Below are 57,671 nucleotides of genomic sequence, written 5' to 3'. Positions count from 1 at the left end.
AAAAGGGAAATGGAAGAATATTTTGATATCACAGTAAACCAGGACCTCTTGACGTCTCCTTTGGTGCTCACCGATAAGGGTGATGCATTCGATATCAAAATCACTGTCATGGGCGGTGGCCAGAGCGGTCAGGCCGGGGCTGTACGCCAGGGCATTTCCAAAGCACTGGTTATTGCCGATCCCGAGTTGAGAGGCGTGTTAAAATCCGCCGGCTTCCTGACCAGGGATGCCAGAAAGAAAGAGCGTAAAAAATACGGTAAAAAGGGCGCAAGAGCCAGTTTCCAGTTCTCAAAAAGATAGTCTTTTTTACTCGGTCCGACGATTCCTGGAGGGGAAGCAACTTGTTTTGCTTCCCCTTTTTGGGGTTGGCCGAGGTCGTTTGACCATCATAAGAACAGGATGAGGATGCATTTCCTTTTTTACGATATTGAAACATCAGGTCTGAGCCCGGCCTTTGACCAGGTGCTGACCTTTGCCTGTATTAAAACCGACGCTGACCTGGTGGAATTGTCCCGGGAGGTCATCACGGTTAAGCTGCGGCCTGATATTGTCCCTTCACCCGCAGCATTTCTTACCCATGGCCTGACACCTGAGGAGTTGGATGCCGGCATCCCAGAGTACCAGGCCGCCCTGAAAATCCATAGATTATTCAATACGCCGGAAACCATTAGCCTGGGATATAATTCCCTGGGGTTTGACGACGAATTCCTGCGGTTTTTGTTCTACCGCAACCTGCTGGATCCCTATTCCCACCAATATGCCAACGGGTGCGGGCGAATGGACCTGTTGCCTGTTGCCGCGGTCTACCGGGTTTTCTGCGGGAACATCCTGTCGTGGCCTATGCTTGAAAATGGGAAATCCACCTTAAAGCTTGAACATATCTCACGGGAAAACCGGTTCCAGGTCTCCGGAAGGGCCCATGAGGCCATGGCGGATGTCGAAGCTCTGCTGTGCATGGCCCGAATTTTTCAAAAAGAGAAAAAGGTCTGGGAATATCTGCTGGGCTTTTTTGATAAACAAACGGATAACCAGCGTATCCAGGAGTTGAAGAGTCAGAACCCGGCTGTTAATTCACAGTTCAAGATCGGATTAATGGTCTCGGTCTCCTTTGGTGCGGATCGTAATTATATGGCCCCTGTGATTCATCTGGGCCAGTCTGAACCCTATAAGAACCAAAGCTTGTGGCTGCGACTGGATAAACCGGACCTGTTGGCAGAGATGGACGAGGAAAACGGCATTTATAATGTTTTTATTACCCGCAAGCGGCCGGGGGACCAGTTCTTTATTCTTCCCTGTCTGGATCGGTTCTGGGGGCGGCTTAACCCGGAAGCGGCTGCGGCCTGCAAGGATAATCTTGACCGTATCCATGGGGATGACGGATGTTTTCTGAAAACAGCCGCCTATCACAGGGCATACCGGTATCCTGATATTCCGGATGTGGATCCCGATGCCGACCTTTATCAGGGCGGTTTTTTTTCGCCGTTTGAGAAAAAAGAAATCGCATCGTTCCACCAGGCCCTTTCAAGGGAGAAGGACCATTCCAGTCTCTATCAAATCTGCCGTGCATTTAAGAGCCGGCGGGTCAGCGTACTGGCTGCCCGTATTTTGGCCAGAAGCTTTGGCGCGCCACTTTCCGGGAATGCTGAACTCTCAGCCCATATTAAACGGCTTTCCGGGGATGGGGATGCGGTAAAGGGATACAAAAACGATGAAAAGTTTACCTGTGACAGCGCCCTGGTTCAGGTGGAGAATATACAATCCGGAATTGATACAGGTGAGGCAGAGCCCTTGGATAAGCGGCAAAAAGCCCAATTGGCCTGGCTAAAATCACATATCAATAAAATGTCAGCCTTTCTGGCTGATTCTTTTTAGTTCCGCAATCTGGGCTTCGTGTATAAATTTAATTAGCAGTTCTTCGTTTTCAGGCGTGATTCCTTGGATTCTCATGCCGATGAGGATATGGGTTTCGGAATAGTTCTGATTGACCCTTACCACTTTTACTTTCAGGGGAAAGGTGGCCAGGGGCGTTTCCTTTTTGTTATCCACAAGGGAAATCCCCATTGGCAGGAGTGTGCCCACCCTTAACCCCGCCAGGACGGGAACGGCTTTTCCCCTTTTTTTGGGAACCACGATGCCAAGCCCCGTAAAAGAGATGTCTTTTACCCTGAAATCTTTGACGGTGAAGAAATCCTTCTGGTTGTAAAGCAGTTTTCCCTTTACCGTATGGCTGGTGCTGACTGCGAGTCTGAATGCGGACCGGATATTAGTTTCAGAGGCGGGCAGGGTATACTGGAGAATCAGCGCCCGGGTGGTTGTCCGGTTGGCCAAAGGGTAGTTCTCAATAAACTTTACCGGCAGGCAGTTTATCCCTATTCTGGTCCTGCGTTGCCCGGTGTGGACAATGGTTGTCAGGTGGAGTTGGTCAAAGGCAGTGTTTGGGGTCAGAGCCGGATTGGGTTGTGCAATGGTGATGGTTTTGTTCTTATAGTCGGCATCGTAGATAATGGACGCCCTTGAGATAGGCGTGTCGGTATCCATATTGAATACCAGATCCACACCTACTGACGGTAGAAAGATTTTTTCTGCGTTGAATGCCATGCCCATAAATCGACTCAGGCAGTATTGACCGCGTCAATACTGCCTGAAGAAAATTTCACTTAAATACGAGTAAAGTTATTTTACGGCGTCTTTAAGGGCTTTGCCCGGAACGAATTTGGGTACATTTCTGGCAGGGATTTCGATTTCTTTACCGGTCTGGGGATTTCTGCCCTTTCTGGCTTTTCTTTCTGCTGTTTTAAATGTGCCAAAGCCGACGAGAGTTACAGAATCGTTGTTGGCAAGTGCCTCCGTGATCGCTTCAATCATGCAGTCTACTGCAGCCTGGGCTTCTTTCTTGCTGTTCAGAACGTCTGAAACCTTGTTGATTAAATCGCCTTTGTTCATCGTATCACTCCTTTTTTTAAGTTTTAGGAATTATCTGTGTGATATTAATCTTTATTCCTAAAGTTGAATAAATTTAAATCAGCTTTTGCGTACGTTACGTCGTTGAGAAGGGCGTGTCAAGTATTTATTGCGTTTTTTTCAAAATTTCATTGCCAGTTTTTTTTAAACAACATAGAATTATTTCAAACAGGAGGTAAAAATGGACGTAACGCTTGTCAATCCTTTCATTGAAGGGACTTTGCACATACTTGACACCACCGCTTTCGTAAAAGTAAAGCCTGAACCCCCTTTTTTAAAGCCTGACGGTGTTGCAAATGGTGATATAACGGGGTTCTTGGAGATTTCTGGGGACCTTGAGGGGACTGCCGCGATTTCCTTCTCGGAAAAAAGTATTCTAGGCATCGTTTCCGCCATGTTCGGGGAGGAAATGACCGAGATCAATGAGGAGATCACAGATGCCGTGGGGGAAATTTCCAATATGGTGGCCGGCCACGTCACCACAAAGATTGCCGAACTTGATAAAAAGATTAAAGTGAAATTGGTGGAGGTGCTTCATGGCAGGGGGCAGGATGTCCCCCATAATAAAGCTGCCAACCATGTAGTCAGTGTCCCCTTCCGAACCACCAAAGGCAAGGTGGTTGTGGAGGTCTGCTACGCCGGTACCTGATGGGAACTTAAAAAAATCAGTGGGCAAGAAGGGTTATATACCACCGTATCAATTGTTCCCCCCAGAGTACGTAAATCAATGCACCTGCTGATAAAAAGGGGCCAAAAGGGATTTTCAGCTTAAAATCCCTTTTTCTTTCCATAACCATTGAAATGATTCCGCCGGCAGTGCCCAAAAGGGACCCTGCAAACAGGGTGAACAGTATGCCCGGCAGTCCGGTGGCCGCGCCGATCATGGCGAGCAGTTTGATATCTCCGCCCCCCATTCCGGAAATCCCTTTTAAGAAATAATAACCGTAAGCCACCGCGTAAAGGATTCCGCCTCCGGCCAGAATGCCAAGTGCGGTCTGGTAAAAGTTCATGCCGGGGACAAAATAAACAGAAGAGGCAAAAATAAAAATTCCGGGAATGGAAATAACGTCCGGAATGATCTGGTGGTCAATGTCTATGAACGATACCGCAATCAGAGTGGATGCAAATATGATCCAGAAGGCGGTTTCCAGGGTGAGGCCGAATTTATGAAATAGTAGCAGGCAGACGATGCCTGTGAGCAGTTCCACTGCAGGATAGCGCAGTGAAATAGGGGTGCTGCAGAAATGGCATTTCCCCCGGAGCAGGGCGTAGCTTAGTATGGGGATGTTCAGATAGAACGGAAGGGCGTTTTCGCACTTTGGGCAGTGGCTTGGCGGGCTTACAATGGATTCACCGGCCGGCAGCCTGAAAATGACGACGTTGAGAAAGCTGCCGATGCAGGCGCCTAGAATGAAAATGAATGCAGGGATAACTATCGGATATTGAACCATGGGCTGACCTTTTCATTGTGGATTTACCAAAACATAAAAAATTATCCGACTATACTGGGTTTAAAAATATTTTTTCAAGCATATTGTAAAAAAAAAAAACTGTTTTATTCTTAGAGTCAAATTAATCCGGAGTATTGACCCAGAAGTTGGGAAGATCAGCAGAAGTTGGGAAGATCAGCGGGAAAACGCTCAACATCCCCGCTGATCTTGTTTTATTTATTAAGGAGTATAAATGGCAGAAGCAGATATTGATGATCTTATTGAGATTATAGAAAAAGAAGGCAATATAGAAGAAATTCCCAAAACCCTCCCCATGATGCCGGTCAGGGACGTGGTCGTGTTTACGGATATGCTGCTTCCCCTGTTTGTCGGACGGGAAAAGTCCATCAAAGCCGTAGAAGAATGCGTGGAATATGACCGGTATGTTTTCCTATCCGCCCAAAAGGATTCCGACGTTGAAAAACCGGGCGCTGATGATGTCTATGATATCGGGACCATCGGCCGTGTCCAGAAAATGATCAAACTGCCCGACGGCAGAATAAAGGCGCTTGTTCAGGGGATCGCCAAGGCAAAAATTGTAGAATACGTTCAGAAGCGTTCGTTTTTCAAGGTCATGGTCGAGGTGCTTGAAGATGTTGAGCCCGAAGAAATCGATATTGAAATCGAAGCGCTCATGCGCAATGTCAAGGAGAACAGTGAAAAGCTGCTGGCGCTCAAGGGTGAGTTCGCGGGTGATGTTGGGGATCTGCTCTCCCATATTGATTCTCCCGGCAAACTGGCCGACCTGGTGGCGTCAAACCTGAATCTCAAGGTGGGTGACGCCCAGTCGCTTTTGGAAATTACGGACACGGTGGCCCGCTTGGTCCAGGTCAATGACCTGTTGGCCAGGGAATTGGATCTGTCCACAGTGCAGGCTAAAATCCAGACCCATGTCAAAGATGAAATCTCCAAGAACCAGCGGGACTATTATCTGCGCGAGCAGGTCAAGGCCATCCACAGGGAGCTGGGGGAAAGCGACGACAAGCTGGCGGAGTTGGCCGAGTTTAAGGCCAAAATTAAAAAATGCAAGATGCCGGAAGAATGTGAGAAAGAAGCCTTAAAGCAGGTAAAACGCCTGGAACAGATGCATTTTGATTCTTCAGAGGCATCCGTAGTCAGGACTTATCTGGACTGCATTGTGGAACTGCCCTGGAGCAAGGTTACTAAGGATTTTCTGGACATAAAGAAGGCCAAAGAGGTACTTGACCAGAACCATTATGGCCTGGATAAAGCCAAAGAACGGATTTTGGAATATCTGAGTGTCCGGAAGCTCAATCCCAAGAAAAAGGGGCAGATTATCTGTTTTGTCGGCCCTCCGGGTGTGGGGAAGACTTCCCTGGGCCAGGCCATTGCCAAGTCCATGAAGCGTAAGTTCCACAGGGTTTCTTTGGGCGGTATCCGGGATGAAGCAGAGATCCGTGGCCATCGGCGGACCTATATCGGCGCCATGCCTGGCCGGATTTTGCAGGGGCTCCGCCAATGCGGCACCGCCAATCCGGTGTTCATGCTGGATGAAATTGATAAGCTGGGCAGTGATTTTAGAGGCGATCCCTCGTCCGCACTCCTGGAAGCCCTGGATCCGGAGCAGAATTCTGAGTTTTCCGATCACTACCTGAACATGCCCTTTGACCTGTCAAATGTGCTTTTTATCCTGACGGCCAATATGGCGGATACCATTCCTTCCGCGCTGTTGGACAGGATGGAGGTCATTTATATTTCCGGCTACACCCGCCAGGAAAAGGTGGCGATTGCCAAACGGCATCTTTTCCCCAGAAAACTCAAGGACAACGGCCTGATCCGACGCTCAATCCATATCAGCCCCAATGCCATGGAGTCCATTGTTTCCGAGTATACACTGGAAGCTGGGCTGCGCGGACTTGAGCGCCGGCTGGATAAAATATGCAGAAAAATTGCACGCCAGATTGCCGAAGGCAAAAAAGGCCGGTTTGGCATTACCAAAAATAATCTGGCAAAATATCTGGGGCCCCCCCAGTATATCAACGAACTGGACCAGGAGGAAAGCCAGGTGGGCCTGGCAACAGGTCTGGCCTGGACAGAGGTTGGTGGCGAGCATCTGTATATTGAAACCTCATTGTTTCCGGGCAAGGGCGAACTGCAGCTCACCGGGCAGATCGGAGAGGTGATGCAGGAGTCTGCCCGGGCTGCATTGACCTATATTAAGGCCAATCAGGAGCGCCTGGGGATTGATAAAGACGCTTTTGACACCCATGATATTCATATTCATGTGCCTGCAGGCGCCATTCCTAAAGACGGACCGTCGGCGGGCATCGCCATGGCAACTGCCCTAGTTTCCGCCTTCACCGGCATCAAGGTCAACAACAAGGTCGGCATGACCGGAGAGATTTCCCTGCGGGGAAGGGTGCTGCCCATCGGAGGACTCAAAGAAAAGGCTCTTGGGGCGCTTCGCGCAGGGATCAAAGAGGTGATCATTCCTGAGAAGAACCGGAAAGATCTCCATGATATTCCCAAAGCGGTCAAGGCCAAGCTCAAGTTCACCTGCGTCAAGGATGTGAGAGAGGTGCTTGAAATTGCCCTGGAAGGCGATGCCTCAGGAAAAAAAGTTGCCAAATCAAAATCCAAGAAGAGGGCAAATAAATAGCATGCGCCTCTTTTCCCTGAGTACGGCAGAGCAGGGGGCAAGCATGGCCCTGTTCCAGGGGCGGGAGTTGATTTGCGAGTCCTTCTGGACCGGGGCAAAAAGCCACTCCAAACGTCTCATGGCCATGGTGGAACAAATGGTTAAGGACCGGGCCGGGCTTGACATTTCCGATATCGACGGATTTATTGCCGCCAGGGGGCCGGGAAGTTTCACCGGGCTGCGCATCGGGATCAGTGTCATTAAGGGGCTGGCCGCTGCTGTGTCAAAACCCTGCGCCGGGGTGTCCAGCCTTGACGGCATTGCCTGGCGGTTTTACCCGGCATCGGCGCCTGTCTGTGTGATGATGGATGCAAAACGGCAGGAGGTCTATACGGCCCTGTACCGGTTTGAGAGGGGGCGGCTGGTTGAAAAGTCCCAAGAGCGGGTCTGTCCCCCGGATGAGGCGATTGATGCCGCGGGTGAGGCGGCCTTGTTTGCCGGATCCGGCTCTAAGGCCTATGCCGAACTCATTAAAGAACGGGCAGGAAGCAGTGCCTGGATATCCCCCATGCATATGGATGCTGTCAGTGCAGCGGCCATGGCCGGCCCTGCGCTGGGGAACCCGGGTTTTTTCACTGCAGAAGAAAATTGCCTGGTTCCCGTTTATCTTCGGAAATCCGATGCGGAGATTCATTTTTCACAAAAATCAGTATCTTGACACATTAGGGTAAAGTTTGGTATTATATCAGGCTTATGGTTCAGGTGATTGGAACCCCCTTTATTCAAGAACAAGATATTTTATTAAACGGAGTAAAACTTAAGTTTTGGAGCAGATACCTATTACAAAGCAGGGCTATGGCGCCTTGAAAAAAGAACTGGAAAGACTGAAAACCGTTGAGCGGCCTGAGAATATTAAGGCCATTGAGGTTGCCCGTGCCCATGGTGATCTGTCCGAGAACGCCGAATACCATGCGGCCAAAGAGCGGCAGTCTTTTCTTGAAGGACGGATAGGAGAGTTGTCTTACAAGGTGGCCAATGCCAAGATCATTGACCCGGATACCGTACCCAAGGATGTGGTCCGGTTTGCCAGCCGGGTGCTGGTGGAAAACCTGGATTCCGAGGAAGAGGTGGAATACATGATCGTTGGTGCGGACGAAGCCGACATCAAGCAGGGCAAAATTTCCGTATCCTCTCCCCTGGGCGCATCCCTCATCGGCAAAGAGCCGGGTGAGGAGGCTATTGTCCAGGCTCCGGGCGGAAAACGGGTTTATGAAATTATTGATATATTGTAACTGGAGGATGTTGCTGTGGCTCGCGTAACCATAGAAGATTGTTTGAAAAACGTGGATAACCGGTTCAGTCTTGTTCATCTGGCTGCCAAACGGATTCGCCAGGTCCGTGAAGGCGCTGATCTTTTGGTAAAATCTTCAAAAAACGAAGATGTCGTCACCGTGCTCCGGGAGATTGCGGCCAACCGAATCGTTGCCAAAAAAAATACCGACACTGAAGACGAATAGGGTGATTTGGGAAAGAGGCTGGACAAAAAACTGAATCACAGCCTGGGCAAGGCTGTTCATGACTGGCAGATGATTGAAAACGGCGACCGTATTTTGGTCGGTGTCTCCGGCGGAAAAGACAGCCTCTCCCTTTTACACCTTTTAGCTTCCCTGAAAAAAAAAGCACCCGTATCATTTGATATCATACCGGTGCATATTGATCCCGGATTTGAGGGATCATTTGCACCGGCTCTCCAGACCTATACGGACACCGTTTCCCGGGACCTCTACCCGGGACTCCGTATCGAATATACAGATTACGGTCTCCAGGCCCACTCGGGCAAAAATCGTGAAAATCCATGCTTCCTGTGCAGTCGCCTGAGGCGCAAACGGCTTTTTGAGCTGGCCCGGGACCATGGATGCAAGAAAGTCGCCCTTGGCCATAATAAGGATGACCTCATCGAAACCCTGTTTATCAATATTTTTTATGCCGGAAAGATCGGCACCATGAAACCCAGGCAATCTTTTTTTAACGGAGCTCTTGATATCATCCGGCCGCTGTCATATGTTGAGGCCGATGATTTGCGAAGGTTGTCACGATTAATGGGCATGCCCGGGTTTGACAATCCCTGCCCCAGCGCAGGCCGGACCAAAAGGGAAGAGGTTCGCAAGATGCTGGAAGGCATGTACAGGCACAACAAACACATAAAAGGAAATATATTCCGGGCAATGGGAAACGTTTCCCGGGATTATCTTTTAGAGACGCACCCATGATTGATATCCAGAACCAGCCGGATTTCCGGAATATTCCCATCGACAAAGTGGGAATCAAGGGGTTGAAATACCCGGTGACCGTACGGGACAAAAACCAGGGCTCCCAGTCCACCGTGGCCGAGATCAGTATGTATGTTGACCTGCCCCACCAGTGCAAGGGCACCCATATGAGCCGGTTTGTTGAATTGCTTCATGTGTTCAGAAGCCAGATTTCCCTGGAGTCCCTGACCAGCATTTTAGAGGACATGAAGACCACCCTGGGCGCAAAGTCCTCGCACATTGAAATTTCTTTTCCCTATTTTATTGAAAAAACCTCCCCCAGTACCGGTTCCAGAGGCTTGATGGACTATGAGTGCACCATTGTGGGCTCTGCGAATTCAGGTAAAAAGACAGACATCGTTTTAAAGGTGGCTGTGCCGGTCACCTCAGTCTGTCCATGCTCCAAGGAAATTTCCGAATACGGGGCCCATAACCAGCGGGGAGAGGTGCTGGTATGCACCCGGTTCCATAAGTTCATCTGGATTGAAGATATGGTCAATCTGGTGGAAGAATCGGCTTCATGCGATATTTTTTCAGTATTGAAGCGGGCTGACGAAAAATTCGTTACGGAAAAAGCGTACAATAATCCCAAGTTTGTGGAAGATATCGCCAGGGACGTGGCCAAGGAACTCCTTGAAGACGATAACATCACCTGGTTTTCAGTGAGCGCTGAAAATTTTGAATCCATTCACAACCACAGCGCCTACGCCTATATCGAGCATCCCCGGGAAAAATAATGAGATCAGGTGGCTGACGAAAGGGTGGCCACCTTCTCTTTCAGCAACCTGCGGATGCTGGAATACCCCTTGTTAGAGTGGTTTACCATGATGACAAAGGGGTAGAGGCGCTCATCTTTTCCCCTAAAATACCCGGCCCTTGTTTTCACATCGGATAAGGTTCCTGTTTTGTAGAATTCGTTTCCTTGGGTCCGCATCAACCGATGGTATGGCATAAATGCCATGAGGATTTTAAGCATCTGCCGGGGGGTAAACCGGTTCCTGCGTGACAATCCCGAACCTTCGGCCAGCTTATACCCCTTTAGTCCGAGTCGGTTTTTTGAGAAGCTGTTGAGGTGATCCACGCCTTTTTCAAGGGTTGCAGGTGCGCCGCATTGGATCGCCCCCATACTCAGCATAATTTGGTTGGCCATGAAATTGTTGGAAAACCGCAGCAGTTTTTCCACCGCTTCCGCCAAGGTGAATCCGGATTTAAAATTAAGCCGGACCACATCTTTGGGCGGGAACGTCCCCTCATTGATTTCTCCTCTTACCATAACCCCTTCATTTTTCAGGAAGGTTTTGGCCAGCAGGCCAGGGTATAGGCGGCGATGGGGTAGCGCCAGCAAAATCCTTCCCTGGTTTAATCCTGATTTGCCGATTTCCGCCTGGAAAATGGAAGGCAGAGGCGTTTGCGGTTCGGCGCTGACATATGTTTTCTGACTCTTGTCCCATTTGAAATAAAGCGTATTGAAATTGGCGCATAAGGCCCCGGTGGTCGCATCGTATGGATTGTTGGATTCTCCGGTCCCGGGAATCACTATATTTTGGCTGAAAAAACTATGATCCAGAATGATGTTGTTGAGGGTACGGAATCCGTTTTGCCTAACCAGTTCATGAGCCATTTTTTGAATCTGTTCAGAAATCAATAAGGGGTCGCCAAACCCTTTGATATATAAATTCCTCATTTCCGGGGCATACCCTATCCATGTTTCAAACCTGTAATCCCGCCCCAGGGTTTCCAGTGCCGCAAGGGAGGTAAGGATTTTGGTTATGGATGCAGGGATAAACAGCTGGTCTTCATTTTCGGCATACAAAATTTTCCCCTGGGCATCGGCCAGAAGATAACCCGCCTGCCGGCCTTCAGAGATGCCTGGAGCGCAGAGGAGCAATAAGAATATAATCAGTTGGAAAACTCTATTTGAACAACAGGATAAAGTCATTAAAGATTTCTTTGATTTTGAATTTTAATCTTAAATCATTCCATTGGTCAGGGAATGCCATGGGCGCAAAATTAATTTGGGCCGTATAGGCGTATCCGCCAATATTGCGCTCGTATGGACCGATCTGCAGGTCAATGGGAGAAAGCACCAGGGCTTCATAGGTGATGGTGGTATCAAGGCCTTTTGTGGTGACGGATTTCAAGCCGTTCAGTTCTAATATTTTGATGAAGGCATTTTTTTTGGCCATATTTTCAAGTGTGTGGTTTGATTCCCGATTATCGGCCGTGATTTTTCCAGCCACCCTTATCCGTGAAAAATTTTCCGCCCTGTAATCCCTTTCTGCCGGGATCATGGTCAATCGTCCGCCCGTGATTTGGTGTTTAAAAGAGTGTTCGTCATACCGGATATAGTAGGTGGCAATGCCTTGATGCCCCTTGGCATTCAATGGGTTGAACACAGCGGCGACACACAGGGCCGACAACAGGACCCCTTTATAAATGATTTTTAATTGGCAAGGCATAGAATTTGTAAGTCATCATATTATGTTAACCATATTTTTATATGGTTTGGAATAAAACCGGCATCAAAAAACACAGAAGAGCTAAAGTTTGCGGCATTTTTTGACGATTTGGTTTTATCATGAATATCGGTTTTGAATCAATGCTTAAGCAAGGGGTTTAAATTCCGAAACAATTGTAACTTACGGGGAAGAAAAATGAAAAAATTATTGGTTGTATCGGCAGGACTCATGATGTTATTTTTCTATGGCTGTAATCTCGGCAGCAGGTCAGTTGCCAGTTCTCCGGGCGGTGTCCTTGACTCGGCAGCCGGCAGCGCGGACAACCACAAAATTGTGACCTTCTATGTGACGGGAAAGGGCCTGGAACCTGAAAATGCCCTGACCAAGGGGGAAGCCGTCCTCATGGCCGAACGGGCCGCCGTGGCAGACGGTTACCGTCAACTGGTGGAAAAGGTCCGCGGCGTTTATGTAGACGCCTTTATGAAGGCGGGCCGGGGCACGATTAATCACGACGCCATCCAGATTCACACCCAGTCCTGGCTCCGGGGCACGGAAATTATGGAAGTCACCCAGGGAGACTACGGCATCACCAAGGCAAGGCTACGGCTGCGCATTAATTTTGCCAAAGAAGGCATGATCTGGTGGCCTGTGGGTATAGGTGACAATGTCAAGCCGGTTGTTTCTGGCGGCAATCCGATTACCGCCGGAAGATCCTGATCGCTAAAGTTTTCAACCAGGCCGTTATCTCTCGGCCACCGCAGATGTGAAGGGGAAAAAATGGATGCCTTTTCTTTAAAGCTACGATCAATGGCCCGGATGTTGTCTGCCACCCTCCCGGCAGTCGCCATCCTTATTTTTTGCACAGCCAACGCAAACGGCTATTATGATAACAAAAAATTAAACACCGGCGCCTACAACGCTGTCGAGCTTGAGGCCATCATCGGAGAGTATCAGACCCAGGCCAATGTCTTGAATAAGCAGATTCAGGATACCCAAAAGGATTTGGACTGGCTGGTCCTGAAAATCAACCGTATCTCGGATTCCGGCCGGAAAGCCCCTAGGGCACTTAAATCCTCGGTGGTTTCCAAAGAGAAAAAATTGGCCCGTCTCAAAAATGAAAAGGAACGCCTGGACGAAATAATTGCCGGCTATGAAAGCGCTTTTCAGGCAACCATGAAAAAAGCGGGTACAAAAAAAACAACCGCAATGTCCGCACCCATAAAATCCACCCCCATACCCGTAAAGGTCCCCGACGTCTCCATGGCCCAGGGCAAAATTTCAGACATTGAAATGGCTGTAAAAAAAGCCGGCCTCGAAGATTGGGTTGAAGTGCTTAACGCCGATGGTGGTTGTGCCAAAATAAATAACACCCTGCCCATCCTGTTTTCGTCAGGCAGCGCCGCCTTGGCCAAAGAATATAAACGCTTTTTAAAAAAATTGGCCCGTTTCCTTAAACCCTATGATGTAAAAATATACGTCAATGGCTTTGCGGACCCGGACCCCATCAACACCAAAAGATATCCCTCCAACTTTGAACTGGGTGCCTCCCGCGCCGCAAACATCGTTCATGAGATGGTCAGGTACGGTCTGAAACCGGCTATCTTCAAAATCGGCACCACCGGTGAATACCGGTTTGCCGCAAAGGTTCCTTCACAAAATAAATCCTTTCAGAGACGGGCTCAAGTGACTGTGGTTTTCAGTAGCTGATCCATCAATCGCTTAAGGGCGTTTTGATTGAAGGGTGTTGCTTTTGTGACACCCTGTACTTTTTTGAAATCAATTAATTAATTCTGTTGTATTTTTTGCATATAGGAACATGAACACATGAAAAGCATTGACCTTGGATTGTTTTTAACCTATAAGACAGTTTCATGAACGCTTCGTTGGACGATGAAATTAAATTAAAATTGCTTTCACTTTTAAAGGACAATCCAAGTCTAACCCAGAGAGAGATGAGCAAAATGATTGGAGTTAGTCTCGGGAAAATCAACTATTGTATATCAGCAATCGTTCAAACTGGACTTATCCGGATCGAGCAGTTCAAAAACACTTCACATAAAAATGCATATCTTTATCACATTACACCAATCGGACTAAAAGAATTAACACATTTGATCCTCCATTGTTTGAAACACAAACTCAAAGAATATGAAGATATTAAAAAGGAAATCAAAATTCTTTTAGAACTGGGGGAGGATATAGATGCTGACTTCTGTAATAATCCGGAATTGCTTGTGAAATCAAAGGGTTTTATTGATTTTAGCCAATAGGCTAACTAAAGATGTCCTTTTACATTGTCGGTGAAGCCTGTCGCCGAAAGGGCGGAGCTATGTCCAGAAAGAGACCTTTGCATGATTTGCACATTCTTAGGATTTTATCATTTTGATTCACTAATAATTTTAAGACCAAGGTTTAAAGTTTTAGTAAAGCGAAACTATAAGGTCGACTTCTTCTTGGCTCAAAAAGATGTGATGCCGTGCAATGGTATAGCTTTTATTTAGTGTTTTTACTCTGCGTAATTGATAAATTGAGGGCTTTTTTGTTGTTTAATTGTATGAAGAAATTAAACTAATCCAACAATAAATCATTTTTGAGGACAACATGAATAAGGTGGATAGTGCAAATTGGTATTGTTGCCAAATTGTTTTAAAAAAAATACTTGTGGTTGGTATTTTTTCATTTTTATTCTGCCTGACATCAATTCTGTATTCTCTTTTTTTGGATAAATACTATCAAGCCAGTGTGACTCTATGTCCCCCTAAATTAGAAACCATTGATTCACCTGAAATAGAGGGACTGCTAAGTTATATTGGTTTTAGTTACAATTCCGCCAACGCAATATTTGTTGATGTCAAAAGGAATGTTCAAAGTGTTGCCTTTTTACAGAAGTTCTCAGGTGAAAATCAGATTCCATTTGATAGTCGCTTAAAAATGGTTCACCTTGGCTCATTGGGGATTGGTTCTTTTCAGGGTAAAAGTATATTTGTAAAATATTCCATGCCGAGCCGGAATTCGTTTGATTCAAAAATTCACATTTCTATCGTAGGAACGGATCAAAAAGATATTAAAAATACACTGAAGCGATTTGTTGATTTTTTGAATAGCTACACCATTGAGCAGAAGCTGATATCTAATCTTGTCAGAGAACGGTCTGCTGTCTCCGATTTGGTCAGAAAGAAAACAGCGGGCTTAAAAAAAGAGATAGTGGTTTTGCAAAAAGAGATCAAACTGTCTGAAATTATCCACGGCAAAAACCAACCCAGTATTTTTTTGCAAAGTCAAAGGGTAGAAATGCTGAACAGCTTAGTTCAAATGCTTGAGCAAGAACTGCAATTAATAGAAAACCACATTTATTTATTTAATGATTGGCATGAATTCTCTGGTGAAATCAAGAAGCAAACCACTCTTTTGAAGGATTTGGAAATTAGTGAATCAAAACTGAGGGCGTTTGTTACTGACGGTGACATATTTGTATCAACCAGACCTGTTGCACCAAGCATTATTAAATATGCCTTTTGGGGATTTTGGGCCGGTTTTTTTATATCAGCAATACTATTGCTATCAATTGAAATAAAGAGAAGGTGGAGCAAACTAAACCAGTAAAATATACCCTAAAATTAAAAAAAGGTTTAGCTTGAAAGAACGTGAAGTGGACAACCCTAAAAAAGAAAGTTTAGGATGAGAGAGAAATCAAGTAAACAGAACCACTTATATGATTTAGAATCATATCTTTTAAAAGAAAAAAACGGCAGAGGGAAAAAAAGTGATTCGGCATGGGATGGCCAATATCAAAAGGCGTACAATGATACATTTAATACCCCATTCAGCTCAGAAAGCTTTGATCTGTCTGAGAAGCTTTTGCCAAAGGAACTTTTAGCCTATCAAATCGCACCCTTTGTTTCTGCTGGACACAGATTGATCGAATATGTCTGGCCGGTTATTTCAAGAAAATCCCTATTGGTGACAGAAAAAACACCATTTGAGTTTATTGAGCACGGGTTAAGCAAAAGTTCTCTCTATTCTGCAAATATGACACTTAATCTTGATGACGAGTTTAACGGAGAAATTCTGGAGAATGTTATTGATTCAATATTAGATAACAGTCAAATTGATTATATCGTAGGGGTCGGGGGCGGAAGAACAATTGATATCCAAAAGTTTATTGGACTAAAAACCGAGAGACAGACAATTTCGTTTCCCACTAGTTTAGCAACTCATGTGTATGCTTCTCCTAAAATCCACGCGCTTCCAGCAATCAAGCAGCTGGGTTATAAGTTAACGATAGATGGTTCTCCGCCCCATCTTGCTCTGCTTGATTTGGGGGTATTTGATAAGCTTGCGGAAAGTAATTTTCGTTTGATCCGGACCGGGTTAGGCGATATTATGGCATTTTATACCGCCGTATATGACTGGAAGCTTTCGATTTCGCAGTATAATAGACAGCGGAACTATTTTGTTGAAGATTTAACAGCGCGTGTAATACTGTGGCTTGAAACTGTTGACTTGTCTGAGCCGTTTTTGAATTGGGTACGGGAGTATCATCTGGCGCAGGTGGTACTATGCTGCATAACCGATTGGGTTGGTAGTGCGCCCGCGTCTGGCTCTGAGCATTTATTTGCGCTTTGTGCTGAAGAAAAGTGTTCAACTGTTCCTCTTCATGGCGAACTCGTTGCATTGGGCGTTCTGATCATGTCATACATCCAAGGTCAGGATTACCTGAGCATTAAAAAAATGATGCAACGATTGGGCCTTCCTTCATCTTTGGCAAAAATTGGATTGACAAAAGAGCAAGTGATTGCAGGATTGTTGGATTCTCGGGAAAGAGGGCGGCAAAAACAAAGATACACAATACTCGAGCAGATTGATAATAGTAGGCGATTCTTTACAAAAATTATCGATCAGCTATTGCTGGATAAGATTATCGAAGTATAGGGTTTTGGCGCAGTTGTAAATTTAGAATTATTAAATTAAGAAAGTAGGCTTTTGAATGAGACCTGATACGGGATTTGGCAATTTTAGTGTTTTAAATACCTCCTTTGAGTTGCTTGATATTAACGGCACGCCGTGTATAAAAAAAATCATACGACCGAACACTGCGCTGAGTGAAAAAATGGCCGAAATAAAACAACTGACAGATCGTTATATTAAGCAATTGAGGAAGAAGGGAATTCCTTTGCCGGTAGTGGAGGAGTCTTTCAACGAAGGGGATAGGCTCATATATATATGCCATTTTCACGGACCAAATATTCAGCAGAACTTTTCTTTGGACGACTTGATGCAAGGGGACAATGATGTTGTAGAACAGATATCCAAAATAATAAGTTTGGCAGTTCAATCCGGTTTATTCATAGACCCGCATCCTAAGAATTTTGTCTGTGACAAAGAAAACGTGGTCCACTATGTTGATTTTTCTCCTCCATATATTCAAGAGTTTATGGAAATGAGGGAAGCTATGGCAGAAGGTGAAGAATTGGAGATTATCCAGAAGAATTTTTCATATTTTGGGCCGGATTACCTGCCGTTTCATTTTGTTGGTGATTTTTTTAATATTTACCCTGAAATCCCAGAGTCGGTCTTGTCTTTTTTATATGAAACATTATCTAAGAATGTGGCGGTTCGCTGCGAATTCAGGCCCTTCATTGAGCAAGCTAAAAAAGTGAGAGCATTGGAAGACTTGAGACTGGCTAAATCAATTTATCTGATGTGAGTTTGTTAAGATGAAAGCGCTTATACTTGCTGCCGGTCTCGGTAGCAGACTAAATGACTATACAAAAGAGATTCCTAAGGCCTTGGTTAAGGTTGCTGGTAAACCGATTATTGACTATCAGATTACTTCGCTAAAGGCCAATGGAATTAAAGATATCGTTATTGCCACTGGATACCATGGTGGGCTTATCAAAAAATACGTCCAAAAATTTTCTGACTGTCATTTTAAGTTTGTGAATAATCCAGAGTATGATAACTCGAACAGTTCATATTCATTTTGGCTTGCTAGCCATCTGATAGAAGGCGAAGCATATATTCATCTTAATTGCGATATTATAGTTAATGAGGAGACAATTCAGCTCCTCATTAATTGCCACCAGGATAATATTATTGTCATGGATAAGAGCATCCAGCTATCCGATAACATGGAGTTGGTCGCGCTTAATGGTGATCGTATTGTTGAAATGCGTAACACATTGTTTGAAGGTGCTGTCGGAAAGGCGGTTGGGGTTGCAAAACTGTCCCATGGGACTGTGGTGTGGTTAAAGAATAGAATTTTTCAGTATATTGAAAATGGAGACAAGTGTCAAAACTACTACGGGGTTATCCGTCAGGCTGTAAAGGTGCATGATATTCGTGTTATAGAGTATTCGGGGATATTGTTAGAGGTGAATACCGTTTCAGATTTGAAAAAGGCGGAAATGATTTTGTTATCATGAAAGCAGCTCTTTTTGATTTAGATGGTGTATTGATAGACTCTGAGCTTGATCGAATTCAAACTTATAGCAGACTTCTGGAAAATGAATTCGGGCTATCTGTATCTCTGGAGCCCTCCCAGTTTATAGGATGTTCGGAAGAAAAGAATGTGTCCCTCATTTTGGATAAATTGGGGTTGAAAGGAGATGCACAAAAATTAATCAAAGCAAGGAGACAACTGCTGTTGGACGTCGCAGCAAGAGCCCCTTTGATTGACGATTGTGTTTCATTGGCTAAAAAATTAATCGAAAATCAAATATCGGTTGCCATTGCAACGAATTCATATGGTCGGTATGTGGAAATCGTTATAGAACGTTTGGGTTTCCACCAGCAGGCGTTGGTAATGGGCAATCAGGTGTTAAGGCCGAAGCCTGATCCAGAGATTTTTTTGCGTGCAGCCGAGAAACTTGAGGTGGCATCAAGAGAATGTCTGGTTTTTGAAGATAGTCCATCTGGATGCCTTGCCGCTGAATCTGCTGGAATGTCCTGTGTTTTGATTCGGCATCGCTATAACAAAGGGTTTTCGAATAAAAATATAATAGGGCAAATTGATATCGGGTCAAAGGTCCCTGATGCAATTTGGGATTTATTTTCATAATGAAGGTAAAACGATGATTGAATTTTCGCTCTTATGTCTTGAAAAACATAAATTACAAAACAGTCTTCCAAAACTTTTGCCATTGGTGGATTCGGTTCATCTTGATATTATGGATGGAGAGTTTGTACCGGTTGAGGCTTTTTCCACTGAATTTATAAGTGAGTTTCGTACTGATCTGCCCAAACACGTTCATGTAATGAGTTATGATCCTTTGCATTACCTTGATCGACTGCAGAACATAGACAGCTTTACATTTCATTTTGAATCCGTTGATAATCATTCAGACATTATCGATGCTATACATAAAAAAGGGTTTCAGGCAGGGCTTTGTGTTAATCCGGAAACACCTGTATCAAAGATAGCTGAGTATCTCCCCGATGTTGACAGAATTTTATTAATGGCAGTCAATCCCGGATATTCAGGCCAGAAGTACATCCAGTCAACATCTGAGAAAATTATTCGTCTGAGACAGGAAGCCCCTGATTTGGAAATTGTCATTGATGGGGGAATGCATGAGAACACGATAAGGGAGGTGATGACTTTAGGTGCAAACGCCTGTGTCGTTTGCTCAGTCATCGTTCAATCTCCTGACTGGGCTTCTAAAGTCAGTGAACTCAAGGCTGCGGGGGAAATTGGCTATAACAATAATATAATTCTAAATAATTAATTTTAGGTGCTTTTCATATGTCTATTGCAATAGGTTGTGACCATGTAGCTATTGATCTTAAAGAGGCCATTAAAGCCCATTTGTCAGAAAAGGGTATATCGTATAAGGATTTCGGGACGTTTTCTGCTGAACGGATGGATTATCCTGTCGTGGCTGCTGACGTATGCAAATCCATTCAACGTGGAAGTTGCAATCAGGGAATTTTAATATGCGGAACTGGTGTTGGGATGTCCATCGCTGCTAATAAATTTGAAGGTGTTCGTTCTGTTGTATGCTCTGAGCCTTTTTCTGCTAAAGCCTCAAAAGAGCATAACAATACCAATGTGCTGGCATTGGGAGCCAGAGTGGTGGGAGCTGAACTGGCAAAGATGATTGTTGATAGCTGGTTGACTGCTGAATATGAAGGGGGAAGACATCAAGTACGAATCGATCAAATTTATGAGTATGAAAAGATAGGTAAGGTATAGAAAATAAATCAGCAGCGTTATGTATTGTTTCAACTGTTGAATAACTGAAATGCATATTGGGAATTGCGGGAATAAATCCATAGGGCATTAAGCTGAATGGCATCTTATGCCAATTTTTCAGGAAAATATGATATTGGGAAAACAACAAATTGGCATTGACAGTCATGAAATCAAAGAGGTTTGCCTTGTTTGTGGAGGGACCTCATGGGAATTAATTGGTGAGCATCAAGAATTTTCAGGTTCATATATAATTCTGTGTCCAAAATGTAAATTTATGACAACATCCCCATTGCCATCCGAGTTCGATGTTGAACAGCACTACAGAAAGTTTTATAGAGAACAGGAACGTAAAGTTTCATTTTATTATCGTCAATCTCAAAAACTAAGAGCACGGAGTCAATTTAGATTCATTAAGAAATATTTGGATAGACCAATGAGTGGGTTGAGAGTTCTGGAAATTGGTGCCGGAATTGGTTGTCTGTTAAATAACTTTGCTATAAAAGGCGCAAGGGTAAACGGATTTGAACCACGTCAAGAGTTGGCAGATTTTGCTATGCAGAAATTTGACTTGAGCCTCATTGTATCTCCATTTGACCTAAAGAAAGTCGCAGAGAAGCGATATGATATCATTTTATTGTCGCATGTTCTAGAACATATATTGGAATTGCCTGTTTTTATTCAGGGCTTGAAACAGATTATATCAAAAAATGGGTTCCTTTTTATAGAGATTCCCAATGAAAATAAGGTGAAGATTCATAACCGAATCGTTTTTCAATATAAAACGGATTCCCATGTTCATTTTTTCAACCCGACTAATATTAATCGGTTCATGGAGCAATACGCTTTCAAAAGTCAACGTCTTCTAACCGTAGGGGAAGATACGGAAACCATTCAGAGGAACTCCTCAGATCGGCAAAATAATAGTTGGGTTAAAGGCCTGCATCAAGATTTAATTGATTTTCATAGGAAAAGTAAAGGAATATGGCGCAACTTTTCTGCCGCGGTTCTGAAGTGTTTGTCTGGTTTTATATATCTTTCTGTAATATTTCAATTGGTTGCAAATAATCCGAACTTTAAATACTATAATCCATCGGGACGAAAACAGGGTAACTGGATTCGGAGTTTATGGAAACTTCAATAGATGAGAAATCCAAAAGTAATTCTTAAAAAATACATTGAAATGTATCAGAGCCGCCGTGATTTTTCAAAGGTTTCGGCGGTTAAGTTTTTTTGCCATAATCAATCATATAGTCAATTCCCTGAGGCTTTATTTTCAACTGGTACGGGATTGTATTTATGCGGTCAAAGCGCAGTCACGCAATTGTTAGCCGGAGAGTTTTTCGGGATTACAAAAGGCAATGACAAGCAAATCTACATCTACCAGAAGTTGAAGTACTCAGGACGGGTACTTCAACTGAAATTAAATGGAATTAAAATTCCGGAAGTGAAAATCTTCCGACAAAATTTGCCAAGGAATATCCATCAAATCGATTTCATTGATGGAGACTTATGGCTAACAGATCCATCTAACAATTGTATCAGAATCTTTGATGATAAAGGAAAGCCCAAAAAACACATTTATCCTTTAGGTAGGTTGAAAAATGGAAAACAGTCTCCAAACTATGGACACCTAAACTCTGTTTTTTCAACTGGAGATAAAGTATATGTCGTGGCTCACAATTATACCCAATATAGTAACAAAAAAAGTAGCTTACTGATACTGGATAAGCGTTCTCTTGACGTGGTTGAAACCGTTTCAGACATTGGAGTTTGTGCTCACAATACAATTATATACGGTGATTTGTTTCTCCATTGCGATTCAATGCCAGGCCAGCTGATCAATAATAGAGAAATAGTTTTTACAGCGCAGCATTTTACTCGAGGCCTTGCCATGAATCATGAATTTATTCTACTTGGCGGTTCTATGTATGGTTCCAAAGGCGAGAGAATCGGTAAGAATGCTTTTTTGTATTTGCTTGATCTTGATTTTAATCTCAGGTGTCACTGGGAATTCGAAGGTATCGGCCCAATGTTTGATATTCGATTTATAGATACTGATTATGGGGTAAGTAACCAGATATCAAGAAACCTTTAATGTTATTAAGGAAAGCAAAACCTTGGAGGCCTCTGATAAGGCAAAAATGAAAGCTCATTTTGAGAGTTTTGCAATTCTCCTTTTATCTTTTATATTTTTTTTACCTTTGCCATATTTTTCAGATTCGAGCCAGAGAATCATCGAATTTACAATTCTTATGCTGTTAGGCTCTACGATTTATATTTTTAGGAAAGAACCGATTAATAAATGGATTGATAATTCCGGAGTTGTTTACCTTTTATTCATTCTTATCTGTGGTTTCTTTACATGTGTCGAATTACAAAAAATAATGTTCTCTGAAGATGCCTTATTTTTAATACATATATATATAACCACATCTCTCTCGGCTATTGTTTATGTCATTACGTATCGAAATTTTAACTGCAATGATGATTTTAGTATTACTCCGGTGGTTTTAAAGCTGTTTTTTGCTTTTACGATTTTGTTCGCAGCATACACTGCTTGGTATGGTATGACTCTTAGAATTCTTTCTGGAAATTCCATAATGGAATCATACTCTTTTGCAAAGGATTGGGTAGATAGAGGATACGTATGGAATTGGATTGGGGGAACGAGTGAAAATCCACTATTCATATTTGTATTTGTCAGCTTTTGGATAGGATATGTGAAAGCCCAAAAAAGATTTTTTCTTATTTCAGTTTTATTGCTTACTCTCACAATGGGTATTAGTTATATCTGCTATTCAAGAGCCGGCATTATTTTAACTGTCCTATTATTTTTATTTGTATTATTTAGTAAATTAGGTAAAAAGAAAACGTTCCTAAGTCTCGCGGGAACCTTAACAGTCGGGTTTGTGCTAAATTCTGAATATTCTGTTAATTTGGGCGATAGAATATATGAATTTATAAATATGGGGAAAGTTTCGCTATTTTCTGGAAGATCACAATTGATAGCTGAAGGCCTTTTAATTTCATTTCGGGATGGATTTTTGGGGCGAGGATTTCATGCGACCGAATTGGATAAGCCTCTCTTTTTAAATAAAGGATTTTCCAGTTTGGCGGATTTTAATACTCATAATATTTTTATAAATCAAATAATTGAAATCGGTATAATCGGTCTTTTGTTCTTTTTAATTTTTTTTATTATTACCTACCGGAAAGCCAGAATGGTAAAAAAGGTGGGTAAAAATCAGTCCATTAGAGGGGTTGGGAGCGGGTGTCAATACATGGTGATTAGTTTTGCTTTAGTTTGCCCTTTAGTCCCGCATTTGGAAAAGCGGTTATCTGTTTTTGGGATTATAATGATGTTGACTGCTATTGCTAACAAGCTGGCCTCGATAGGTGATCAAGATGCGTCAAGAGGACATACGTTTGGTGAAACATAGACGCTTAGTGCTTTTTCTCATTTTTTAATGACCAATGAGTTTTTTTAAAAAGACAGCACAATTTTTTTCGCTTTCCCTGGTAGCCAGCGCCATTAGTCTCTTGAACAGCATACTTGCCGTACGCATATTAGGGCCCAATCAATACGGGGCCTATGTCATACTTTTTATTTTACCGAATTTGTTCTCATCTTTGGGCTCCTTTGGCTTAGGCCCATCATTAATTTTCCACCTAAACAAGAAAAAGATACCTATGACGCCTCTTTTAGGCGTCGGGGCACTGTTCGGCTTTACAATCGGAATGCTTTACTACTCGGGTTCTGTCTTGTTTATTGATTTTTTTTCGGCATTTGTTTTGAATGATAAGGTCGATCAATCCTTGCTTTGCATTTCCTTACTGTCCGTGCCATTTATTTTAATGCAAAATAATTTGCTGTCTCTTGTTCAGGGAACCTACCGAATGAGTGCATATGGTATTCTATCTGAAATTTTTCCAGCATCGGTTCGTTTTATTCTAATCATTATATTGTTATATTGCTTTGACGGGAATATTCTTTCTATGGTTTGTTTGACTATCGCGACCCATATGCTTTCAACGGCTTCATGCATTGGTTTTTTATTAAAATCTATAGAAGGGGGGCTGAGTATCAGAGCACTGTTGCCGAACTGGGAAATATGCAGAAGCCTTTTTTCATTTGGTGGTAAAGGGTATATGGGCGCCGTTATTCAAAAAGCCAACCAAAGTGTTGTGAAGCTCATTTTAACTTCATTTTTTTCAGTTGATGTCGTCGGTTGTTATGCGCTTGCCGAGAATTTTGCCAATTATTCCGCCATGCTAATCAGAAAGATTACAATCTCTTTTATGCCAAAAGTATCTATGAGCACTGAAGGCGAAGTAAAAAACTTCTTACCACTACTAATCAGCAGTACTACCATCTATATGATCATAACTGGTTCTGCTTGTGCCACTCTTGTTACGCCGTTTGTAAATTTAATGTATGGTGAAGCCTTTGCTTCTGTTATACCTTTGACTTGGGTGCTTTTACCCGGAGCAATGTTTCTGTCCTATATTCGTATCTGTAATGTAACCTTTACACATACGGGCAGACCATTGATCAAGACATTCATTCGGTCAATTGGGTTCGTGATAAATTTACTATTAATATTGGTTTTTATTCATTCTCAGGGTGTGTCAGGGGTGGCTCTGGCTTATTCTACATCTAATTTTGCTATGGCGGTAATGGCCACATTGTTATTAAAATATTATTTTGAACTATCGCCGTATCAATTGTTTATCATTAAACAGGAGACCATTTTACTGATCGGAAATAACATGAAGGCTTTATTCTTTAAATTGAGGCAGACGGTTCAACGAAATATAATCAGGAAATAAGTTATGGAAAAAAAACATGGTCAATGGATAAAGGCATTTTATCGTCGTGTTAGTTATTATCTATGTCTCGTTTTGATAAAAACCCCGATACGCCCAAATCACCTTACCGCATCCCGCCTTTTATGGATAATCATAGCCGGCTCGCTAATCCAATTTAATGAGTATCGTTATGATTTGTTGGCTTCGTTTATGATTTTCTTGTTTTCAGTATTGGATGCAGCCGATGGTACGCTTGCCAGAATGAAAAATGATTTGTCCCTTTGGGGGACTTGGCTGGACAATCAGATAGACCGAATAGGGTTTGTAATTCTTTATGTTGCAGTTGGTTTCCGACTGGGATTGGAATATGAGAATAGTTTCTGGGTTTTGTTTCCACTTGTTGTTCTTTTGATGGCCTGGGTGCGCGTTCTAATGTGCGGGGATGCCCATTTATACGAAAAATTCGTTCAATTGAGAGGTCTTCTTGAAGGGCCAAATGTACCGCCTGAATCTGTAGCTAATGTTGAAGGGAAGGGTGCCAAAAAATACCAAACTATAATGTCTCAAATAAAAATGCAGATTGCACCTCATACCCACAACCTGGCCTTGTATGTAATTGTAGGATTAGTGTTGAAACAGCTGGTTCTAATGATCGTGTTTACGGCTATACTGACGTTTGCATGGTGGGGGATTTTAAATTATCGAGTCTGGCGAAAAGCAAGTATGATAGACAGAAAATAGGGTATTACATGGGTGTTCAATATATGGGGCGGTTTTAGTAGTCATGTGTGGGGTTTTTGGACTCGCGAGGTTTGACGGTCAAGGAATTGAAAAGGCCTGGATGGCTCGAATGGGGCTATTATTGTCTCATCGGGGGCCGGATGCAGAAGGGTTTTTCTTTCATCCCGAATCAGATCAGTCGGCCAAGGTGAATGTTGCATTCGGGCACGAACGTCTTTCCATCTTGGACCTTTCGTCTAAGTCAAATCAGCCTTTTATCGACCGCAGTAACGACTTGGTGCTTGTCTATAATGGAGAGGTCTATAATTTCAAAGAGATACGCCAATTATTAAAAGCCAAAGGATATCTGTTCAATTCTGAAGGGGACACCGAGGTCGTTATGGCGGCTTATAAGGAATGGGGGATTCATGCCGCCAAATACCTTGACGGTATGTTTGCCTTTGCCATATGGGATAAAAGGCGTTCACAAATTGTCGTTAGCAGGGATTCAATTGGTATAAAACCCCTTTACTATTTTGAGGGAAATAATTCCTTTGCCTTCTCTTCCGAGTTGAAGGCACTTCTTAGCCTTCCAATGGTTGAACGGAAAATTAATTCGGCAGCACTGGCAGATTATTTGTCCCTTAGATATATTCCGGCACCTCATTCTATTGTATCAAATGTTCACAAGCTTGAGCCAGGGCATACCCTGGTCGTGTCAACGGAAACGGGACGGTCCATAAAGGAAAAGCACTGGAACGTACCCTTCTCTCAAGATCAGCGGGACATAGCTTTCAACGAAGCCGATGCCGCTGAAAGGTTTGATGAATTATTTAACAAAGTGGTAAAAGAGCAATTGGTGTCAGACGTATCCGTTGGTTGTTTTCTAAGCGGAGGGCTTGACTCTTCATTAGTAGCAGCTGTGGCAAGGAAGCATTACGGACCAGAGCTGAAAACTTTTACTATTGGTTTTTCTGAGCCGGAATTTAACGAAGCTGTTTTTGCTAGAAAGATTGCAAAACAACTCGGAACCAGCCACCATGAACATTATGTCGAAGGGAATGACATGGTTGATTTGGTTCAAAGCCTTTATTCGGTGTATGATGAGCCATTCGGAGATGCCTCGGCAATACCATCCATTGTTTTGACAAGGTATGCAGGAGCCCACCTAAAAGTATGTCTTTCCGGAGATGGGGGAGATGAATTGTTTCATGGATATCAATGGTATAAACAGTTCGATCGGCTGGCTAATATATTCAGAGCGCCCCTTGGTATCAGGAAGCTCTTTTTTAAAACCATTTTTCGAAAGAGGTATGAGAACACTATCATTGAAGGCGTATTGGAAAGAAAGTTTTCTGAAGCAGTAAAATACAATTGCCTTTTTAGTCCAGTGATGCGTAAAAACTTGATCGGCACATCAGTGGGAAGTTATTCTGGCCTTGTGGATGGGATTTTCAATGACAAACCTGGAAGTCGAGACGAGATGTACCATAATATCTTCAAATTAGGTCTGCTTTCATGGTTGCCTGGGGATTTTTTGGTCAAGGTGGACCGGGCTTCAATGGCAGAAGGGCTTGAGGTAAGGGTTCCCATGCTTGACCGGAGGCTTGTCGAGTTCGCTGCAAATCTACCGTTAAAGGCCAATCGTCCTGGTGACCAGGGTAAGTTACTTGTAAAAAAAGCATTGAGTCGATACCTGCCGCAAAATCTTTATGATCGTCCCAAGAAAGGCTTTTCAATCCCTTTGACAAAGTGGCTTGCTGATAACCTTTTTGAGATGGTTTCAGATCTTCTTTCTAAGAGAAGTGTGGAAACATACGGTATCCTTAACCCGAAAGCGGTACAAGGGCATTTAGATGCGTTTTGTAGATTTCCTGAAAAAGAGGCCACACGAATATGGCTTCTGTTAAATCTCCAATTATGGTGTGAAAATAATCTAAAACAATCTTCTGTTTAAAATGACGAAATCAAAAAAAAAACGAATCAAAGTGGCTTATGTGATTCACAGTCTTTCTAGAATGGGAGGCTCTGAAAGGCATTTGCAATACCTTTTGAACGGGTTAGAGAAAAATGTTGAGGGCATCGTCTTTTGCTTGTTTGATTCTGGGCTGGCGGATAAATTCGCTAAGCAAGGATACGAGGTGGTCTGCTTGAATCTTTCCCATATTGGATTGAAAGCATTGTGGAAAGTCTATAAAGCCATAGTTGCAAGAAATGTTCAGATTGTGCATGCATACGGGATAATATCTTCTTTTATTGTTTTACCAGGCGTCTGGAAACTCAGGTGCCCATTTATTTCGGCACGCCGAGAACTCGGCCAATGGAGAAAAATCCGTCATCTCGGTATTTCGTACATAGTAAATTTTTTTTCTACAATAATTACAGTAAATTCCCCAGCCGTTAGGGACATTACTGAGAATGAGTATTTTTCAAACGGAAAAGTTAAGCTGATTCGAAATGGTGTAAACCTTGATGAGGTCGTCAAAAATATTGATCTTGAATGTGGTTTTAAAAACGATGAAAATCCTGTAATGATAAGTGTTGCTAATTGCAGGCCGGTAAAGAATTTAGGGCTGCTGATAGATGCTATCGAGAAGGTCGTTAAAGCATATCCAAATGTAAGATGCTGGGTAATCGGAGATGGGCCAGAGCGTATGGATTTGGAAAGAAAATCCCATACCAAGGGATTGGAGAAAAATATACAATTCTATGGGCAGCAGGAGAATGTTAAAAAATTTTTAGTTCAGGGAGACCTGTTTGTATTGACCTCCATTGCTGAGGGGTCACCTAACAGCATTTTAGAAGCAATGCAGGTAGGATTGCCTGTAGTCGCTACGAATGTTGGCGGTATTCAGGATATTGTAGTAGATGGAGTCTCCGGCCTATTGATAAAGGATTTTAGTGCCGATGCACTATCACAAAAAATCTGCCAGCTTCTTGGCAATAAATATTTGAGGGCTCAATATGCCCAAAAAAGTATTTGTATTTTAAAACAAAAATTTTCACTTGAACGTCTATATAATGAACAAATAGCAATTTATCGGTCACTTATTTAAGAAACTAATTACGGGTCGTTTGTTATAATGAAAGAAAAAAGATCATTTTTTTATGCTTGGGCTTTTTCCCTGTTTTTTTGTCTCAGTTCAATATTTTTACTAAATTGGGCTGTTGATCCACTATGGTATTGTGGTGGAAATAAAATTGGAGATCACAATTATGGCTTTGATGAACGTATTGCAAAAACAAACTTGTTACTGACAAAGCTTGATAAGGTTGATGCAATCATATTTGGGAGTTCTGTCACAACTGTACTAAATCCAAATCTGATAAAGGGCTATAATTGTTTTAATCTGTCCTTTAGTGCCGGCCAGATTGAGGAGTTTTTAGCGTTTGCAAAATATCTAAAGAAAAGAGGGTTGAATCCAAAAAAAATATTTGTTGAGGTGAATTTTAGTTTCGCAAAACCCAATAAAACCTCCATCCCAGAGTTTATTCTAAAAGATCAGAATCCTCCTGGATTGGTATCTTCATATTTATCTTTTGATGCTTTGATGTTCTCCATTAAGACCCTTATGGGGTTGAGTCCTTTGTCAACCGTGTATGACAGTAATTTTGTAGGCTATGTTCCCTCGGAGCCCTATACGTACAATCCGCCGGCGGATTATATCTACAAGGGCGCCAAACAATTGGATCCGAAAAGGGTTAAACTGCTCAAGGAAATGCGTGAGCTTTTTCCCGAGGCCGCTTCCCTTGCGTATGTACACCCAATATCAATATGGCATGTCGGGCGGTATTATATGGCTGGAATTTTGGATGATTACCTAAACCTGGTTGCCTCACTTAACACGATATTTGATGAAGTCTATGATTTTAGTGTTCCTTCAGATTTTACATATGACACAGACAACACGTGGGACGGGGCTCATTATTACCCAAGGATATATGATAAGGTGGCTGAAAGATTTAATGCTGAGCGAAAAGATTTTGGAATAGATGTTTCGATTGCTGGATATAGGGAAAAATACTACGAGAGTTTGAAACTCTATCTTGAAAAGATAGGTGTCACTCAATTTGCAAGAGGTCAGGAATATGCAGAAAACTATTCATATAGCCAAAATCGATAGCACAACAAGCGATTCTATAAAGAACATAGCAACTGAGTTAATCATTAAAGCCTTGCCTGAATTTTATGATATGGTGCCTTTGAAAACAGAAAAATTGCAGAAAGCCGTGAAGGTTCTTCTTGGTCTGCCCGGTTCGGAGTTTGAGCACTCTTTTATTGCCATGAATAATGGTCAAGTTATCGGAGTGGTAGCCGGTATCCTCTCTGACAAATTACCTTTTGCATATGCTGTTTCATCAAAAGCCATGTTAGATTATATTGAGGAGGATGATAAGGCTCATTTTTTAGAAATGCTCAAGAGTTATTCAGAAAAGGTCCCCCCTGTTCCATCTCAAACCCTCTATCTTTCAAGGGTTGGTGTAAAACGAGAGTGGCAAAGAAAAGGCATCGGTTCGCTGTTAATTGAAAAATTTGGAAAAGTAAATGATAGGCTTAGCATTTCTTTGCATGTTCATCGTGCTAATATAAGGGCTATAGATTTTTATAAAAAAGAAAAATTTTTGATGGCCGAAAACAGTGGAAATGAGTTCTTTGTTTATTTAAAAAAATGACGATAAATGGGACGGGAGTCAGAGTTTTGGTGGCGAATAGTGAGAATGAACTTGTGCGTATTGATAGCTCGAAGAGGTGGACCAAAGTTTCATTTCGTCCTGATAATGTATGGGTAAGGTTTTTTTACGGGTGAAGGTATGGCGTGAAACCGATGGAAAAGGGGCAGAAGGTTTGCATGATGCTGAATTATTGAGGAGTATTAACGAAGTGTCTACAACAAAGTAAGCTATTTAGTGCTTTTAAGCGTTGGGTGGATGGTGAATACGTAATCTTGAGGAACTCTTATCATTTTGCATATAGAGTAGATGCATTATGATAAAGTATACAATATGAGGTCTATTATGAAAGAAAAAGTAAGACAAAAATTAACACCAATATTTAGAGACATTTTTGGTGATAACGCGTTAGAGGTCCGAGACGAGATGACTTCAGATGATGTCTACAAGTGGGATTCTTTAACCCACTTAAATTTGATTCTGGAAATAGAAAAGGCGTTTGATATAAAATTTGCTTTAGGAGAATTACAGGAAATGAATAATGTTTCTGCCTTAATCGATATGATCATAGACAAGGGTGGCAAGTTTTAGCAAAGAGTATACAATTCTATAGTCCAATGTGAGAGGTGCTTATGCTAATTAGAGAAAAAATCCATTCGTTTTTCGCTAACTACAACAAGGTTGTTGATACGCAGGGTAATTCCATTGACCGAAACGTGTTCTTATCTGAGTACAATAGAATCAAGACATATTTGTTTCAAACCTACAGTACAGATGATATTGTCGGTTTATATTTAAAGAAAGATCACAGATACCTCCTCACGATTCTGGCATGTATGGACCTGGGGTTGACTTATGTACCAATGCGTAAAAGTTGGCCAAAAGAACGTGTAAATCAAATTAATGAAATTTGCGGACTATCTGCCGTATTAGAAGATGATTTTTTCTCTTGCTTGCCCATCTCCACAACGGAAAATATAGAAGGGTTTGCCGTTTCTCCGGAAAAGAGTCTTTATATAATGTTCACTTCGGGATCAACCGGTGAACCTAAAGGTGTGAAAATTCAGCGTAAAGCATATGAAAATTTTTTATTTTGGCTTGATTCTTTTTTCGAACAGATCACTGAAAAAGATCGTTTGCTGAATTCTACGGACTATACATTTGATGTGTCATTGGTTGATGTCGGGTTATTGATTCTAAAGAACGTTAATTTTGTACTATCCAATTTTACAGATAACATTTTTGTTCTTTTAGGAGAGTTGGATAAATATGAAATAACAACCCTTGCAACCGTTCCGAACAATTTAATGATGATTCTACAGCAAGGTATCTTTGAGAAAGCAGATTTGTCCAATCTAAACAATATTCTCATAGCCGGCTCAAGATTTCCTGTTAAGCTCTATGAACAGATGGTGCATCATTTCCCCGACGCGAATTTATACAATTGTTATGGCCCTACAGAGGCGACCATATATTGCGTAGTTAAGGAGTTGGTTAAGGACAACTCTGAGGATATACGCCATTCTACGGTTTCAATCGGTAAACCCATTCTTAATACCCACATCAAGTTGATTAATGAAGAAGGACTTGAAACAACTCCATATGAGAAGGGTGAAATGCTTGTGGGGGGCAATCAATTAATGGCTGGATATGTCAATCGGTCGTCATTAACCAATAAAGCTCTGGTGGAAATTGATGGTTCTATGTTTTACAGGACTGGCGATTTGGTTTTTAGAGATGAAAATAGTTTTTTATACATGGTGGGGCGAATAGATGACACCATTAAAACCGCTGGTCACAGAGTCAATTTGCTTGATGTTGATTCTTACATTCAAAAGATAGATTTTGTTAAATCTTGTGTGACGGTTGCTATACCTCATGAAATAAAAGAGAACCTGCTCGTCACATTTGTTATACTCTCACCACAGGGGGCTTTATCGATGCTTAGAGAAGCGATTGAGGCGATATTACCAACCCACCAACAACCCTACCATTTGGAGATCGTGAAAGAATTTCCATTGAACAATTCTGGAAAGATTTCAAGTCTGGCTCTTAAAGAGCTTTATTTAAGCAAATACGCTGATTAGTTTTTAAAGGTATTAGTTCATAATCATGTTGTTCAATTCACTACCCTTTATATTGGGCTTTCTTCCTATTACGTTATTGGTCTATCTTTTTATTAACAAGTATTATGTTTCAGCAAAGATATACTGGTTAATTGCAGCCTCATTGTTTTTTTATTCTTGGTGGAAAGCTGAATATATTTTTATAATCATATCATCTATTATTATAAATTATATTCTATCATATTATATTAGCTTCCAAAAAGAGAAGGCAAAGCAATCAAAAATCTGTTTTTTAATTGGTATTATTTTTAACCTCGTTTTGCTTGGGTATTATAAGTATTCAGACTTTGCAATTGGGAACATTAACCGCATTTTGGGTCTAAATATCGACTACCTGGAATTAGCCCTCCCATTGGCTATCAGTTTTTTCACCATTCAGCAGATTGCATACCTGGTTGATTCATACGAAGGGTTGATTGAATTACCGGATTTCCATGAATACTGTCTTTTTGTTTGTTTTTTTCCCCAACTTTTAGCTGGCCCTATTGTTCACATTAATGAAATGCTTCCCCAGATTAAAGCTGTGGTTAATAAAGATATCAATCTTCGGTATTTTTTTGTCGGGATTATGATTTTTACTATGGGCTTATTTAAAAAATCAATCCTTGCAGACTCGATATCGATATATGCAGATACGGTTTTTGAAGCCGCACGTATGGGAAATGAAATTATTAGTCTTTTTGAAGCTTGGGGTGGTGCCTTTGCGTATTCGTTTCAATTGTACTTTGATTTTTCGGGGTATTCAGATATGGCCATAGGTTTAGGGCTATTGTTTGGTATCGTCCTGCCAGTGAATTTTAACAGTCCTTTTAAATCTCAAAATATCATTCAATTTTGGCAGAGATGGCATATTACATTATCTAAATTTATTACGACATACTTGTACACGCCTTTTTTAAAATTGTTTCCGAGAATAAGCTTTTCTAAAGCTATGATAGCCACATTTTGGGCATTCTTGATTGCCGGTGTTTGGCATGGTGCTGCATGGAAGTATATTTGCTTTGGTGTTCTCCACGGCAGCTATTTAGTGATTAATCACACATGGCACCATTTCATTAGAAAGCCTTCTTCAAAGTTTGGATCCTCGCACTTTGATGCAGGAAGGTTGGCTGGCATTGGACTGACGTTTGTATGCGTTGTTATTTCTTTTGTGATTTTTCGGGCGCATGATATGTCCTCAGCCATGAAAATATTTCAGGGTATGGCGGGTTTTAACGGAGCCCATTTACCTGACTACTATTTTTATAGTTTTAGGTGGTTAGGACCTGTTATGAGGGAAGGTGGTGTGCTCTTTGACAAAGCCCCTCTTTTTCTTGGTGTTTCCGAGGTAACATGGATTCTTACCTCCTTTTTTATATGTTTTTTAATGCCGAATTCATTGGCTATTGCACAGACTCTTGTACCGCCCCTCGGAGGTAAAACGATGAAACTTGACCGGCCACTTTTGTTCCCTTTTGTTAGACTGGAGTTGAACTGGCAATGGGGTATAATGGGCGGAAGTCTATTTGCTTTGGCACTTCTTAGTCTTACAAAGGTTAACGAGTTTATCTATTTCCAATTTTAGATCGTTATTGAATTATGTGTGGTATCGCTGGAAGTTATAGTTACAGTCCTGACGCTATTCCTGTTTCTCAGGAAGTTGTATTGGCAATGTCGGACTATATGAAAAAAAGAGGCCCAGATGGATCCGGGTGCTGGTTTTGCGAAAATAATAGAGTCGGCCTGGTTCATCGCCGGTTGGCAATCATTGACCCCACTGAATCGGCAGCCCAGCCCATGGCCGGTGCAAATGGGAACATCCATATTGTTTTTAACGGCGAAATATATAATTATAAAAGCCTGAGAGATACACTTTCCCAAAAAGGATACACCTTTCGAACGAATAGTGACACAGAAGTGCTGCTTTGCCTCTATGACTGCTATGGACTGGACATGGTCCATTATCTTCGCGGAATGTTTGCATTCGCAATTTGGGATGACAATGCAAAGCGACTGGTGATTGGACGTGACCCTTTTGGCATAAAGCCGCTTTATTATTCCAACGATCGAGGTAGAGTCGTTTTTGCTTCCCAGGTAAAGGCTTTACTTCAAGATCCTGAGGTGCCCCGCGATCCTGAGCCAGCAGGCCATATCGGTTTCTTTGTGCTTGGTAGTGTTCCTGAGCCTTACACATTATATAAATCCATCAAAGCTCTTCCGGCGGGTTGTCTACTTGTTGCAACAGAAGAAAAAGGATGCGAAATCAGGCAGTATCATGATTTGAAAAACACGATTCTTTCTTCTAACCCATGGGGAGATAAGAAAAAATTTTCCAGTGGTCCTGCTGACTATTTCCGCAAAGCTTGTATTGATACTGTGAATCACCATTTGGTGTCTGATGTCCCGGTTGGGCTTTTTTTATCGGCGGGTATTGATTCTGCCGTACTATTGGCTTTGGCCTCTGAAGGGAATTATAGAGATCAAATTAAAACTCTAACACTTAGTTTTCAGGAGTTTAAAGGCAGCGAAAAAGACGAAGGGCCGCTTGCTGCAGAGCTTGCAGAGGTATTCAGGACTGATCACCACACCTTTTGTCCTTCTGAAAATGAATTTCGTGGCGACATAGATTCCCTGCTTCATGCAATGGATCAGCCTACGATAGACGGTGTGAATGTTTATTTCGTAAGTAAATATGCTGCGAAGGCCGGCTTAAAGGTTGCCATTTCAGGACTTGGTGGAGATGAAGTGCTTGGCGGCTACTCAACCTACTCTCAGATACCAGCATGTAGAAATTTTTTTAATTCGATTTACAAAATACCGGGGTTAAAAAGGTTCGGAAGTTTTTGTTCTTCTAAAGTCTTAAAAAAACACCTGCCGCCTAAATATTCAGGGTTAATTGAATTTGGTGATACGTTGGGGGGGGCATATTTTGTTCACAGAGGGTTGTTTATGCCTTGGGAGTTATTTGACATATTTGAACCGTCTTTTGTCGAAGATGGGTTTAAAGCCCTACAGCTTTTGCCGAATCTGCAAGAGACTACCTCGGACCTGCCTATGGGGTGGAGCTCAATAGCAGCTTTGGAAATAAGTTGGTATATGCGGAATCAGCTTTTAAGAGATGCCGACTGGGCAGGTATGGCCCATTCTGTGGAGATCAGAGTTCCCTTGGTAGATACCGTTTTTTTTAAGAAAATTATAGAGTGCCGGGCCAATGGCTTTCTGCCCGGTAAAAAGGAATTTGCTTATACGGCTAAACAAAAGCTGCCAAAGAAGTTTTTAGAAAGAAGAAAGACAGGCTTCTCAATACCCGTTGAAAGGTGGGTTGTCTCAAACGGTAAAACCGGATATCAGGAGAGAGGGCTACGGGGCTGGGCCAAGCATGTATACAGTTTTCAAACTGGAAATAGTGTAGTGTCATGAAAAAAAAGATTTTGATTCTTGCCCCTTTTTATTTGCCCGGAAATAAGGCTGGAGGGCCCATACGTACTCTGGCCAGCCTAGTGGGTCGCTTAGACCAGTTTTCATTTAAAATAATTACAAGGGACCGTGATTTTAAAGACCGCCATCCATATTCAAATATTTCCTGTGATGAATGGTTAAACATTGGCAATCTGAAAATAAACTACGCAACACCACGGAAATTGCTATTGGGAAACCTTTGCTCACTCATGAACAACACAGAATGGGATTTATTGTATCTGAATACTTTTTTTTGTCCATTTTTTTCATTGGGTCCATTGGTACTATGGAAATTCGGCTTTATCCCGCGGAGACCAATTGTTATCGCTCCCAGGGGGGAGTTGGCCCCCAGTGCGTTAGGACTAAAATACTGGAAAAAAAAATATTACATTTTGTTTATTAAGTGGCTTGGCCTCCATTCAGATCCACGGATATTATGGCAGGCTTCTTCGATTTTCGAGCAAAAGGATATTAAAAAAGTATTAGGAGCAAAGACCCCTGTTATTGTGGCTCCCAATCTAAGTATGACTTCAGCAGTAGATAATAGCGTTAGGAATGGTCTTCATTTCAAAAAGAAGGGGGATCTCAAAGTTGTCTTTGTTGGTCGGTTGGCGCCTGTTAAAAACCTTAATTATGCGCTCGACATTTTACGGTATATTAAGGGTATGGTCGAATTTAATATTTACGGGGCACTGGATGATGAAAGGTTCTGGCGGACGTGTCAGTCAATAATATCAACCATGCCCCAAAATATTCGTGTTAATTATCGTGGTGCGGTTGCCCATGAAAAAATAAGTAAAATATATTCAGAGCATCACCTCCTATTGCTTCCTACAAGAGGTGAGAATTTTGGTCATGCAATATTGGAATCATTGGCCGCCGGGTGTCCTGTTCTGATAAGTGATAGGACACCGTGGAAAAATTTGAACAAAAAGAAAGCAGGTTGGGATATTCCGCTTGAGGATTCAAATGGGTTTAGGGATGTTCTCCAGAACGTGATGGAAATGGACGGAATACATTGGAAAGAATATTCAGAGGGATCTGTGGCCTATGCAAAGAAACGGCTATCTGATGACTCCTCTGTTGTCAATAATGTCCAATTGTTTGAACATGCGCTATCCTGCTAATTATTATATAAAGTTTAAATATGAAAATTCTTACTGTATCAGTGTCTGAGGATGGGTTGGGTGCCTATAATAGGCAAAGACGAATGGCCAGGGCCCTTTCTGAAGCTGGGCATGAGGTTTTCTGGCTTGCTCCTGGTATGAAGTCAACAGGAGATATGAAATTTCTTCCTTTATCTAAAAAATGTATTCCTCATTTTGGACCGTTAGGGTGGACCCTTCGCCTCTGGATGAGTTTTCACAAACATAAAAAGGACCTTCAAGAGGTCGATGCTGTCTTTACAGTCCGTGAATATGATGCCTTTGGTTTTTTATCACACCTAAAATATAGGTCTATTCCCCATGTGTTTTTCTCTAGGGGGGATACTGTCAGTGTATATCGAATAAATTATCCTGCCTTGAACTCTTTTATTGACAAAGTCACCAGCCTTGCGACCATTTGGTTTTACCCCATAATTCAAAGATTCGTTTTAAGGCATGCCGACTTAGTCGTAGTGCAAGCTGATTTTCTTAAACAGATATTAAGAAATAGGCATTCTTACATTAATTCAAGCATCCGTGTATTAACAAATGACTGTCCAAAGCTGTCCAATTGTAAAAAAGAGGGCAATAATGTAATTGGGCCTTTACCGGCAATGGGCAAAAGGGATCATACCCTTAGATTAGGCATTCTTGCTCCATTGTGGTGGGAATGCAAAGGTATAGGCGTTTTTGTTGATGCCTTGGAAATATTAAAAGATAAATTGGATTTTAAGGCTGTTATTGGAGGCGCCGGGCCTGATTCTGAAAGGTTGGGAAGTTATATTACTAAAATGGGGCTCAATGATGTGGTTGTGAGGTTGGGGTGGATTGATAATGTTAAACAATTTTTCAATCAAATTGATTTGATCGTAATACCAAGTAAATACGATTCATGCCCAAATGTAGTCTTGGAAGTCGTAAGTTCTGGAGTACCAGTGTTGGCCTCAGATATACCGGCCCATAAAGAGTTGCTGTCATTCAAAGAGTTGTTGTTTGAATCATGCAACAGTCAAAATCTTGCGAACAAAATTATTGCCTTGGCTGCCAATCCCGATAAGTTGGCTCTAAATAGAAAATTGATGAGTGCCCGGAAGACGGCATTGAGTTTTAATTGGGATAATGAAATTGTGAAGATCTTGGAAAGTACTGCGACTAACAACAGGAAAATGTTAAATAGTTAACAAATACGGAACATAACAATTGAATAAGACAAAGAAATGCCTGTTTATAACTGAAATGGTACTCAGTGAGCATGCCAAAATTTCGATTTTTAACCTTATCTCTCAGCAGTTGTTAGAGAAAAATCTTGAGTTTGAGATTGTTTCCTATAATGAAAAGGCAGCATTTTTTAAAAAACAATCCCATCGACTGATTCCCAAATTGTATCAGACCTGCTTTAGGAGACATGGGCTAAAAGAGTTATGTCACTTTTTTAGTATTATTAGGAAAACGCAACCAGATATTTTGTTGATTGGCGGTTACGGGCACATAGAAAATTGGTTGGCTTGGATTTGGGCCATATTGAATAACAAGTCAATGGTGCTGTGGACAGGAGCAGGGGAGGCTACGACAGAACACCCAAATGTAATTTATAAATTCCTCAAAAAAATTTTTGTGTCCCAGGTTCATTCTTTTGCGACATATGGAGTGAATGCCCAAGAATATTTGATAGATTTAGGGGTGAAGCAAGAAAATATTTTCAGAGGCGTCAATGTATCGGATATTGATTTTTTTAAATCACAGATGAGACTTCATGCTAAAAGTCCAGAGTATAGAAAGAATAGGAGTCAAATTGATAGACCCATACTCGCTTTTGTCGGCAGGTTCGAGAACATAAAAGGCCTTGATCTATTGATGGACCAATTAAAACGTTTTTCTATAGATGAGTATTATTGCTACTTTTTGGGGGATGGGACTTTATCCACTGTTGTCCAAAACCTTATTGCAGAAAAACAAATCAGTGGGAAGGATTTTGGCAGGTTGAACCGAAAGGATCTCGCTAAAAGATTAACAGAGGCCGATGTCGTGGTTGCTCCCAGCCGCAATGATCCTTTTAGCCGGGTTGTGAGTGAGTCTATTTCGTGTGGCTGCTACACCATCGCTTCAATCCACGATGATGCAGCATACGATCTTATTGTACCAGGGATAAATGGTGAGTTGATTGACCCGCTTAACTCTGATGAGTTTAGAGATGTGTTGGATAAACTTATTTTAACCTATAAAAAATTGCCTAATATAGATGAAATCTCACAATCTATAGAGTATTCTATCACTGATTACGCAAAACAGGTTAGTTCATCAATCAACAGTGTTTCCTGAGTTCAGGGCGTTTTTGGTTCAGCATCCGTTTTAATATTTAAATGTAGAAATAGCATTTAATACACGAGACATTAAATTAAGATGATAAATATTAGAGGGAAAAACCATGGGAATTAAAATAAATATAGGTTGCGGCCAAACGCCCACGAAGGGGTGGCAGAATTATGATAATTCCTGGAGTGTCCGTTTGGTTAAGAAACCTTTATTAGTATATATCTTAAGGAAAATGGGATTCATCTCAGAGCCTCAACAGAAATTTATTTCATTTGCCAAGAGTGAGAAAATCCTTTGGGCAAATGCCGCACAACGAATTCCAGAAGCAAATGATTCCGTTGATGTGGTTTATAGTAGTCATATGATTGAGCATATGGAAAAGGAAGATGTAATAAGTTTTTTGAAAGAATCTCGTCGCATTCTGAAAAGGGGAGGCACAATAAGAATTGCTGTCCCTAATATTAAATACCATGTAGAAAAATATGTGAATCATGGGGATGCCGACAAATTCATCGAGGGTACCTACCTAACTAGAAAGAGCCCCAAAACAATTATTGAAAAAATAAAATACTTGATAATAGGTGACAGAAATCATCAATGGATGTATGACGGAGAGTCTTTATGTAGGCTCTTGGCGTCAGGTGGTTTTAAAGAGCCTCAAATAATGGATGTTGGTTCTACAAATATTGCTGAGCCAGGCGAGTTGAACCTAAAAGAAAGGTCGCCCGAAAGTGTGTTTGTCGAAGCGATTAATTCCTATTCAAAAAGTTGACAAAAGTGTGCACTTGGACAGCAAAAAGCACTCTGTTTGTTTCGATAAACTTTTTTCCCGCAGGATTATAGCATCCAGTTCACAATTGAAAATAACAATTCTAATTTAAAAGCTATGCTTTTCACTTACTAAAAACTGAGGTCGTTTTGTACTTAATCATTTTTTTTAAGTCGATTCTTTTTTTACAAACAGCTTCCCTATTGGTTTTTTTTGTTTGCGCACTTGGGGGCGCCGTTTTAAGATTGGATAATTTGAAATCAGATTCGTTTCGGCGACAGGGTATATGTTTATGTGTGGCATAGCTGGGTTTTGTGGTGTCTTTGAATTTGATCTTTTAGATAGGATGAACCGAGTGCAGTCCCATAGGGGGCCTGATGATCATGGTACCTGGTTCGATGATAATGAAAACATTGGATTAGCCCACCGACGGCTTAGCATTATTGACTTGTCTGCCAAAGGTCACCAGCCAATGGTCGATGACAATACTGTTATTGTTTTTAATGGGGAAATCTATAACTATAAAGATCTCAGAGTTGAACTCGAAGGTCATGGCTGTTTTTTTAAAAGCAATAGTGATACGGAGGTTTTGTTAAAACTCTACGAGCATTTTGGGCATAAGATGCTTGAAAAACTAAATGGTATTTTTGCATTTGCTATTTGGGATAAAAGAAAAAAGGAGTTGTTTTTAGCCCGCGACCATGTCGGTGTAAAACCGCTATATTATTCACTTACATCCCATGGCTTTTTGTTTGCAAGTGAGATGAAAAGCCTGTTGCAGTATAAGGGCCTTGACCGAACGGTTAATATTAAAGCTATCCACTATTACTTGACTTATCTTTGGTGCCCCTCCCCTAATACAATGCTGCGATCAGTAGCCAAACTTGAGCCTGGCTATGCAATGGTCGTAAAAAATAAAAAAATTATAACAAAATGGCAGTATTATGACTTGCCGTATAATGCCAAACCAATGGAGATTGACAAAGAGGAGGCTATCGCGCAGGTTCGCAAACAGGTTGAAACCAGTGTCGCTCGACAACTTGTGGCGGATGTGCCCGTTGGAGCATTTTTATCAGGCGGGCTTGATTCAAGTGCTGTTGTGGCGATGGCAAGTCGACATTGTTCAGATCTGGAATGTTTTACCATTGGGTTTAAAGACAATGTTTTGCAGCGGGAAGGGTTTGTGGAAGATTTGCCTTATGCAAAACACGTCGCAAAGCATTTAGGTGTAAAGCTAAATACAGTTTATGTTGGGCCTGAAATGTCTGCGAAACTGACTGATATGTTATGGCATTTGGACGAACCCCAAGCGGATCCCGCTCCGTTGAACGTATTGTTTATTTCTGAATTGGCAAGGGAACAAGGGATTAATGTTCTTTTGTCAGGGGCTGGAGGGGACGATATTTTTACCGGCTACCGACGGCATTTTGCCTGTTTGCAGGAGCGTTACTGGTCGTGGTTACCCAAAAATGTTCAGAATAAACTCCGTATTTGCTCTAAAAGAATCTCACAAGATCGTGCATGGGGACGGAGACTCTCCAAGGGGTTCAGATTTGCAGGATTTAATAAACATGAAAGGCTTGCAGGATATTTCCATTGGCTGGATGTCGATGTGCAATGGAAGCTCTATTCCCAAGAAACAAAATGTACGCTCAAACACGAGCCGTTTTCGGCACCTTTAATTCAGTCACTGAATAGGCTAGATGAGGAGGTCCATGATTTAAATCGGATGCTATATCTCGAAGGGAAACATTTCCTTGCGGATCATAATTTGAACTATACAGATAAGATGGGTATGGCCAAAGGCGTGGAGGTAAGGGTTCCTCTACTTGATCCTGAATTGGTTGATTTGGCTTGTCGGTTGCCGGTAAGGTATAAGCAACATGGGCGAGAAGGAAAATGGATTTTTAAAAAGGCCATGGAGCCCTTATTGCCACATAATATTGTTTATCGGCCAAAAACGGGTTTTGGTGCTCCATTACGCAGGTGGTTAAAATCAGATTTGAGACATTTGGTAGAGGAGATATTGTCCCACGAATCATTGACACGTAGGGGGGTTTTTGATCCCACTGGGGTGCAAGATTTATTAGAGTTAGACCAGGCTGGTAAGATTGATGCTACATATCCTATTTTTTCTATGATGTGCATAGAATTGTGGTGCAGAATATTTCTTGATTAAAATTGTTGATGGAAGGCGTATATACAAATGAAGCAAGTGTTGCAAAACTTATCAAATGGGAAAACATCAGTAGTTGAGGCACCGGTGCCTCAACTAGATGATGGACACCTATTAATTGATACCAGCGTAAGCCTTGTGTCCTCCGGTACTGAGCGCATGTTGGTTGATTTTGGTAAAGCAAACATAATTGAAAAAGCTAGGCAACAGCCTGAAAAAGTTAAAATGGTTTTAGACAAGGTCCAGACCGATGGATTGCTGTCAACAATTGATGCCGTGAAATCAAAGTTATCTCAACCCTTGGCTTTAGGGTATTGTAATGTAGGTATAGTTAACGCTGTTGGAAACGGTGTGGAAGGGTTTAGTGTAGGCGATCGTGTCGTTTCAAATGGTCCACATGCCGATGTTGTTCGTGTGCCTAAAAATCTTTGCGCTAAAATACCTGATAATGTGCCCGATGAGCAAGCCGTTTTTACTGTTATGGCAAGTATTGGTTTACAGGGTATACGTTTAGCATCACCCTCATTGGGGGAATCATTCGTGGTTACAGGCGTGGGGTTGATTGGGCTGTTAACAGTGCAATTACTGCGTGCAAATGGTTGTCGGGTGCTGGCTATCGATTATGACAATTCAAAGCTTGAGCTTGCAAAGAAGCTGGGTGCTGAAATTTGCAATCCTTCTAAAGGGGGAGATCCTGTCTCGGCAGGTCTTTCATTTAGCCGTAACAAAGGGGTTGACGGAGTTATTATCACTGCTGCCACAAAGTCTAACGAACCAGTGGCACAAGCTGCTCAAATGTGTCGCAAGCGAGGGCGTATCATTTTGGTTGGCGTCACGGGACTTTCTCTGGATCGTTCAGATTTCTATGAAAAAGAGATTAAATTTCAGGTTTCTTGCTCCTATGGCCCGGGACGCTATGATTCAGATTATGAAGAAAAGGGGGCTGATTATCCTTTAGGTTTTGTCCGCTGGACAGAACAGCGAAACTTTGAAGCCGCACTTGATCTGATGGCAGATGGGCAACTAAAAGTTAATTCTTTAATTTCTCATCGTTTTGATTTTGATCGGGCACCTGATGCCTATGAGTTGTTGATTTCAGGTAAGCCTGCATTAGGTGTCCTCCTTCAGTACCATAGTGTACCTGAATCTCGTCATAATAAACGCGTTCAATTTGATAGCGATGTTAACTATGATCCGTTAAAGGCCATTGTCGGTTTTGTGGGGGCTGGGAATTATGCATCCAGAATTTTGATCCCTGCGTTTAAAAAAGGTGGTGCTCAGTTGCACACTATAGCGAGTTCTAAAGGAACAAGTGGTGTGATAAACGGTAGAAGAATGGGATTTAGTGAGACGACCACAGATACCGAATCCGTTTTTAATGAAACTGCTATAAATACTTTGGTGATTGCAACCCGGCATAACAGTCACGCTTCATTTGTGTGCAATGCCCTAAAAAACAAAAAAAATGTTTTTGTTGAAAAGCCTTTGGCTATTAATTTAGAGGAACTCAAAGAGATAGAATCCGTTTACCAAAGAGTCTCCAATTTGCCTAATGCGCCGAGGTTGATGGTAGGGTTTAATAGGAGGTTTTCACCGCAGATTTTAAAAATAATGGAGTTGCTTGATTCGGTAAATGAGCCTAAGTCCTTTATTATAACGATTAATGCCGGAATGATCCCCTCTAATCACTGGACTCAAGATGTAAAAGTAGGAGGCGGAAGGATTATCGGTGAAGCATGTCACTTTATTGATTTGATGCGAAATCTTGCAAATTGCAAAATAGTGTCCTATCAGAGTCGTTGCATGGGGCGATCCGGTGGGGTGCGTATAAGAGATGATAAGGCTGTTATTACCTTGGGGTTTGAAGATGGTTCATTTGGCACTATCCATTATCTTGCTAACGGCCCCTCTGAGTTTCCCAAAGAACGCGTTGAAGTCTTTACCTCTGGGCGTGTTCTGCAACTTGACAATTTTTGCAAATTAAAAGGTTATGGATGGCCTGGTTTCAAAAAGATGAATTTATTACGGCAGGATAAAGGGCAAAATAAATGTGCTGAAATGTTTATAGATTCTATTGAAAAAGGCGGGACATCTCCCATTGCATCACAAGAACTATTTGAAGTTGCGGAGGTAACCATAAAAATTGCTGAGCAACTGCGTATTCAGTTATGAAACTGAAACGAAAAATGGCCACTCTGGCTCTATATTGGACGTTTAATTTAACAGTTTTTTTGCTTAAAAAAAGCTCTGATGCGGTTGGCTACCTCCCTGCCTACCTCTCCGGCTAAAATCATGAATCGGTATATGGGAACCCATACAATATGGTATTGGCAGTGCCATATTGTATGTGATTTTTTTAAAAATCGGCTCATTTGTTACTATCGATTTGCTCGTTGTGGGAGCACAAATATTGAGTAACATTTAAGCCGTATAGAAGGCAAAACCTCTGCACTTTGACCTGGTGCTTTCTATATTGGACTAAGAATGAAACGGATAATACGGTTGCCACTGAATCCCTGAAAAAGAGAAAATGGGTAGAGAGCGGATATTAGCTAAAAAATTATTCAATTCCCTATGTACAATAAAAGATTTAGGCCTGTGGTCTATATTGAATTTGCTGGGTTACCGTCTTGGATGCTCTTTGGGCCTTTACAAAAGATTTGGGCCTCTAAAAGAGATTCCAACGGGTATCAAATTCTTTTTTGAGGCTAAATCAGGAGTGCTGAAGGACTTTGACCACGGAGAGTGGGAAGAAAGAATCATACAACGCTCAAATCAAATCTTAAACGGACAATTGGATTATTATTCCAGATGGCCTGTAAAGGCAGGGAATCCGCCGGATTGGTTGCATGACCCTTTCTCTGGAAATGACCAAAATGCAGAAGTACATTGGTCAAAAATAGATGAGTTTAAAGATGGTGATATCAAAAATATATGGGAATGTTCCAGATTTCAATGGATGCTTCCACTCGCGCAGGCATATCGTTTAACCGGTAACCCTGTTTATGTAGAAACTATAAATGCCTGGTTGGTTGATTGGGTGGATAAAAATCCAATCAATATGGGACCGAACTGGAAATGTGGCCAGGAAACAGCTATTCGTACCTTGACTCTATTGTTGACCGGAAAGCTATTGTCCAGCGATAATAAATTTGTCCCGGGTTTGGTTTGTCTCATTGAGTGTCATTGTGACAGGATACTAATGACTATTAGATATGCACTGTCCCAGAACAACAATCATGCTACATCGGAAGCTGCTGCACTATTTGTTGGTGGTGCCTGGTTGCTATCTTTTTCCAAAGATGAAGCTCTCATGGAAAAAGCCAGTAGATGGATGGGTAAGGGGCGGAGATTATTGGAACGCTTAGTGCCGAAACTGGTTGCTCAAGATGGTAGTTTTTCCCAGCATTCGTTGAATTACCATCGCCTTTTATTGAGTACATTGTCCTTGGTGGAATGTTTTCGGTTGTGGTTTAATATGCCTCCATTCAGCAGTCTGTATCGTTCTCGTTGCAAAGCTGCGGCTAATTGGTTGTCAAGGTTTGTGGATGATGTGACGGGTGATGCTCCGAACATTGGGCCTAACGATGGGGCCTTTTTATACGACTTGTTCGGTTGTGTATATAGAGATTATCGTCCAACTGTAGCAGTCGCCTCTATACTATTCAACCGTCGAAATAAGTACCCACTGTTACAGGGAATGCGTTTTGTTCAAACTTGTCTGAATCTACCGGAGTATCAAATTTCAGATTATAGTGATCAGGAAGATTGTATTTTGAACGGCGGCGGTTACGTTCTTTTAAACTCTGGAAGGACAAAAGCGTTCATACGTTATGCACAATTTAAATTCCGGCCTAGCCATGCTGATTGTTTGCATTTAGATATATGGCACAATGGTGTAAATGTTCTAAGAGACGGTGGTACCTATAGCTATAATACGGACAGCGATTTGTATCGATACTTTTCTGGAACAGCCTCACATAACACCGTACAATTCGATGATAGGGATCAAATGCCTAGAATTGGTCATTTTCTATTCGGCAATTGGCTCCGGATGAGAAATATTTCTGACTTAATAATAAATGATGATAGCAAACAGTGGATTGGTTCTTATCAAGACTATAAAGGATGTTTTCATCGAAGGGCGGTTGAGGTGTATAGACAACGTTTGAGGGTGGTAGATGATATAGAGGGATTTGAAAGGAATGCAACGCTAAGATGGCGTATGCTACCTGGAAAATGGAATTTAGATGGAAACCGGTGTGAAGGAAATGGTATGCGCTTCTGCATCACCTCAAACAGGGCTCCTATTGAGATTAGCATAGAAAAAGGGTGGGAATCCCGTCATTACCTTGAAAAAGAAGAACTTCGAGTATTAACAGTTAAGGTCTGTAAAAACGTTTCACGCATAATTACAGATATTGAGTTTATGGAATAAAAATTTGAAAGTTTTGTATTTTCACCAACATTTTTCTACCCCAAAAGGAGCAACAGGAACACGCTCCTATGAAATGGCCAAAATGCTCATCAAAAAGGGGCACAGTGTGACGATGGTCTGTGGGGCAGGGTTTATGTCTGAAACAGGAATCCGTTGCAAACCCGTTGATGGAATTAAAAGAGGTGTTGTCGAAGGTATAGATGTAATAGAAATTGATTTAAAATACTCCAATTACGACGACCTTTGGAAAAGAAGCGTGATTTTCATTTCTTTTGCATTAAAAAGTATTCGAATTGCTCTATCAGAAAAGTATGATATTTTATTTGCGACCTCAACGCCATTAACTGCGGGCATCCCAGGGATTGCAATAAAGCTGTTGAAACCATCAACAAGATTCGTTTTCGAAGTAAGAGATTTGTGGCCTGACTTACCAAAGGCAATGAAAGTTGTGACAAATCCTTTTATTTTGTTTGCTCTGAAGTTTTTGGAACAGGCAACTTACGCTGCGATGGATGCGGGCATCTCACTTTCACCGGGAATTCGAGATGGCATGAAGAAAGGGGCGGGGGGGGGAAAAAAAATCGGCATGATCCCAAACGGTTCCGATGTGGAGTTGTTTCAACCCCAGAATGAAAGGACCATGGGTACGAAACTTAAATCATATGGCATCCTTGATACTCAGTTGAAATGCGTTTTCACGGGAGCCCACGGTATTGCAAATGGATTGGATGCGGTCTTAGATGCTGCTGCCGTATTGAAAAAAAGGGCCAGGAGGGACATTAGTATAATATTCATAGGTGACGGGAAGCTTAAGTCTGTGTTGAAAAACAGGGCATTAGAAGAAGAGTTGGACAATTGTATATTTATTGATCCAATACCCAAATATCATTTGGCTAAGGTGCTGCAACAGGCCGATGTCGGAATGATGATTCTTGATGATGTACCTGCCTTTTACTATGGTACTTCCCCGAATAAATTTTTTGATTATATTGCAAGCGGTTTGCCTGTTCTCAATAACTACCCAGGTTGGTTGAAAGATATCATTACGAAGCATCAATGTGGTGTAGCGGTTCCTCCTGGAGATCCAGATGCGTTCGCGGATGCCTTGGTTGAGTTGGCTGAGAATCCTGAAAAAAGGATGTTGATGGGAATTAACAGCAGAAAGTTGGCTTTAAGTAGATTTAACAGACGGATCTTGGCCCATCAATTCGTCAGATTTATAGAAGACACTAAAAAATGATATATTCAACAGCTAAGCGAATATTGGATATTGCTCTGTCCACTATCGCGTTAGTGGGCTTGTTTCCGTTGTTATTGGCAGTTTCATTTCTTGTGAAGGTATCAATTGGCTCTCCAGTATTATTTAAACAGAAACGCCCAGGTTTGAATGCGAAGCCCTTTTTAATCTATAAATTTAGAACGATGACAGATGAGCGAGATGCGGAAGGGAGTCTATTAAGTGATGAAAAGCGCATGACGAAACTGGGACTGTTTCTAAGAGCCGCATCAATAGATGAATTACCGGAATTGATAAATGTTTTGAAGGGTAATATGAGTCTCGTCGGCCCGCGTCCGTTACTTATGAAATACATTGAGAGGTATTCCACCGAACAGGCTCGGAGGCATGAGGTGATGCCAGGTATAACTGGGTGGGCACAAGTCAATGGGCGTAATGCATTGACCTGGGAAGAAAAGTTCAAGTTGGATGTATGGTATGTAGACAACCAGTCTTTTGGGTTGGACTTGAAAATATTGCTTATAACACTTAAAAAGGTGATTAAACGAGAGGGTATTAGCGCAGAAGGCATGGCGACAGTGAGTGAATTTAATCCCGAGTAATTCAAGCCGGTAATGAGGTGTGGCATTGGTAGATCGATTCAGTGATTGGCAATATCCAAAAGTTGAGGAAGGAAAACCGACCAAATATAATTGGATTGTCCAAAATATAGACAATTTTAAATTGGGGTATAAAACTGATATAGGGGCATTTTCATATATTAATGCAAAGTTCGGGGTACATATAGAGGATTTTGTTCAAATTGGATCCCATTGTTCAATATATTCTATTTCAACAATTGATAATAAATCAGGGTTGATAATCTTAAAGAAGAACTGCAAAGTAGGAACTCACAGCGTAATTATGCCAGGGGTGACCATTGGCGAAAATGCAATCGTGGGGGCATTTAGCCTTGTGACTGCAGACGTTCCTGCTAATACTCTAGTGGTAGGTGTCCCTGCCCGAACCGTAAAGAGGTCTAATGAGTGAAAAACGGATATTTCTTTCACCACCGCATTTGAGCGGTTTTGAAAGACAATTTGTTGAAGACGCCTTTGATAGCAACTATATTGCACCGCTTGGGCCTCAAGTTGATGCTTTTGAGAGGGAATTCTCAGAATATACTGGGATAAAGTATTGCGTTGCATTATCTAGTGGAACGGCGGCAATGCATATTGCTCTTCGGGAGCTTGGTGTGGGGCCTGGGGACGAAGTTATTGCATCATCCTTAACTTTTATAGGAAGTGTGACCCCTGTTGTTTTCTTAGGCGCCGATCTGGTTTTTCTGGATTGTGACAGAAAGACATGGAATATGAATCCCGAATTGTTAAAGAGAGCATTAGAAGACGGAGAAAGAAAAGGACGGTTGCCAAAGGCTGTTATTCCCACTGATTTATATGGACAATGCGCCGATTATGAAACAATATTTAGCCTGTGCAAGCCATACGATATTCCGGTTATTGTTGATGCGGCTGAATCCGTCGGGGCTAAATATAAAAGCAATAGATTACAGCATTCTGAGGAACAAGATGTTGAGGTCCATGCGGGGAAAGGAGCTAAGGCCGCAGTCTTTTCTTTCAACGGAAATAAGATTATAACTACTTCAGGTGGAGGGATGCTTGCTTCTGATGATAGTCGACTCATTGAACGAGCACGGTTTTTGTCTCAACAAGCTAAAGAGCCTTTCCCTTATTACGAACATGCTGAAATAGGGTATAATTATAGAATGAGCAATGTGCTTGCAGGGATTGGAAGAGGTCAACTTAAAGTATTGGATGAGCGTGTAAGGCAAAGGCGGGCAATCTTTAACTATTATGAAAAATCGTTAAAGGATGTTCCTGGCATTGAGTTTATGCCTGAGGCAGAGTATGGTAGATGTAATCGCTGGTTGTCAGCGGTTGTAATTTCTCCCGAAAAATTTGGTAGCACAAATAATGATATCCTAAACGCATTTGAAAAAAACAATATAGAGGCTCGGCCGATATGGAAGCCAATGCATTTACAACCTGTGTTTCAGTCCAACAATGGGAGTAAAGCATGTTCAACAAAGGTCTACGGTGGCGAAATAAGTGAAGATTTATTTAATCGTGGATTATGTTTACCATCTGGATCCGCTATGTCTTGTTCTGATATGGATCGAATTGTGGATATTATTTTAACATGCAATAACAAATAGCGTGTTTGGGTTAGAATAAGTGAGAATTAGAGTATATAGAAATTTATTCGTAGTTCTGGCTATAGATATGCTTCTGTTAGCTGCATCTTTTTATCTGTCGCATTTGATACGTTTTGATTTTGTAAGGGGAACATGGTTTTTTGATAGTTTTCTATATATACTTCCGTATGCGATAGGATGCAAACTTCTTTGCTTTTATTATTTTGATTTATACAGAGGAATGTGGAGATATACAAGTCTCAATGATTTAATTAATATTACAAAAGCATCCATTATTTCAACCTTCACCATAATCGCTTTAGTTTTGTATAAAACGAGATTTGATGGAATATCACGATCAGTTTTTGTAATCGATTGGTGTCTTACAGTCTTAACTATTGCAAGTTCGAGGGCTGTTGTAAGACTTTGCTTCGAAGAGTTTGATAAACGTGTTACCATTGATGATTTAAAAAAAACTGCGCTAAAAATTTTCAACAGAAGTGGTAAACATGAAAGCGGCGCTATCATTATTGGGGCTGGGGATTACGGGCAAAAAGTCTGTAGAGAGTTCAAAGAAAATCCCTCTGTAGAATCTGATGTTTTAGGTTTTTTAGATGATGATAAGTCTAAAATTGGAAGAAAAATTCATGGAGTCCCTGTTCTGAGTGTGATTAATACTCTTGAAAAAGTTGTTAATACAACTGGGGCAAAAGATGTGATAATTGCTATTCCCAGTTTAAGTTCAGATCGAATGCGGTCAATTATAGATATGTGTAAAAAGGCAGATGTGAATTTTAAGACAATTCCAAATATTGGGGAGTTAATAAATGGGAAAATTGATATTACGTCAATTCGGAATGTTGAATACAGGGATCTGTTAGGCAGGGAACCCGTCGAATTAAATAAAAAGGAGATAGGAAAATATCTTGGTGGTAAACGAATCCTTGTTACCGGGGCCGGTGGTTCCATAGGAAAAGGACTTTGTCGGCAGATTTGCAGGTATCAACCGGGTGCAATAATACTTTTTGAAAGAGCGGAAAGCCCGCTCTATGAAATCGATCTTGAGGTTAGAAAAAACTTTGAAAATATTGAAGTGATGCCTGTTTTAGGTGATATTCAGCAGAAGGAAGAACTCGAAAATGTTTTTGAGGCAGCACGACCGGATATAGTGTTTCATGCTGCTGCATATAAACATGTTCCTATGCTGGAAGAGCATCCTTGGAAGGCTGTGGAAAATAACGTAATCGGTACTAAAAATCTTATTGAGGTCGCAAAGACCTTTAGGTGTGATAAATTTGTTTTTGTATCCACGGATAAAGCTGTTAATCCGACAAACGTCATGGGCACAAGCAAAAGGATTTCTGAATTACTGGTTCAAGAAATAAGCTGTAGTAGTGGTTGTGAAACTTCATTTATGACTGTGAGGTTTGGGAATGTGATAGGAAGTGTCGGGAGTGTGATTCCCCTGTTCAAAAGGCAGATTAAAGAAGGGGGGCCGGTTACGGTAACACATCCGGATATGGTCCGGTTTTTTATGCTCATACCTGAAGCCTGCCAGTTGATTCTTCAGGCAGGGGCTATGGGCAATGGCGGTGAGACCTTTCTTCTTGAGATGGGTGAGCCTGTGAAAATAGATAATATGGCACGGGATTTAATCCGTTTTTCAGGGTTTGAACCTGATGTTGATATTAAGATTGAATACACGGGGTTGCGGCCGGGGGAGAAGTTGTATGAAGAGTTAATGACAGATAAAGAAGATGTAGTGCCTACTGGTCACAAGAAAATTATGGTTTTAAATACCAATTGTGTCAACATGGAGGTGTTGAACGGAAAGCTTGCCAGGTTAAAAGAGAAGGCACAAAATCGGGATGGAAAAGGCATCAGAGAGGTTATGATGGATATGATTATGGAATATCGGCCGCATTGAATTTAGGGAATGAGCTATATGGCAGATTCCGGTTGAGTTCCTCAGACAGAACAATGTGCGAACAGGTATTGTCACCTGCTTCTGTTTCCCAGCCGGGAAGTGCGATGTAAAGATTTTTATTGACTGCGGCAAAGCAAAGGGGTGTTGCAGAGTATATAGGCCTTGCCGATTTTTCTATCCAAAGATCGAGTGTGGTTACTACAACAGAAGATCAAAGAGTAACAGAGTGGATTTGAAACCTGTCACAAAGTATATGGGTTGGCATTATAATGTCTTCTGAGTACCCAAGACACATCTACAGTATCCAACTGGAACAATAAGTGAAATGTTGTATAAGTTAAAAAATATCAGTTTCTGCTTTTCAATCTCCAACTCTCATTGCCTGTTTCGATGATGTCACAATTATGGGTAAGCCGATCCAATAGAGCCGTTGTCATCTTTATATTTCCAAAAATTTTTGACCGCTCTCCAAAATTAAGATTGGGTGAGGTTTATGGGCGAGCTGCTTGGGGGAAATCTGGATGCTCCAGGGTGAAAGGCACAATCTTGCAGCTGTCCTCGAATTGAAATAAATATTGATTTTTTAGGTTTTCTTTTTTATAGTGCCTATATCTTGATCATTTTATCGTATAACTTCTGGATTTTGAGATTAATATTCTGATTCCTTTTTTTGCAATGACAACCCCAAAATGAGATTTCATGTCGCGTTCGCTAACGGTGATCAGGAATTTTTTTAAATTTCAAAATTTAGGAGGAAATCAGATGAAAAACTTTAAACGAACCATCTCGATCCTTTTGATTGGCGTATTCATGGCATGTATCATGGTCCCGGCCATGGCCGACACCGGAACGGTGAATATCAATACGGCCAGCAAGGAAGAGCTTATGACGTTGAAATATGTAGGTGAAAAAATTGCAGAACGTATTATTGAATACAGAACGGCGCACCCTTTTGAAAAGCCCGAAGATATAATGAATGTTAAAGGCGTTGGGGCTAAAGTGTTTGAGGTGAATAAAGACAAAATTGTTGTCACCTGATCAGCATCGAGTCGCAAAAAGTTCCCGATTCTGGCTCACCTTCCTGAAGTAGGGGAGGTTTGACTTGATCTGATCATATTCTGTATTATAATTGATGGCCATGCTGCTGGATGCGGCATGGCTTTTTTTATTTAGGTGAAACCAGGAGAAAACTAAGTTGGATATTATAAAAGTTTACAGGAAAAAGTCTTTCAATGTTATTGTTTTGTGGATGCTGTTGTTGGGGGCGGCTATCTCTGCTGGCGGCTATTATGGGATGGATTGGTTCTTAAGGCTATTTTCCTCAGAGGATGGGCTGGCAATGCTGAATCAGTCCGTCCCTGGCGCGATAGAAATGGTAAAGCTGGTTTTTTCTAATTACTATATTTGGGCCGTCCCTTGCATTATTGGGGTGGGGGGGGTATTTGGCATGGTGGGGTGGCTGGTACTCTCGTTCTCGATTTCTCCCTCCCTCAAAGCTGCGGCTGATGAATTTGAAGCAAGCCGGACAGAAAGGCCTGGTAAAAAAGGTTTCATTGATCATAAAATTGAGCAGGAGAGGAAACGTCGGCTGTTTCTTCATACCCTGTCCGTCCTTCAGAGGGAAGGACGACTGCTGGATTTCTTTGATGAGGATCTCAGCCTCTATGAGGACGAGCAGATCGGTGCTGCTGTGAGAAGTATCCAGGAGGACTGCAAAAAAGCCATTAAAAAATATATTGATCTCAGGCCGGTGGTTGACGGAGAGGAAGGAGATTCCATCACCATAGAGGAAGGGTTTGACATTGATGCCATTAATTTGGTGGGAAACGTGTCAGGACAGCCCCCTTTTCAGGGCATTATCAAACATCCGGGATGGAAGGCCGGTAAAAAGGATATGCCCAAATTATCGGATATTCAGGATCCTGGCATTATGACGCCTGCGGAAATAGAGATTCAACAATAGAATGAGGCTTAGAGCTATTTTGGATTTTCAGGATAAGCAATATGTAATCGGCATTGATCTGGGGACCACTAATTCGGCCGTCTCCTATGTGGATGTGGCGGCGTTGAAAAAGACCATTGAAGAAACAAAGGCCGCACCGGACAAGGACAAGGTGGTTAAGGTCTTTAACGTGCCTCAGTTGACAGGCCATGGCGAGTTTACCAAGATTCCGGTCCTGCCTTCCTTTTTATATATCCCCGGTGAATATGATATTTCAAAAGAGGTGCTGAGACACCCCTGGAAAAAAAGGGAGGATCTGTTTGCAGGCAGTTTTGCGCGGGATCATGGTTCTAAAATTCCGTCCAGGCTGGTTTCCTCTGCCAAAAGCTGGCTGTGTAATCCCCTGGCGGACCGAAGGGCTAAGATTCTTCCCTGGGGATCCGACGGGGTTGAAAAGGTCTCTCCGGTGACGGCGACAGCCGAATACCTGCTGCATATCCGCAGTGCCTGGAATTATTATGTAAAAGATGAAGATAAGTTCCTGGAGAATCAATTTGTGGTCATTACGGTGCCAGCCTCTTTTAACGAAGAAGCCCGTGACTTGACCATGGAAGCGGTCGCTCTTGCCGGTTTTGGACAGTCCGTAACGCTGCTGGAAGAGCCGCTGGCCGCTTTTTACAGCTGGTTGATCCGCCATGAACAGGACTGGCAAACCCATGTGGGGGCAGATGACCTTATTCTTGTCTGTGATGTGGGCGGCGGCACCACGGATTTCAGTTTGATTTCTTTGAAAGAGACCGGTGGATCTCCGCGGTTCGAACGCCTTGCCGTCGGTGATCATCTGATACTTGGGGGGGACAATATCGACTTGGTCCTTGCCAAAATAGTCGAGGGCAAGTTTAAATCCAGAACATCGCTAAGTTCCGACAAGTGGAAAACCCTTTGCCACAGGTGCCGTGAGGCAAAAGAAAAGATACTCGACCTCGGTGAGGAATCTGTGCGGATCACATTGAAAGGAGAGGGCAGGGCGCTGATTGCCGGCACCCTGGCTGCCGATATTACAAGGGGGGATGTGGAAGCCGTTTTACGGGGAAACTTTTTTGGTGATGTACTTACGGATGAATTTTCAAAAGCAGAAGCTGGAAAGGAAATTGCAGATTTTGGACTTCCCTTTGAAAAAGAACCATCTGTCACCAAGCATATCATAAGGTTTCTTGAACAGCACAGGGAAACAGTTAAAAATGCCTTGGGCAAAGAGCAGCCCATGCCGGATTTCATTCTTTTTAACGGCGGCACCTTGAAACCGGCCCTGGTTCAGTCCAGGATCAAAGAAGCGATCCGGAGATGGTTTAAAACCACGGATGCAGCCAAACCAGTGGTCTTGGAAAATAACCGTCCGGAACTCGCTGTCGGGGTCGGTGCCTCCTACTACGGTTTGGTTAAACAGGGAATCGGTGTCCGGGTGGGCAGCGGCAGCCCGAGGAGTTATTATCTGGGTATTTCAGCCGGGCCGGTCCAGGAAAATAAAGCGGTTTGCATCGTTGAACGCGGGCTGGATGAAGGTTCAGCAATTAATTTGTCTGAGCTTCAATTTGAGGTGAGAGCCAATCAGCCGGTAAGCTTTGATGTGTTTAGTTCCAGTTTTCGGTCCGGGGATGTTGCTGGCGGTATTGTCAATGTGGATAAAACCCTGACCCCACTTTCCCCAATTCAGACGGTCATCAAGTTTGGAAAGGGGGGGGAGAAAAAACAGATCCCGGTTACCATTGGCGCAGAATATACTGAGATGGGAAGCCTTTCCATGTTTTGTCGTTCTTCCGTCAGCGACCATCAATGGAAACTGCAGTTTCAGTTAAGAAATTCAGAGGTTGATCCCGGCGCAGCTGAAACAGAAGTCTATGACGATGCTTTAATTCAACGGGCATGCAATGAGGTTGCGGCTGTTTTTAGAGGCGATGCCGGTGAGGAGGGCCTGAAAAAAATTGTCAAAACCCTTGAAACGCTGGTAGGGCAGAAGAAGGGGAATTGGCCTCTGTCATTTTTACGCCAACTGGTGGATCAGCTCATTGAGCTTGCGCCTTCCCGTTCTGACTCGGCGGCCCACGAATCCCGATGGCTTAACCTGACCGGATTCTGCATGCGTCCGGGATTCGGAGATGCTTTTGATGAAGAGCGGGTGCGAAAGCTCTGGAAGGTCTATCTGACAGGGCTCGGTTTTGAAAAGGTTCAGCAGAATAGGGTGGAATGGTGGATATTCCTTCGTCGGATTGCCGCTGGACTTAAAGCCGGACAGCAAAGACAGTTTTTCCAGGATACATCAGCTGTTCTAACCAAAAAGAACAAAGCCAAGCTTTCTCCTCAGGAACTGACGGAGTTGTGGATGACTTCAGGCAATATGGAGCGGCTTCTGGTGAAAGATAAGGTGGTGTTAGCCAAAGCCCTGATGCCGTTGCTCAAGCCGGGGAAAAATATGGACCGTATGTGTTGGACCTTGTCCAGGTTTGGGGCAAGAGAGTTGCTCTACGGGTCAGTAGACAGGGTGATCCCCCCCATAGAAGTCTCGCGCTGGATTCGACAGGTATTGAAAAAACAATGGAAAGAGAAGGACCTGGTCAGCTCCCTACTTGTCTCTCTGGCCAGAAAAACTGGGGATCGAACCAGGGATTTGTCTGAGGAAATGGCTTCGGAAATTTTGGTTTGGATGGACAAGAATGGCATTGCAGGAAAAATGAAGACCCGCCTTACCGAAAAGATCAGTATGGAGATGAAAGAACGGAATGTCCAGTTTGGAGAACGCCTTCCTACAGGTCTTATACTGAAATAAAATTAAATTTAAAAAAGCCGTTGACATAGAAAGTCTTATCCTGTATTATGTTTGAGTTCTTTTCGAGGGAGAAATTCCAAAAAAATACGAGATGAGCAAAATGAAGTTTCGATCTTTGAAAATTGGTCAGTGAAGCAAGAATGAGCGGGTCACAAAACGACCTCACTCGATTGGAAAGAGTTGAGTGGGGATGACCTTAAAGTTTTAGTAAAAGGATTATAACTGGAGAGTTTGATCCTGGCTCAGAATGAACGCTGGCGGCGTGCTTAACACATGCAAGTCGAACGAGAAAGGGATTGCTTGCAATCCTGAGTAGAGTGGCGCACGGGTGAGTAACACGTAGATAATCTGCCTTCAAGCCCGGGATAACTAATCGAAAGGTTAGCTAATACCGGATAAAGTCGGTTGGCATAAGTCAATTGATGAAAGATAGCCTATCCTTGGAAGCAATTGTTTGGAGATGAGTCTGCGTACCATTAGTTTGTTGGTGGGGTAACGGCCTACCAAGACCACGATGGTTAGCTGGTCTGAGAGGATGATCAGCCACACTGGAACTGGAACACGGTCCAGACTCCTACGGGAGGCAGCAGTGAGGAATTTTGCGCAATGGGGGAAACCCTGACGCAGCAACGCCGCGTGAGTGAAGAAGGCCTTTGGGTCGTAAAGCTCTGTCAACAAGGAAGAAATTAACTGTAATTAATAGTTGCAGTTATTGACGGTACTTGTGGAGGAAGCGCCGGCTAACTCCGTGCCAGCAGCCGCGGTAACACGGGGGGCGCAAGCGTTATTCGGAATTATTGGGCGTAAAGGGCGCGCAGGCGGTCTTGTCAGTCAGGTGTGAAAGCCCGGGGCTCAACCCTGGAAGTGCACTTGAAACAGCAAGACTTGAATACGGGAGAGGAGAGAGGAATTCCTGGTGTAGAGGTGAAA

The 57,671-nt window shown here is 42.3% G+C and carries 52 protein-coding genes, 1 rRNA gene and 2 pseudogenes (2 of these 55 running past the window's edge); 48 read left to right on the top strand and 7 right to left on the bottom strand.

The annotated features are described in order from the left end of the window. A protein-coding gene (gene rpsI / locus HUN04_04050) for a 30S ribosomal protein S9 (protein WDP88949.1) crosses the window boundary here: on the top strand, positions 1-300 show its 3' portion. 96 nt of this gene lie to the left of the window's left edge; 300 of the gene's 396 nt are visible here — the last part of the coding sequence; the start codon falls outside the window, past its left edge; it ends in the stop codon at positions 298-300. A 105-nt stretch (positions 301-405) separates the two neighbouring features. Beyond that, positions 406-1,872 (top strand): exodeoxyribonuclease I, encoded by a 1,467-nt coding sequence (locus HUN04_04045; GenBank protein ID WDP88948.1) that lies wholly within the window; start codon positions 406-408, stop codon positions 1,870-1,872. On the opposite strand, the gene HUN04_04040 is transcribed toward HUN04_04045, so the two are convergent. Then, the gene (locus tag HUN04_04040) at positions 1,846-2,604 is read right to left on the bottom strand and encodes a PilZ domain-containing protein (protein ID WDP88947.1); all 759 of its coding nucleotides are present in this window, start codon (positions 2,602-2,604) and stop codon (positions 1,846-1,848) included. The two genes, HUN04_04045 and HUN04_04040, sit on opposite strands and share 27 nt — an antisense overlap. Positions 2,605-2,673: 69 nt before the next feature. Next, positions 2,674-2,943, bottom strand: coding sequence for an HU family DNA-binding protein (locus tag HUN04_04035; protein WDP88946.1), 270 nt, complete (start codon positions 2,941-2,943; stop codon positions 2,674-2,676). 199 nt (positions 2,944-3,142) lie between these two features. Here HUN04_04035 and HUN04_04030 point away from each other — a divergent pair, with 199 nt between their 5' ends. After that, positions 3,143-3,610, top strand: a complete 468-nt coding sequence (locus tag HUN04_04030) for a chemotaxis protein CheX (protein ID WDP88945.1) — start codon at positions 3,143-3,145, stop codon at positions 3,608-3,610. A gap of 16 nt (positions 3,611-3,626) precedes the next feature. Here the strand turns inward: HUN04_04030 and HUN04_04025 are convergent, their stop codons facing one another. Continuing rightward, a complete protein-coding gene (locus HUN04_04025) occupies positions 3,627-4,412 on the bottom strand; it encodes a prepilin peptidase (protein WDP88944.1) in 786 nt (261 codons plus the stop codon). Between the two features lie 232 nt (positions 4,413-4,644). On the opposite strand from HUN04_04025, the gene lon reads away from it, so the two are divergent. From lon to HUN04_03995, 6 genes are all read left to right on the top strand, one after another. Further along, on the top strand, positions 4,645-7,071 hold the full coding sequence (gene lon, locus HUN04_04020; GenBank protein ID WDP88943.1) for an endopeptidase La: 2,427 nt from the start codon (positions 4,645-4,647) through the stop codon (positions 7,069-7,071). A 1-nt stretch (position 7,072) separates the two neighbouring features. Further along, positions 7,073-7,768: a tRNA (adenosine(37)-N6)-threonylcarbamoyltransferase complex dimerization subunit type 1 TsaB gene (gene tsaB / locus HUN04_04015; protein ID WDP88942.1), complete on the top strand. Its 696-nt coding sequence runs from the start codon at positions 7,073-7,075 to the stop codon at positions 7,766-7,768. Positions 7,769-7,874: 106 nt separating this feature from the next. Continuing rightward, complete coding sequence (greA, locus tag HUN04_04010; protein WDP88941.1) at positions 7,875-8,342, top strand: transcription elongation factor GreA; 468 nt, start codon at positions 7,875-7,877, stop codon at positions 8,340-8,342. Between the two features lie 15 nt (positions 8,343-8,357). Further along, positions 8,358-8,567 (top strand): DNA-directed RNA polymerase subunit omega, encoded by a 210-nt coding sequence (locus HUN04_04005; GenBank protein WDP88940.1) that lies wholly within the window; start codon positions 8,358-8,360, stop codon positions 8,565-8,567. A gap of 6 nt (positions 8,568-8,573) precedes the next feature. Continuing rightward, positions 8,574-9,320, top strand: coding sequence for a tRNA 2-thiocytidine(32) synthetase TtcA (locus HUN04_04000; protein ID WDP88939.1), 747 nt, complete (start codon positions 8,574-8,576; stop codon positions 9,318-9,320). Continuing rightward, positions 9,317-10,096: a GTP cyclohydrolase I FolE2 gene (locus HUN04_03995; protein ID WDP88938.1), complete on the top strand. Its 780-nt coding sequence runs from the start codon at positions 9,317-9,319 to the stop codon at positions 10,094-10,096. The genes HUN04_04000 and HUN04_03995 overlap by 4 nt, the downstream gene beginning before the upstream one ends. A 5-nt stretch (positions 10,097-10,101) precedes the next feature. On the opposite strand, the gene HUN04_03990 is transcribed toward HUN04_03995, so the two are convergent. Together HUN04_03990 and HUN04_03985 are read right to left on the bottom strand one after the other, a co-directional pair. After that, complete coding sequence (locus tag HUN04_03990) at positions 10,102-11,298, bottom strand: D-alanyl-D-alanine carboxypeptidase (GenBank protein ID WDP88937.1); 1,197 nt, start codon at positions 11,296-11,298, stop codon at positions 10,102-10,104. Next, on the bottom strand, positions 11,273-11,779 hold the full coding sequence (locus HUN04_03985) for a hypothetical protein (protein ID WDP88936.1): 507 nt from the start codon (positions 11,777-11,779) through the stop codon (positions 11,273-11,275). The genes HUN04_03990 and HUN04_03985 overlap by 26 nt, the downstream gene beginning before the upstream one ends. Before the next feature lie 234 nt (positions 11,780-12,013). Between HUN04_03985 and HUN04_03980 the strand changes: the two genes are divergently transcribed. The 29 genes from HUN04_03980 (at position 12,014) to HUN04_03840 (ending at position 44,351) form a co-directional block, all read left to right on the top strand. Further along, a complete protein-coding gene (locus tag HUN04_03980) occupies positions 12,014-12,535 on the top strand; it encodes a hypothetical protein (GenBank protein WDP88935.1) in 522 nt (173 codons plus the stop codon). Positions 12,536-12,595: 60 nt separating this feature from the next. After that, positions 12,596-13,525, top strand: a complete 930-nt coding sequence (locus tag HUN04_03975) for an OmpA family protein (protein ID WDP88934.1) — start codon at positions 12,596-12,598, stop codon at positions 13,523-13,525. A 164-nt stretch (positions 13,526-13,689) separates the two neighbouring features. Beyond that, on the top strand, positions 13,690-14,088 hold the full coding sequence (locus tag HUN04_03970) for a MarR family EPS-associated transcriptional regulator (GenBank protein ID WDP88933.1): 399 nt from the start codon (positions 13,690-13,692) through the stop codon (positions 14,086-14,088). A gap of 331 nt (positions 14,089-14,419) precedes the next feature. Next, complete coding sequence (locus HUN04_03965; GenBank protein WDP88932.1) at positions 14,420-15,421, top strand: hypothetical protein; 1,002 nt, start codon at positions 14,420-14,422, stop codon at positions 15,419-15,421. Positions 15,422-15,496: 75 nt separating this feature from the next. Next, positions 15,497-16,750, top strand: coding sequence for an iron-containing alcohol dehydrogenase (locus HUN04_03960; protein WDP88931.1), 1,254 nt, complete (start codon positions 15,497-15,499; stop codon positions 16,748-16,750). Positions 16,751-16,805: 55 nt separating this feature from the next. Next, entirely contained in the window at positions 16,806-17,525 is a 720-nt protein-coding gene (locus HUN04_03955) for a hypothetical protein (GenBank protein WDP88930.1), read from the top strand. Between the two features lie 10 nt (positions 17,526-17,535). Then, positions 17,536-18,243 (top strand): phosphocholine cytidylyltransferase family protein, encoded by a 708-nt coding sequence (locus tag HUN04_03950; GenBank protein WDP88929.1) that lies wholly within the window; start codon positions 17,536-17,538, stop codon positions 18,241-18,243. Next, on the top strand, positions 18,240-18,878 hold the full coding sequence (locus HUN04_03945; GenBank protein ID WDP88928.1) for an HAD family phosphatase: 639 nt from the start codon (positions 18,240-18,242) through the stop codon (positions 18,876-18,878). Before HUN04_03950 ends, HUN04_03945 begins: the two co-directional genes overlap by 4 nt. A 13-nt stretch (positions 18,879-18,891) precedes the next feature. Further along, on the top strand, positions 18,892-19,545 hold the full coding sequence (locus tag HUN04_03940) for a ribulose-phosphate 3-epimerase (protein WDP88927.1): 654 nt from the start codon (positions 18,892-18,894) through the stop codon (positions 19,543-19,545). Positions 19,546-19,562: 17 nt separating this feature from the next. Then, positions 19,563-20,012: a ribose 5-phosphate isomerase B gene (rpiB, locus tag HUN04_03935; GenBank protein ID WDP88926.1), complete on the top strand. Its 450-nt coding sequence runs from the start codon at positions 19,563-19,565 to the stop codon at positions 20,010-20,012. A gap of 133 nt (positions 20,013-20,145) precedes the next feature. Beyond that, positions 20,146-21,153: a class I SAM-dependent methyltransferase gene (locus HUN04_03930; GenBank protein ID WDP88925.1), complete on the top strand. Its 1,008-nt coding sequence runs from the start codon at positions 20,146-20,148 to the stop codon at positions 21,151-21,153. Then, positions 21,154-22,107 (top strand): hypothetical protein, encoded by a 954-nt coding sequence (locus HUN04_03925; protein ID WDP88924.1) that lies wholly within the window; start codon positions 21,154-21,156, stop codon positions 22,105-22,107. It abuts the gene before it with no gap. Positions 22,108-22,129: 22 nt separating this feature from the next. Next, positions 22,130-23,452, top strand: coding sequence for an O-antigen ligase family protein (locus tag HUN04_03920; GenBank protein WDP88923.1), 1,323 nt, complete (start codon positions 22,130-22,132; stop codon positions 23,450-23,452). Between the two features lie 34 nt (positions 23,453-23,486). Beyond that, positions 23,487-24,842, top strand: a complete 1,356-nt coding sequence (locus tag HUN04_03915) for an oligosaccharide flippase family protein (protein WDP88922.1) — start codon at positions 23,487-23,489, stop codon at positions 24,840-24,842. Between the two features lie 3 nt (positions 24,843-24,845). Beyond that, the gene (locus tag HUN04_03910) at positions 24,846-25,562 is read left to right on the top strand and encodes a CDP-alcohol phosphatidyltransferase family protein (protein WDP88921.1); all 717 of its coding nucleotides are present in this window, start codon (positions 24,846-24,848) and stop codon (positions 25,560-25,562) included. 43 nt (positions 25,563-25,605) lie between these two features. Next, a complete protein-coding gene (gene asnB / locus HUN04_03905) occupies positions 25,606-27,498 on the top strand; it encodes an asparagine synthase (glutamine-hydrolyzing) (GenBank protein ID WDP88920.1) in 1,893 nt (630 codons plus the stop codon). Between the two features lies 1 nt (position 27,499). Further along, positions 27,500-28,597: a glycosyltransferase gene (locus HUN04_03900; GenBank protein ID WDP88919.1), complete on the top strand. Its 1,098-nt coding sequence runs from the start codon at positions 27,500-27,502 to the stop codon at positions 28,595-28,597. Between the two features lie 27 nt (positions 28,598-28,624). Beyond that, the gene (locus tag HUN04_03895) at positions 28,625-29,665 is read left to right on the top strand and encodes a hypothetical protein (protein WDP88918.1); all 1,041 of its coding nucleotides are present in this window, start codon (positions 28,625-28,627) and stop codon (positions 29,663-29,665) included. Beyond that, positions 29,631-30,215 carry a GNAT family N-acetyltransferase gene (locus HUN04_03890; GenBank protein ID WDP88917.1) on the top strand — a complete coding sequence of 195 codons (585 nt, stop codon included), beginning with the start codon at positions 29,631-29,633 and terminating at the stop codon, positions 30,213-30,215. The genes HUN04_03895 and HUN04_03890 overlap by 35 nt, the downstream gene beginning before the upstream one ends. Positions 30,216-30,554: 339 nt before the next feature. Then, entirely contained in the window at positions 30,555-30,803 is a 249-nt protein-coding gene (locus HUN04_03885; GenBank protein WDP93151.1) for an acyl carrier protein, read from the top strand. A gap of 41 nt (positions 30,804-30,844) precedes the next feature. Further along, complete coding sequence (locus tag HUN04_03880) at positions 30,845-32,299, top strand: AMP-binding protein (protein WDP88916.1); 1,455 nt, start codon at positions 30,845-30,847, stop codon at positions 32,297-32,299. 25 nt (positions 32,300-32,324) lie between these two features. Next, positions 32,325-33,902, top strand: coding sequence for an MBOAT family protein (locus HUN04_03875; GenBank protein WDP88915.1), 1,578 nt, complete (start codon positions 32,325-32,327; stop codon positions 33,900-33,902). Between the two features lie 14 nt (positions 33,903-33,916). After that, positions 33,917-35,737 (top strand): asparagine synthase (glutamine-hydrolyzing), encoded by a 1,821-nt coding sequence (asnB, locus tag HUN04_03870; GenBank protein ID WDP88914.1) that lies wholly within the window; start codon positions 33,917-33,919, stop codon positions 35,735-35,737. Continuing rightward, complete coding sequence (locus HUN04_03865) at positions 35,734-36,903, top strand: glycosyltransferase family 4 protein (GenBank protein ID WDP88913.1); 1,170 nt, start codon at positions 35,734-35,736, stop codon at positions 36,901-36,903. The genes asnB (HUN04_03870) and HUN04_03865 overlap by 4 nt, the downstream gene beginning before the upstream one ends. Positions 36,904-36,986: 83 nt before the next feature. Further along, positions 36,987-38,102, top strand: a complete 1,116-nt coding sequence (locus HUN04_03860; GenBank protein ID WDP88912.1) for a glycosyltransferase family 4 protein — start codon at positions 36,987-36,989, stop codon at positions 38,100-38,102. Positions 38,103-38,121: 19 nt separating this feature from the next. Then, positions 38,122-39,240: a glycosyltransferase family 4 protein gene (locus HUN04_03855; GenBank protein WDP88911.1), complete on the top strand. Its 1,119-nt coding sequence runs from the start codon at positions 38,122-38,124 to the stop codon at positions 39,238-39,240. A gap of 106 nt (positions 39,241-39,346) precedes the next feature. Then, positions 39,347-40,006, top strand: a complete 660-nt coding sequence (locus tag HUN04_03850) for a methyltransferase domain-containing protein (protein WDP88910.1) — start codon at positions 39,347-39,349, stop codon at positions 40,004-40,006. Positions 40,007-40,295: 289 nt separating this feature from the next. Beyond that, complete coding sequence (gene asnB / locus HUN04_03845) at positions 40,296-42,182, top strand: asparagine synthase (glutamine-hydrolyzing) (protein ID WDP88909.1); 1,887 nt, start codon at positions 40,296-40,298, stop codon at positions 42,180-42,182. A 27-nt stretch (positions 42,183-42,209) separates the two neighbouring features. Next, entirely contained in the window at positions 42,210-44,351 is a 2,142-nt protein-coding gene (locus tag HUN04_03840) for a zinc-binding dehydrogenase (protein ID WDP88908.1), read from the top strand. A gap of 68 nt (positions 44,352-44,419) precedes the next feature. Here the strand turns inward: HUN04_03840 and HUN04_03835 are convergent. Further along, positions 44,420-44,551 (bottom strand): annotated as a pseudogene (locus HUN04_03835) (transposase). 158 nt (positions 44,552-44,709) lie between these two features. Between HUN04_03835 and HUN04_03830 the strand changes: the two are divergent. The 6 genes from HUN04_03830 to HUN04_03805 are packed head-to-tail and all read left to right on the top strand — an operon-like array spanning position 44,710 to position 51,975. Continuing rightward, positions 44,710-46,617 carry an alginate lyase family protein gene (locus HUN04_03830; protein ID WDP88907.1) on the top strand — a complete coding sequence of 636 codons (1,908 nt, stop codon included), beginning with the start codon at positions 44,710-44,712 and terminating at the stop codon, positions 46,615-46,617. A 4-nt stretch (positions 46,618-46,621) separates the two neighbouring features. Beyond that, positions 46,622-47,857 carry a glycosyltransferase family 4 protein gene (locus HUN04_03825; GenBank protein ID WDP88906.1) on the top strand — a complete coding sequence of 412 codons (1,236 nt, stop codon included), beginning with the start codon at positions 46,622-46,624 and terminating at the stop codon, positions 47,855-47,857. Further along, complete coding sequence (locus HUN04_03820; GenBank protein ID WDP88905.1) at positions 47,854-48,456, top strand: sugar transferase; 603 nt, start codon at positions 47,854-47,856, stop codon at positions 48,454-48,456. The genes HUN04_03825 and HUN04_03820 overlap by 4 nt, the downstream gene beginning before the upstream one ends. 25 nt (positions 48,457-48,481) lie before the next feature. Further along, positions 48,482-48,883, top strand: a complete 402-nt coding sequence (locus tag HUN04_03815; protein WDP93150.1) for an acyltransferase — start codon at positions 48,482-48,484, stop codon at positions 48,881-48,883. Further along, complete coding sequence (locus HUN04_03810) at positions 48,876-50,069, top strand: DegT/DnrJ/EryC1/StrS family aminotransferase (GenBank protein WDP88904.1); 1,194 nt, start codon at positions 48,876-48,878, stop codon at positions 50,067-50,069. The genes HUN04_03815 and HUN04_03810 overlap by 8 nt, the downstream gene beginning before the upstream one ends. A 19-nt stretch (positions 50,070-50,088) precedes the next feature. Then, complete coding sequence (locus HUN04_03805; GenBank protein WDP88903.1) at positions 50,089-51,975, top strand: polysaccharide biosynthesis protein; 1,887 nt, start codon at positions 50,089-50,091, stop codon at positions 51,973-51,975. Between the two features lie 347 nt (positions 51,976-52,322). On the opposite strand, the pseudogene HUN04_03800 reads toward HUN04_03805, so the two are convergent. After that, positions 52,323-52,463, bottom strand: a pseudogene (locus tag HUN04_03800) (ATP-binding protein). Positions 52,464-52,674: 211 nt separating this feature from the next. Here HUN04_03800 and HUN04_03795 point away from each other — a divergent pair. The 4 genes from HUN04_03795 to HUN04_03780 all read left to right on the top strand — a co-directional run. Beyond that, a complete protein-coding gene (locus HUN04_03795) occupies positions 52,675-53,013 on the top strand; it encodes a helix-hairpin-helix domain-containing protein (GenBank protein ID WDP88902.1) in 339 nt (112 codons plus the stop codon). 157 nt (positions 53,014-53,170) lie between these two features. Continuing rightward, positions 53,171-53,938 (top strand): DUF2760 domain-containing protein, encoded by a 768-nt coding sequence (locus tag HUN04_03790; protein WDP88901.1) that lies wholly within the window; start codon positions 53,171-53,173, stop codon positions 53,936-53,938. 19 nt (positions 53,939-53,957) lie between these two features. Then, positions 53,958-56,741, top strand: a complete 2,784-nt coding sequence (locus tag HUN04_03785; GenBank protein ID WDP88900.1) for a hsp70 family protein — start codon at positions 53,958-53,960, stop codon at positions 56,739-56,741. A 219-nt stretch (positions 56,742-56,960) separates the two neighbouring features. After that, positions 56,961-57,671: ribosomal RNA gene (locus HUN04_03780) — 16S ribosomal RNA — on the top strand (it continues 849 nt past the right edge of the window).

It is taken from the genome of Desulfobacter sp., from assembly GCA_028768525.1.
In the GTDB taxonomy this organism is placed as follows: domain Bacteria; phylum Desulfobacterota; class Desulfobacteria; order Desulfobacterales; family Desulfobacteraceae; genus Desulfobacter.
The sequence above is the reverse complement of the archived record's forward strand: the minus strand, read 5'-3'. Positions and strand labels throughout refer to the sequence as shown.

What these genes read in the sequence shown, in the direction of transcription:
- HUN04_04045 (WDP88948.1), top strand. Translation starts at nt 406, where the DNA reads ATGCATTTCCTTTTTTACGATATTGAAACATCAGGTCTGAGCCCGGCC.
- HUN04_04040 (WDP88947.1), bottom strand. Translation starts at nt 2,604, where the DNA reads ATGGGCATGGCATTCAACGCAGAAAAAATCTTTCTACCGTCAGTAGGT.
- HUN04_04035 (WDP88946.1), bottom strand. Translation starts at nt 2,943, where the DNA reads ATGAACAAAGGCGATTTAATCAACAAGGTTTCAGACGTTCTGAACAGC.
- HUN04_04030 (WDP88945.1), top strand. Translation starts at nt 3,143, where the DNA reads ATGGACGTAACGCTTGTCAATCCTTTCATTGAAGGGACTTTGCACATA.
- HUN04_04025 (WDP88944.1), bottom strand. Translation starts at nt 4,412, where the DNA reads ATGGTTCAATATCCGATAGTTATCCCTGCATTCATTTTCATTCTAGGC.
- lon (WDP88943.1), top strand. Translation starts at nt 4,645, where the DNA reads ATGGCAGAAGCAGATATTGATGATCTTATTGAGATTATAGAAAAAGAA.
- tsaB (WDP88942.1), top strand. Translation starts at nt 7,073, where the DNA reads ATGCGCCTCTTTTCCCTGAGTACGGCAGAGCAGGGGGCAAGCATGGCC.
- HUN04_03995 (WDP88938.1), top strand. Translation starts at nt 9,317, where the DNA reads ATGATTGATATCCAGAACCAGCCGGATTTCCGGAATATTCCCATCGAC.
- HUN04_03990 (WDP88937.1), bottom strand. Translation starts at nt 11,298, where the DNA reads ATGACTTTATCCTGTTGTTCAAATAGAGTTTTCCAACTGATTATATTC.
- HUN04_03980 (WDP88935.1), top strand. Translation starts at nt 12,014, where the DNA reads ATGAAAAAATTATTGGTTGTATCGGCAGGACTCATGATGTTATTTTTC.
- HUN04_03975 (WDP88934.1), top strand. Translation starts at nt 12,596, where the DNA reads ATGGATGCCTTTTCTTTAAAGCTACGATCAATGGCCCGGATGTTGTCT.
- HUN04_03970 (WDP88933.1), top strand. Translation starts at nt 13,690, where the DNA reads ATGAACGCTTCGTTGGACGATGAAATTAAATTAAAATTGCTTTCACTT.
- HUN04_03965 (WDP88932.1), top strand. Translation starts at nt 14,420, where the DNA reads ATGAATAAGGTGGATAGTGCAAATTGGTATTGTTGCCAAATTGTTTTA.
- HUN04_03960 (WDP88931.1), top strand. Translation starts at nt 15,497, where the DNA reads ATGAGAGAGAAATCAAGTAAACAGAACCACTTATATGATTTAGAATCA.
- HUN04_03955 (WDP88930.1), top strand. Translation starts at nt 16,806, where the DNA reads ATGAGACCTGATACGGGATTTGGCAATTTTAGTGTTTTAAATACCTCC.
- HUN04_03950 (WDP88929.1), top strand. Translation starts at nt 17,536, where the DNA reads ATGAAAGCGCTTATACTTGCTGCCGGTCTCGGTAGCAGACTAAATGAC.
- HUN04_03945 (WDP88928.1), top strand. Translation starts at nt 18,240, where the DNA reads ATGAAAGCAGCTCTTTTTGATTTAGATGGTGTATTGATAGACTCTGAG.
- HUN04_03940 (WDP88927.1), top strand. Translation starts at nt 18,892, where the DNA reads ATGATTGAATTTTCGCTCTTATGTCTTGAAAAACATAAATTACAAAAC.
- rpiB (WDP88926.1), top strand. Translation starts at nt 19,563, where the DNA reads ATGTCTATTGCAATAGGTTGTGACCATGTAGCTATTGATCTTAAAGAG.
- HUN04_03925 (WDP88924.1), top strand. Translation starts at nt 21,154, where the DNA reads ATGAGAAATCCAAAAGTAATTCTTAAAAAATACATTGAAATGTATCAG.
- HUN04_03915 (WDP88922.1), top strand. Translation starts at nt 23,487, where the DNA reads ATGAGTTTTTTTAAAAAGACAGCACAATTTTTTTCGCTTTCCCTGGTA.
- HUN04_03910 (WDP88921.1), top strand. Translation starts at nt 24,846, where the DNA reads ATGGAAAAAAAACATGGTCAATGGATAAAGGCATTTTATCGTCGTGTT.
- asnB (WDP88920.1), top strand. Translation starts at nt 25,606, where the DNA reads ATGTGTGGGGTTTTTGGACTCGCGAGGTTTGACGGTCAAGGAATTGAA.
- HUN04_03900 (WDP88919.1), top strand. Translation starts at nt 27,500, where the DNA reads ATGACGAAATCAAAAAAAAAACGAATCAAAGTGGCTTATGTGATTCAC.
- HUN04_03895 (WDP88918.1), top strand. Translation starts at nt 28,625, where the DNA reads ATGAAAGAAAAAAGATCATTTTTTTATGCTTGGGCTTTTTCCCTGTTT.
- HUN04_03890 (WDP88917.1), top strand. Translation starts at nt 29,631, where the DNA reads ATGCAGAAAACTATTCATATAGCCAAAATCGATAGCACAACAAGCGAT.
- HUN04_03880 (WDP88916.1), top strand. Translation starts at nt 30,845, where the DNA reads ATGCTAATTAGAGAAAAAATCCATTCGTTTTTCGCTAACTACAACAAG.
- HUN04_03875 (WDP88915.1), top strand. Translation starts at nt 32,325, where the DNA reads ATGTTGTTCAATTCACTACCCTTTATATTGGGCTTTCTTCCTATTACG.
- asnB (WDP88914.1), top strand. Translation starts at nt 33,917, where the DNA reads ATGTGTGGTATCGCTGGAAGTTATAGTTACAGTCCTGACGCTATTCCT.
- HUN04_03865 (WDP88913.1), top strand. Translation starts at nt 35,734, where the DNA reads ATGAAAAAAAAGATTTTGATTCTTGCCCCTTTTTATTTGCCCGGAAAT.
- HUN04_03860 (WDP88912.1), top strand. Translation starts at nt 36,987, where the DNA reads ATGGCCAGGGCCCTTTCTGAAGCTGGGCATGAGGTTTTCTGGCTTGCT.
- HUN04_03850 (WDP88910.1), top strand. Translation starts at nt 39,347, where the DNA reads ATGGGAATTAAAATAAATATAGGTTGCGGCCAAACGCCCACGAAGGGG.
- asnB (WDP88909.1), top strand. Translation starts at nt 40,296, where the DNA reads ATGTGTGGCATAGCTGGGTTTTGTGGTGTCTTTGAATTTGATCTTTTA.
- HUN04_03840 (WDP88908.1), top strand. Translation starts at nt 42,210, where the DNA reads ATGAAGCAAGTGTTGCAAAACTTATCAAATGGGAAAACATCAGTAGTT.
- HUN04_03830 (WDP88907.1), top strand. Translation starts at nt 44,710, where the DNA reads ATGGGTAGAGAGCGGATATTAGCTAAAAAATTATTCAATTCCCTATGT.
- HUN04_03820 (WDP88905.1), top strand. Translation starts at nt 47,854, where the DNA reads ATGATATATTCAACAGCTAAGCGAATATTGGATATTGCTCTGTCCACT.
- HUN04_03810 (WDP88904.1), top strand. Translation starts at nt 48,876, where the DNA reads ATGAGTGAAAAACGGATATTTCTTTCACCACCGCATTTGAGCGGTTTT.
- HUN04_03795 (WDP88902.1), top strand. Translation starts at nt 52,675, where the DNA reads ATGTCGCGTTCGCTAACGGTGATCAGGAATTTTTTTAAATTTCAAAAT.